Origin of the sequence: Mesorhizobium sp. M8A.F.Ca.ET.208.01.1.1 (assembly GCF_004791315.1) — a bacterium.
In the GTDB taxonomy this organism is placed as follows: Bacteria; Pseudomonadota; Alphaproteobacteria; order Rhizobiales; family Rhizobiaceae; genus Mesorhizobium.
Genome location: NZ_SRUT01000003.1, coordinates 115344 through 171856, shown reverse-complemented (window position 1 = coordinate 171856; position 56513 = coordinate 115344). Strand labels below are relative to the sequence as shown.

Annotated in this window: 55 protein-coding genes (1 of these 55 only partly in view); 26 read left to right on the top strand and 29 right to left on the bottom strand. The window is 63.4% G+C overall.

Annotation, left to right across the window (positions count from 1 at the left end):
* Together ehuA and EN851_RS17560 are read right to left on the bottom strand one after the other, a co-directional pair.
* On the bottom strand, window positions 1–666 hold the 5' portion of the coding sequence (ehuA, locus tag EN851_RS17565) for an ectoine/hydroxyectoine ABC transporter ATP-binding protein EhuA (RefSeq protein ID WP_127279510.1). 126 nt of this gene lie to the left of the window's left edge; only the first 666 of its 792 coding nucleotides appear in the window; it begins with the start codon at window positions 664–666; the stop codon falls past the left edge of the window.
* A gap of 181 nt (window positions 667–847) precedes the next feature.
* Window positions 848–2233, bottom strand: coding sequence for a PLP-dependent aminotransferase family protein (locus EN851_RS17560; RefSeq protein ID WP_127870502.1), 1386 nt, complete (start codon window positions 2231–2233; stop codon window positions 848–850).
* An 83-nt stretch (window positions 2234–2316) separates the two neighbouring features.
* On the opposite strand from EN851_RS17560, the gene EN851_RS17555 reads away from it, so the two are divergent.
* From EN851_RS17555 to hutH, 5 genes are all read left to right on the top strand, one after another.
* The gene (locus EN851_RS17555) at window positions 2317–2808 is read left to right on the top strand and encodes an Lrp/AsnC family transcriptional regulator (protein ID WP_127870501.1); all 492 of its coding nucleotides are present in this window, start codon (window positions 2317–2319) and stop codon (window positions 2806–2808) included.
* Between the two features lie 130 nt (window positions 2809–2938).
* Window positions 2939–4432 carry an NAD-dependent succinate-semialdehyde dehydrogenase gene (locus EN851_RS17550; RefSeq protein ID WP_135929678.1) on the top strand — a complete coding sequence of 498 codons (1494 nt, stop codon included), beginning with the start codon at window positions 2939–2941 and terminating at the stop codon, window positions 4430–4432.
* 31 nt (window positions 4433–4463) lie between these two features.
* Entirely contained in the window at window positions 4464–5843 is a 1380-nt protein-coding gene (locus EN851_RS17545) for an aspartate aminotransferase family protein (RefSeq protein ID WP_135929677.1), read from the top strand.
* 9 nt (window positions 5844–5852) lie between these two features.
* Window positions 5853–6956, top strand: a complete 1104-nt coding sequence (locus tag EN851_RS17540; protein ID WP_135929676.1) for an alcohol dehydrogenase family protein — start codon at window positions 5853–5855, stop codon at window positions 6954–6956.
* A gap of 142 nt (window positions 6957–7098) precedes the next feature.
* A complete protein-coding gene (gene hutH / locus EN851_RS17535) occupies window positions 7099–8595 on the top strand; it encodes a histidine ammonia-lyase (RefSeq protein ID WP_135929675.1) in 1497 nt (498 codons plus the stop codon).
* 10 nt (window positions 8596–8605) lie between these two features.
* On the opposite strand, the gene EN851_RS17530 is transcribed toward hutH, so the two are convergent.
* Window positions 8606–10048, bottom strand: coding sequence for a 2-hydroxyacid dehydrogenase (locus EN851_RS17530; protein WP_135929674.1), 1443 nt, complete (start codon window positions 10046–10048; stop codon window positions 8606–8608).
* A 320-nt stretch (window positions 10049–10368) separates the two neighbouring features.
* Between EN851_RS17530 and EN851_RS17525 the strand changes: the two genes are divergently transcribed.
* The 3 genes from EN851_RS17525 to EN851_RS17515 all read left to right on the top strand — a co-directional run bounded on the left by EN851_RS17525 (window position 10369) and on the right by EN851_RS17515 (window position 14637).
* Window positions 10369–12222, top strand: coding sequence for an ABC transporter ATP-binding protein (locus EN851_RS17525; protein ID WP_135865017.1), 1854 nt, complete (start codon window positions 10369–10371; stop codon window positions 12220–12222).
* Window positions 12222–14114 (top strand): ABC transporter ATP-binding protein, encoded by a 1893-nt coding sequence (locus EN851_RS17520; RefSeq protein WP_127276167.1) that lies wholly within the window; start codon window positions 12222–12224, stop codon window positions 14112–14114. Before EN851_RS17525 ends, EN851_RS17520 begins: the two co-directional genes overlap by 1 nt.
* Before the next feature lie 193 nt (window positions 14115–14307).
* Window positions 14308–14637 carry a hypothetical protein gene (locus tag EN851_RS17515; RefSeq protein WP_127276165.1) on the top strand — a complete coding sequence of 110 codons (330 nt, stop codon included), beginning with the start codon at window positions 14308–14310 and terminating at the stop codon, window positions 14635–14637.
* Between the two features lie 30 nt (window positions 14638–14667).
* Here the strand turns inward: EN851_RS17515 and EN851_RS17510 are convergent, their stop codons facing one another.
* The 8 genes from EN851_RS17510 to EN851_RS17475 all read right to left on the bottom strand — a co-directional run bounded on the left by EN851_RS17510 (window position 14668) and on the right by EN851_RS17475 (window position 22953).
* A complete protein-coding gene (locus tag EN851_RS17510; protein ID WP_127276163.1) occupies window positions 14668–15450 on the bottom strand; it encodes an ABC transporter ATP-binding protein in 783 nt (260 codons plus the stop codon).
* Window positions 15451–15460: 10 nt separating this feature from the next.
* Window positions 15461–16324, bottom strand: coding sequence for an ABC transporter permease (locus EN851_RS17505; RefSeq protein ID WP_135929673.1), 864 nt, complete (start codon window positions 16322–16324; stop codon window positions 15461–15463).
* A gap of 28 nt (window positions 16325–16352) precedes the next feature.
* A complete protein-coding gene (locus tag EN851_RS17500; RefSeq protein ID WP_127276159.1) occupies window positions 16353–17363 on the bottom strand; it encodes an ABC transporter substrate-binding protein in 1011 nt (336 codons plus the stop codon).
* A gap of 233 nt (window positions 17364–17596) precedes the next feature.
* Window positions 17597–18892, bottom strand: a complete 1296-nt coding sequence (locus EN851_RS17495) for a hypothetical protein (protein ID WP_135929672.1) — start codon at window positions 18890–18892, stop codon at window positions 17597–17599.
* Window positions 18893–18993: 101 nt separating this feature from the next.
* Window positions 18994–19725: a histidine utilization repressor gene (gene hutC, locus EN851_RS17490; RefSeq protein ID WP_127276155.1), complete on the bottom strand. Its 732-nt coding sequence runs from the start codon at window positions 19723–19725 to the stop codon at window positions 18994–18996.
* A 1-nt stretch (window position 19726) separates the two neighbouring features.
* Entirely contained in the window at window positions 19727–20755 is a 1029-nt protein-coding gene (locus tag EN851_RS17485; protein WP_127870490.1) for a zinc-binding dehydrogenase, read from the bottom strand.
* Between the two features lie 14 nt (window positions 20756–20769).
* Window positions 20770–22092, bottom strand: coding sequence for a histidinol dehydrogenase (gene hisD / locus EN851_RS17480; RefSeq protein ID WP_135881736.1), 1323 nt, complete (start codon window positions 22090–22092; stop codon window positions 20770–20772).
* 87 nt (window positions 22093–22179) lie between these two features.
* Window positions 22180–22953 (bottom strand): glucose 1-dehydrogenase, encoded by a 774-nt coding sequence (locus EN851_RS17475; protein ID WP_135881737.1) that lies wholly within the window; start codon window positions 22951–22953, stop codon window positions 22180–22182.
* A gap of 216 nt (window positions 22954–23169) precedes the next feature.
* Here EN851_RS17475 and EN851_RS17470 point away from each other — a divergent pair, with 216 nt between their 5' ends.
* Window positions 23170–24273: a histidinol-phosphate transaminase gene (locus EN851_RS17470; RefSeq protein WP_127276147.1), complete on the top strand. Its 1104-nt coding sequence runs from the start codon at window positions 23170–23172 to the stop codon at window positions 24271–24273.
* A gap of 129 nt (window positions 24274–24402) precedes the next feature.
* Window positions 24403–25686 carry an FAD-binding oxidoreductase gene (locus EN851_RS17465; protein ID WP_135929671.1) on the top strand — a complete coding sequence of 428 codons (1284 nt, stop codon included), beginning with the start codon at window positions 24403–24405 and terminating at the stop codon, window positions 25684–25686.
* 24 nt (window positions 25687–25710) lie between these two features.
* Here EN851_RS17465 and EN851_RS17460 read toward each other — a convergent pair whose 3' ends face one another.
* Together EN851_RS17460 and EN851_RS17455 are read right to left on the bottom strand one after the other, a co-directional pair.
* On the bottom strand, window positions 25711–26517 hold the full coding sequence (locus EN851_RS17460; protein WP_127870485.1) for an SDR family NAD(P)-dependent oxidoreductase: 807 nt from the start codon (window positions 26515–26517) through the stop codon (window positions 25711–25713).
* Window positions 26514–27368: an NAD(P)-dependent oxidoreductase gene (locus EN851_RS17455; RefSeq protein WP_135929670.1), complete on the bottom strand. Its 855-nt coding sequence runs from the start codon at window positions 27366–27368 to the stop codon at window positions 26514–26516. Before EN851_RS17455 ends, EN851_RS17460 begins: the two co-directional genes overlap by 4 nt.
* Window positions 27369–27603: 235 nt before the next feature.
* Here EN851_RS17455 and EN851_RS17450 point away from each other — a divergent pair, with 235 nt between their 5' ends.
* From EN851_RS17450 to EN851_RS17440, 3 genes are read left to right on the top strand one after another with little or no spacing between them, the layout of a single operon-like run.
* On the top strand, window positions 27604–28248 hold the full coding sequence (locus tag EN851_RS17450) for an isochorismatase family cysteine hydrolase (RefSeq protein ID WP_127276138.1): 645 nt from the start codon (window positions 27604–27606) through the stop codon (window positions 28246–28248).
* 44 nt (window positions 28249–28292) lie between these two features.
* Complete coding sequence (locus tag EN851_RS17445) at window positions 28293–28841, top strand: MarR family winged helix-turn-helix transcriptional regulator (RefSeq protein ID WP_127276136.1); 549 nt, start codon at window positions 28293–28295, stop codon at window positions 28839–28841.
* A gap of 40 nt (window positions 28842–28881) precedes the next feature.
* Window positions 28882–30075: an amidohydrolase family protein gene (locus tag EN851_RS17440; RefSeq protein WP_135881740.1), complete on the top strand. Its 1194-nt coding sequence runs from the start codon at window positions 28882–28884 to the stop codon at window positions 30073–30075.
* A gap of 21 nt (window positions 30076–30096) precedes the next feature.
* Here EN851_RS17440 and EN851_RS17435 read toward each other — a convergent pair whose 3' ends face one another.
* The gene (locus EN851_RS17435; RefSeq protein WP_127870482.1) at window positions 30097–30681 is read right to left on the bottom strand and encodes an amino acid synthesis family protein; all 585 of its coding nucleotides are present in this window, start codon (window positions 30679–30681) and stop codon (window positions 30097–30099) included.
* Window positions 30678–31262: an amino acid synthesis family protein gene (locus EN851_RS17430; protein WP_135929669.1), complete on the bottom strand. Its 585-nt coding sequence runs from the start codon at window positions 31260–31262 to the stop codon at window positions 30678–30680. Before EN851_RS17430 ends, EN851_RS17435 begins: the two co-directional genes overlap by 4 nt.
* A gap of 256 nt (window positions 31263–31518) precedes the next feature.
* On the opposite strand from EN851_RS17430, the gene EN851_RS17425 reads away from it, so the two are divergent.
* The 6 genes from EN851_RS17425 to EN851_RS17400 all read left to right on the top strand — a co-directional run bounded on the left by EN851_RS17425 (window position 31519) and on the right by EN851_RS17400 (window position 38175).
* Window positions 31519–32523, top strand: coding sequence for a BMP family ABC transporter substrate-binding protein (locus EN851_RS17425; protein ID WP_127870480.1), 1005 nt, complete (start codon window positions 31519–31521; stop codon window positions 32521–32523).
* Between the two features lie 152 nt (window positions 32524–32675).
* Window positions 32676–34193: an ABC transporter ATP-binding protein gene (locus tag EN851_RS17420; RefSeq protein ID WP_245464340.1), complete on the top strand. Its 1518-nt coding sequence runs from the start codon at window positions 32676–32678 to the stop codon at window positions 34191–34193.
* Window positions 34193–35233 (top strand): ABC transporter permease, encoded by a 1041-nt coding sequence (locus EN851_RS17415; protein ID WP_135929668.1) that lies wholly within the window; start codon window positions 34193–34195, stop codon window positions 35231–35233. The genes EN851_RS17420 and EN851_RS17415 overlap by 1 nt, the downstream gene beginning before the upstream one ends.
* The gene (locus tag EN851_RS17410) at window positions 35221–36207 is read left to right on the top strand and encodes an ABC transporter permease (RefSeq protein WP_135929667.1); all 987 of its coding nucleotides are present in this window, start codon (window positions 35221–35223) and stop codon (window positions 36205–36207) included. The genes EN851_RS17415 and EN851_RS17410 overlap by 13 nt, the downstream gene beginning before the upstream one ends.
* Window positions 36208–36217: 10 nt before the next feature.
* Window positions 36218–37231, top strand: coding sequence for a nucleoside hydrolase (locus EN851_RS17405; protein ID WP_135881743.1), 1014 nt, complete (start codon window positions 36218–36220; stop codon window positions 37229–37231).
* A gap of 11 nt (window positions 37232–37242) precedes the next feature.
* On the top strand, window positions 37243–38175 hold the full coding sequence (locus EN851_RS17400) for a nucleoside hydrolase (RefSeq protein WP_135929666.1): 933 nt from the start codon (window positions 37243–37245) through the stop codon (window positions 38173–38175).
* Between the two features lie 3 nt (window positions 38176–38178).
* On the opposite strand, the gene fghA is transcribed toward EN851_RS17400, so the two are convergent.
* The 6 genes from fghA to EN851_RS17370 form a co-directional block, all read right to left on the bottom strand.
* Window positions 38179–39036, bottom strand: a complete 858-nt coding sequence (gene fghA, locus EN851_RS17395; RefSeq protein ID WP_135929665.1) for an S-formylglutathione hydrolase — start codon at window positions 39034–39036, stop codon at window positions 38179–38181.
* Window positions 39037–39244: 208 nt separating this feature from the next.
* The gene (gene msuE, locus EN851_RS17390; protein ID WP_127278025.1) at window positions 39245–39805 is read right to left on the bottom strand and encodes an FMN reductase; all 561 of its coding nucleotides are present in this window, start codon (window positions 39803–39805) and stop codon (window positions 39245–39247) included.
* Between the two features lie 300 nt (window positions 39806–40105).
* Complete coding sequence (locus tag EN851_RS17385; RefSeq protein ID WP_135929664.1) at window positions 40106–41125, bottom strand: NADP-dependent oxidoreductase; 1020 nt, start codon at window positions 41123–41125, stop codon at window positions 40106–40108.
* A 25-nt stretch (window positions 41126–41150) separates the two neighbouring features.
* A complete protein-coding gene (locus EN851_RS17380; protein WP_135929663.1) occupies window positions 41151–42476 on the bottom strand; it encodes an LLM class flavin-dependent oxidoreductase in 1326 nt (441 codons plus the stop codon).
* A gap of 98 nt (window positions 42477–42574) precedes the next feature.
* Window positions 42575–43690, bottom strand: a complete 1116-nt coding sequence (locus EN851_RS17375; RefSeq protein WP_135929662.1) for an alkene reductase — start codon at window positions 43688–43690, stop codon at window positions 42575–42577.
* Window positions 43691–43723: 33 nt separating this feature from the next.
* Entirely contained in the window at window positions 43724–44014 is a 291-nt protein-coding gene (locus tag EN851_RS17370; RefSeq protein WP_127279601.1) for a metalloregulator ArsR/SmtB family transcription factor, read from the bottom strand.
* Window positions 44015–44034: 20 nt separating this feature from the next.
* On the opposite strand from EN851_RS17370, the gene EN851_RS37215 reads away from it, so the two are divergent.
* The 7 genes from EN851_RS37215 (at window position 44035) to EN851_RS17335 (ending at window position 49749) form a co-directional block, all read left to right on the top strand.
* The gene (locus EN851_RS37215) at window positions 44035–44523 is read left to right on the top strand and encodes a hypothetical protein (protein ID WP_245520766.1); all 489 of its coding nucleotides are present in this window, start codon (window positions 44035–44037) and stop codon (window positions 44521–44523) included.
* 93 nt (window positions 44524–44616) lie between these two features.
* Complete coding sequence (locus EN851_RS17360) at window positions 44617–45588, top strand: SDR family oxidoreductase (protein ID WP_135881749.1); 972 nt, start codon at window positions 44617–44619, stop codon at window positions 45586–45588.
* Window positions 45589–45598: 10 nt separating this feature from the next.
* Entirely contained in the window at window positions 45599–47311 is a 1713-nt protein-coding gene (locus tag EN851_RS17355; RefSeq protein WP_135929661.1) for an HAD-IIB family hydrolase, read from the top strand.
* 107 nt (window positions 47312–47418) lie between these two features.
* Window positions 47419–47736 carry a plasmid stabilization protein gene (locus EN851_RS17350; RefSeq protein ID WP_135929660.1) on the top strand — a complete coding sequence of 106 codons (318 nt, stop codon included), beginning with the start codon at window positions 47419–47421 and terminating at the stop codon, window positions 47734–47736.
* 8 nt (window positions 47737–47744) lie between these two features.
* A complete protein-coding gene (locus EN851_RS17345; protein WP_135929659.1) occupies window positions 47745–48746 on the top strand; it encodes an ATP-dependent DNA ligase in 1002 nt (333 codons plus the stop codon).
* A gap of 137 nt (window positions 48747–48883) precedes the next feature.
* Window positions 48884–49402, top strand: coding sequence for a ferritin-like domain-containing protein (locus tag EN851_RS17340; RefSeq protein ID WP_127281179.1), 519 nt, complete (start codon window positions 48884–48886; stop codon window positions 49400–49402).
* A gap of 65 nt (window positions 49403–49467) precedes the next feature.
* Window positions 49468–49749: a hypothetical protein gene (locus EN851_RS17335; RefSeq protein ID WP_127281180.1), complete on the top strand. Its 282-nt coding sequence runs from the start codon at window positions 49468–49470 to the stop codon at window positions 49747–49749.
* A 23-nt stretch (window positions 49750–49772) separates the two neighbouring features.
* Here EN851_RS17335 and EN851_RS17330 read toward each other — a convergent pair whose 3' ends face one another.
* The 8 genes from EN851_RS17330 to EN851_RS17295 all read right to left on the bottom strand — a co-directional run bounded on the left by EN851_RS17330 (window position 49773) and on the right by EN851_RS17295 (window position 56036).
* Entirely contained in the window at window positions 49773–49937 is a 165-nt protein-coding gene (locus EN851_RS17330; protein ID WP_127281181.1) for a hypothetical protein, read from the bottom strand.
* 119 nt (window positions 49938–50056) lie between these two features.
* Window positions 50057–50251 carry a hypothetical protein gene (locus EN851_RS17325; protein ID WP_127870469.1) on the bottom strand — a complete coding sequence of 65 codons (195 nt, stop codon included), beginning with the start codon at window positions 50249–50251 and terminating at the stop codon, window positions 50057–50059.
* 175 nt (window positions 50252–50426) lie between these two features.
* The gene (locus EN851_RS17320) at window positions 50427–51449 is read right to left on the bottom strand and encodes an acyltransferase (RefSeq protein ID WP_245520765.1); all 1023 of its coding nucleotides are present in this window, start codon (window positions 51447–51449) and stop codon (window positions 50427–50429) included.
* Window positions 51450–51553: 104 nt separating this feature from the next.
* The gene (locus EN851_RS17315; protein ID WP_135929658.1) at window positions 51554–52093 is read right to left on the bottom strand and encodes a prepilin peptidase; all 540 of its coding nucleotides are present in this window, start codon (window positions 52091–52093) and stop codon (window positions 51554–51556) included.
* A 1-nt stretch (window position 52094) separates the two neighbouring features.
* Window positions 52095–52655, bottom strand: a complete 561-nt coding sequence (locus EN851_RS17310) for a tetratricopeptide repeat protein (protein ID WP_189521876.1) — start codon at window positions 52653–52655, stop codon at window positions 52095–52097.
* A gap of 52 nt (window positions 52656–52707) precedes the next feature.
* Window positions 52708–53658 carry a type II secretion system F family protein gene (locus EN851_RS17305; protein ID WP_135864984.1) on the bottom strand — a complete coding sequence of 317 codons (951 nt, stop codon included), beginning with the start codon at window positions 53656–53658 and terminating at the stop codon, window positions 52708–52710.
* 18 nt (window positions 53659–53676) lie between these two features.
* On the bottom strand, window positions 53677–54471 hold the full coding sequence (locus tag EN851_RS17300) for a type II secretion system F family protein (protein WP_245520764.1): 795 nt from the start codon (window positions 54469–54471) through the stop codon (window positions 53677–53679).
* Between the two features lie 176 nt (window positions 54472–54647).
* Window positions 54648–56036 carry a CpaF family protein gene (locus EN851_RS17295; protein ID WP_127870465.1) on the bottom strand — a complete coding sequence of 463 codons (1389 nt, stop codon included), beginning with the start codon at window positions 56034–56036 and terminating at the stop codon, window positions 54648–54650.
* Between the last annotated feature and the right edge of the window lie 477 nt (window positions 56037–56513).

Here is a 56513-nt window from a genome sequence, read left to right as displayed (position 1 = left end):
CCGGTCGGCGAAGTCGTGGGCGAAACCCATCTCGTGGGTGACCAGCAGCATGGTCATGTCGGTCTCGGCGCAGAGCCGCCACAAGACGTTGAGCACTTCCTCGACCAATTCCGGGTCGAGCGCCGATGTCACCTCGTCGAACAGCATGATCTTCGGCTGCAAAGCGAGCGCGCGGGCGATCGCCACGCGCTGTTTCTGGCCGCCTGATAGCTGCGCCGGCATCGCCTTGGCCTTGTCGGCCATGCCGACCATGTCGAGCAGTTCCATCGCGCGTTTTTCGGCGGCGGCGCGCGGTGTGCCCTTGGTCAGCATCGGGGCCAGCGTCACATTGTCGATGACGCTCTTGTGCGGAAACAGGTTGAACAGCTGGAAGACCATGCCGGTCTTCTGGCGCATTTTTGCCAGATGCCGCTCGTCGGCCGGCAGCAGCTGGCCGTTGCGCTCCATGTGGTAGAGCTGCTCGCCGTCGATCTGGATGTGGCCGCCGTCGATGCGCTCCAGCGTCATCAGGATGCGCAGGATCGTGGTCTTGCCCGAGCCAGAGGGGCCGATCAGCGCCAGCTTCTCGCGCGGCATGACCTGCATGGACAAGCCGTCCAGCACCTTGAAGGCGCCGAAGCTCTTCGAGATGGCGTCGACCTTGATGATGGGCGCGGTTGCGGACAAATGAATTTCCCCGTGCTGGAGAAGCCTGTGCCCTTAACGATGGGGAACACGCCAAATCATGTCAATTGGTAAAATAATATCATGACAATTATTCTGATTACGCACATTTTCCGGTCAATCGCAGCTGGCTTTTTGGGCATGCCGTTGCCCCAGAACCACCTGGCGATAGTGGGTGGCGCGCTCAGATTGCGAGCAGCAAATGCTCCGGATCGCCAAGCAAGAGCTTGGTGACAACGCCGAGACCGGCGCGCAGTTCCCCTTCGGTGGTCGAACCCAGCGAGATGCGCACTGCCGGATGCCAGGGCGCATCCGATATGCGGAACGAGGTGCCCGGGGCTATGGCCACGCCTTGCAACCGAGCCTGGGCGACAAAGCTCTCCTCGGAACGGTCGGCCGGCAGTTGCAGCCAGATATGCAATCCGTCGCGACGGGCACGGTAGTCGACGCCGGCCAGTACCTCGCCAGCGATATCCTGCCGGCGACGCAACGCCGCGCGCTGCCAGCGCACCAGCTCCATCGCGGTGCCGTCGGTTACCCATTTGGTGGCGATCTCGGCCACCATTGGTGTCGCCATCCAGTTCGAGACGAGATGCCGGTTGGCGACGGCCGCAACGTAACGGTCGGGCGCGGCGAGATAACCTATGCGCAGGCCGGGCACGGTGATCTTGGTGAAGGAGGTGACGTAGAGCGTCCGCTCCGGCGCGAAAGCAGCGACCGGCGGCGGTCGATCCTCGACCAGGGGACCGAGCACATCGTTCTCGATGATGGCGATGTCATGCTTGCGCGCCACCGCCGCGATCTGCTCACGGCGCGCCCCATCCATGAGCGTTGCCGTGGGATTGATCACCGAAGGCTGCACGAATACGGCGCGGATATCGGACAGCCGGCAAGCCTCGTCCAGCGCTTCCGGAATCAGGCCGTTTTCGTCGATCGGCAGGCCTTCGAGGTTGAAACCGAGATAGCGGGCGAGCGGCACCAGCGTGTGATGGCCTATCGCCTCGGTGGCAACGGTGGAGCCCGGTGGCGCGACGCTCATCAGCGCCACCGTCATGCCGGCGGTGGCGCCATTGGTCAGGCTGATGTTCTGCGCGGAGGCTTCGAGGCCGCACAGTTTCAGCCATTCGACCGCCACGGCGCGGTGGCGCGGGAACACCATGTTTGGCCGGAACGACAGTGCCGAACTCGACGGCAGGTTTTCGGCAAGCCAGCCCAGCGCCTGCTTCATCCGCTCCAGGTGCATCGGCTCGCAGACCGGTTTCAGGATCGAGAGGTCGATGACCTCACCGAGGCGCTCGGGCAGATAGGGCGGGTCCGGCTCGCGGCGCTGTGTCTGGACGAAGCTGCCGCGCCCGATCTCGCCCGAAATCAGGCCGCGGCGGATCAATTCCTCATAGGCCCGGCTGACCGTTTGCACCGAGAGCTTGAGATCGTCCGCCAGCCGGCGATGCGTCGGCAGCCTCGCGCCATTGGCCAGGCGTCCGTCATGGATGGCGCGCGCAAACTGGTCGGCCAATGATTGATAGGCTGGCCGGCGGATAAGCGCGGGATCGGGTTGCCACAATGTCATGACTTATTAGAGATCGAAATCAGTGCAATTGACAATCGAAATAATGCCCCCTCATGGTACGATGGACGAAAAAGTGGGCGCTGATGACTGCTGCGAAACTCGACCCGATCGATCTCAAAATCCTCGACGCCATCCAGCGTGACGGACGCATCACCAAGCTGGCGCTGGCCGAGCAGGTCGGGCTGTCGCCGACGCCGTGCTGGATGCGGCTGCGCAAGCTGGAAAAAGCCGGCATCGTCTCGGGCTATCACGCCCGCATCGCCATGCGCGTCGTGGCGCCTGTCGCCACAGTGCTGATGGAGGTGACGCTGGCCAGCCACCGTCAGGCCGATTTCGACCGCTTCGAGCGCGTCATCCGCGATATCCCCGAGATCGTCGCCTGCTGGTCGGTGGGTGGCGGCGTTGACTATGTGCTGAAGGTGATGGCGCGCGACATCGACGCCTATCAGCGGCTGGTCGACGGCTTGCTCGATCGCGAGATCGGCATCGACCGCTACTTCACCTACATCGTCATCAAGACGGTGAAGGATGATATCGCGCTGCCCATTGCGGACCTGTTGCCGGCATCGGCATAGCGCCGGAGAAACGGGCTGCCCTCACGGCGCAATAGAGAGATTCTCTCTCTGATCAGGCGCCCAAACAGTCTCTCTGTCTGCCGGCGAAGGATAGTCTCCCCGCATCAGACCGAACCGGGAGGCTTCGACCATGTCCGCGCATTTCGCCCGCTCGCATCGCCACGACGCGCTCGACCGGCTCGCCGACCGCCGGTTGCTGCGCGAACTCGCCTACGTCGACGGCCATTGGACGGCGAGCGACGCGGCCGAGAGTTTCGAGGTGACCGATCCGGCAACCGGCACCACCGTCGCCTTCGTCGCAGCACTCGACAGCCGTCAGACGACAAAGGCCATCGACGCCGCGGCGCGCGCCTTTCCGGCCTGGCGGACGCTGTTGCCGCAGGAGCGCTCGAAAATCCTGCGAAAATGGTTCGAGCTGATCATCGCCGCCAAGGCTGATCTGGCTCTGCTGATGACGCTTGAGCAGGGCAAGCCGCTCAAAGAGTCGCTCGGCGAAATCGACTACGCCGCCTCCTTCATCGAATGGTATGCGGAGGAAGCGAAGCGCCTCAACGCCGAGAGCGTCACCAGCCATCTGCCGAACGCGGAAATGATGGTGCGGCGCGAACCGCTCGGTGTCGTCGGCGTGGTCACGCCGTGGAATTTTCCGTCGGCCATGTTGACCCGCAAGGCGGCGGCGGCGCTTGCCGCCGGCTGCACCATCGTCGCGCATCCCTCCTCGGAGACGCCACTTTCGGCGCTGGCGCTGGCCGAACTCGGCGAGCGCGCCGGGTTGCCGGCCGGCGTCTTCAACATCGTCACAGGCAAGGCCGCGACGATCGTTGGACGCATGTGCGAAGATCCGCGCGTGCGGGCCATGAGTTTTACGGGCTCGACCGAGATCGGCCGGCTGATCGCCGCGCAAAGTGCGCCGACGATGAAGCGGCTGGTCATGGAACTCGGCGGCCACGCGCCGCTGATCGTCTTTGCCGATGCCGATATCGACAAAGCGGTGACCATTGCCGTCGACGCCAAATTCGCCACATCAGGCCAGGATTGCCTCGCCGCCAACCGCATCTATGTCCAGCGTCCGCTCTACGACCGCTTCTGCGCCGCATTTGCCAAGCGCATAGACGCGCTGCGGACCGGCAATGGCCTCGGCGATGACATCGACATCGGGCCGCTAATGCATGAGCGTGCCGTCAAGAAGGTCGAAGAGCAGGTCGCTGACGCCATGGCTCTTGGCGCGCGCTGCCTTGCCGGCTGCAAGCGGCATCAGGCCGGGCCGCTGTTCTACCAGCCGACACTGCTCGCCGACGTCGCCGACGAAGCGCTGATCATGCGCGAGGAGACCTTTGGTCCGGTCGCCGCCGTCACATCCTTCGACGACGAGGACGAGGTGATCGCCCGCGCCAATGCGACCGAATATGGCCTCGTCGCCTATGTCGTGACCGAGAATGGCGCGCGTCAGCAGCGCATGGGTCGCGCGCTCGACTATGGCATGGTCGCCATCAACCGTGTGAAGATCACCGGCGCGCCGATCCCCTTCGGCGGCGTCAAGCAGTCCGGCATCGGCCGCGAAGGCTCGCGCCACGGCTTGGAGGCCTTCACTGATCTCAAATATCTATGCCTCGACGTGGCGTAGGCCACACTGGAATTTTCAAGGAGTAAAAAAAATGCTCGACCAGTCCAACGAACTCGCCGCCTGGGATCGCGACCATTTCTTCCATCCCTCGACCCATATGGGCACGCACGCTCGCGGTGAATCGCCGACAAGGATCATGGCCGGCGGCGAAGGCGTCACCGTCTGGGACAACAACGGCAGGAAGAGCATCGATGCCTTCGCCGGCCTCTATTGCGTCAATGTCGGCTATGGCCGCCAGAAGATCGCTGACGCCATCGCCACGCAGGCAAAGAACCTCGCCTATTACCACGCCTATGTCGGGCACGGCACCGAGGCCTCGATCACATTGGCGAAGATGATCATCGACCGCGCGCCGAAGGGCATGTCGAGGGTCTATTTCGGCCTGTCCGGTTCGGATGCCAACGAAACCAACATCAAGCTGATCTGGTACTACAACAATGTGCTGGGCCGGCCGGAGAAGAAGAAGATCATCTCGCGCTGGCGCGGCTATCACGGCTCGGGCGTGATGACGGGATCGCTGACGGGGCTGGACCTCTTCCACAATGCCTTCGACCTGCCCCGCGCGCCGATCCTGCACACCGAGGCGCCCTATTATTTCCGCCGCGCCGACCGCTCGATGAGCGAGGAACAGTTCTCGCAGCATTGCGCCGACAAGCTGGAGGAGATGATCCTCGCCGAAGGGCCTGAAACCGTCGCCGCCTTCATCGGCGAGCCAATCCTCGGCACTGGCGGCATCGTGCCGCCGCCCGCTGGCTATTGGCAGAAAATCCAGGCCGTGCTGAAAAAGTACGACGTGCTCTTGGTCGCCGACGAGGTGGTGACGGGCTTCGGCCGGTTGGGCACCATGTTCGGCTCCGACCATTACGGCATCAAGCCTGACCTGATCACCATCGCCAAGGGCCTGACCTCGGCCTATGCGCCGCTGTCGGGCGTCATCGTCGCCGACAAGATGTGGCAGGTCCTGGTGCAGGGTTCGGACAAGCTCGGTTCGCTTGGCCATGGCTGGACCTATTCGGCGCATCCGATCTGCGTCGCAGCCGGCGTCGCCAATCTCGAACTGATCGATGAGATGGACCTGGTGCGGAATGCCGGCGAGACCGGCGCTTATTTCCGTGCCGAACTGGCCAAGGCCGTCGGCGGCCACAAACACGTCGGCGAGGTGCGCGGCGACGGTATGCTGGCGGCGGTGGAATTCGTCAGGGATCGCGACGACCGTGTCTTCTTCGATCCTTCGCTCAAGATCGGACCGCAGGTCGCCACGGCCCTTGCCGCCAGCGGCGTCATCGGCCGCGCCATGCCGCAGGGCGACATACTTGGCTTCGCGCCGCCGCTGTGCCTGACCCGCGAGGAGGCCGACATCGTGGTGGCCAAGACCGCCGATGCCGTGAACAGCGTATTCGCCAATCTCTGAGACCGACCCATGAATGCCATGACCAAAACCCTCCCCGCCACCATGGCCGCCGTGCTGCTCACCGGGCATGGCGGACCTGAAAAACTCGTCTACCGCACCGATGTCAAAGTGCCTGCCCCCGCTTCAGGTGAAGTGCTCATAAGGGTCAGCGCTTGCGGGATGAACAACACCGATGTCTGGGTGCGCCAGGGCGCCTATGGTACCGAGGAGGATGCGGGCGCGGTGTCGACCTGGCGAAGGCAGGGCAATACGCTGACCTTCCCGCGCATCCAGGGCACCGACACTGTCGGCACCATCGCCGCCGTCGGCGAAGGTGTATCACCGGACCGTATCGGCGAACGGGTGATGGTCGATTTCTCCATCTACAACCGCGACGACGATTCACTCGCCGACATCGACTATATGGGCCACGGCCGCGATGGCGGTTATGCCGAGTATCAGGCTGTGCCAGCTGACAACGCGCATGTCGTCGACACGGAGATGAGCGACGTCGAACTCGCCACCTTCTGCTGCGCTTATCTCACCGGCGAACAGATGCTGGAACGCGCCGGCTTGAAGGCTGGCGAGCGCGTGCTGGTCACGGGCGCCTCGGGCGGCGTCGGTTCCGGCATCGTGCAACTGGCGCGGGCGCGTGGCGCCATTCCCTATGCGGTCGCCGGCAAGGGCAAGGAACAGGCCGTACTCGACATCGGCGCCGAGGCGGTCATCACCCGTGGCGTCGCGGACCTGCCGCAAGCCGTGACCGAAGCGACCGGCGGCCAGCCGATCGACGTGGTCGCCGATCTCGTCGGCGGCGCGATCTTCAACGACCTGCTGCGCATCCTGCGACCCGAGGGCCGCTATACCACGGCCGGCGCGATTGCAGGCCCGGTCGTCCAGCTCGACCTCAGGACCATGTATCTCAAGCAGTTGCAACTGCATGGCTCGAGCCAGGGCACGCGCGCCGATTTCCGCCGCATCGTTCGCTACATCGAGGAGGGCAAGATCAGACCGTTGGTCGGTGGCGTCTACAAGCTCTCCGATTTCCACCACGCGCAGGCCGATTTCGTCGCAAAGGATTTTGTCGGCAAGCTGGTGGTGGTGCCGGACGCTGTCGCGGAGCGATCGGCGTAATCGCAAAATCCTGGTCCCTCCGCCTGCCTTCTCATCGCTGCCATAATGGGAATGGCTTGCAGTCCAGCCAGCATGCCGCCACAAATGGCGACGCCCGCCGCGCCGCTGGTCCGGGTCTCTGGTCACAGGATACAGGCGAGACATGACAGCCCGAATGATACTGCTCGACGCCAAGCCGCTTGGCGCGGCTGACGTCGCCGAGATCTCGCGGCGCAATGCGCGGCTGATGCTGGGCGAGGAGGCGATGCGGCGCATCCGGGCGAGCCGCGCGCTGATCGAGCACCTCACCGGGCTCGGCAAGCCGATGTACGGCGTCACGACAGGCCTCGGCGCCTGTGTCGACACGCCGCTCGCGCAGGCCGATCTCATCGCCTTCCAGCACAGCGTGCCCCTCAGCCACAGCATGGGCATCGGCCCTGCCCTTCCGACCGAGGCGGTGCGCGCGCTGATGACCGCGCGCATTTCGGGCATGGCCGCCGGCGGCACCGGCACTTCCGAACGCGTGGTCATGGGCCTTGTGGCGGCGCTCAACGCCGGCGTCCATCCGGTGATCCCCACCTGGGGATCGATCGGCGCGGCGGACCTTGCCCATCTTGGCCACATGGCGCGAGCGCTGCGCGGCGACGGCGAGACGGAGTTCCAAGGCAGGATCATGCCGTCGGGCGAGGCGCTGGCGCTGGCCGGGCTCGAACCGCTTGACCTGCGCGAGAAGGACGGCCACGCCATCATCGTCGCCAACAGCCTGTCGACGGGCACCGCGTGCCTGTGTCTCGAGGATGTCGCGCATCTCATCGATTGGGCGCTGGCCGCGGTGGCGCTCAACTATGAGGCGTTCCGTTCTTCGCTGACCGCGATCGACGAGGATGCCCTGGCCGCGCGGCCGGCTTTCGGCCAGCGCGAGATCGGCGCACGGCTGCGCGCGGAACTCGCGGGAAGCGGCCTGTGGAAGGACAGAGCGGCGCGGCGGCTTCAGGATCCGCTTAGCTATCGCTGCGTGCCGCAAGTCTGGGGCGGCCTGCTCAACGCGTTCGAACAGGCGAAGCTCGCGACGGAGATCGAACTCACCCATTCCGGCGACAACCCGGTGATCCTGCCCGAAGACGAACGCGTCGTCTCGAACGGCAATTTCGACCTCACCGCGATGACGCTGGCCTGGGAGCAGCTCGGCCAGGCGCTCGCGCATTGCGCGGTGGGTACGGCCAATCGCTGCATGAAGCTGATGTCGCCGACAATTGCCGGGTTGCCACGGTTCCTGTCGGCCAGGGGCGGCAGCCGCCAGGGCTATGCGGAACTGCAGAAGCCACTCGCCGCGCTGGAAGCCGAAATCCGGCATCTCGCCAATCCGATGTCGCTCAGCCCGCTGGCCGTGTCGGACGGCATCGAGGACCAGTCGTCGATGGCGCCGCGTGTGGTGGCCAAGACAGCCGAAATCATCGAGCGCCTGCGCTATCTCGTTGCGATGGAACTGATCTTCGCGGCCACGGGCGTGGAGTTGCGCGGCGTCGTCGACAGCATGGGCGAAGGACCCCAGCGCACCTTTGCTGCGGTGCGTGCGCTCGTCAGCCCGCTCGACGACGATCGTGAGATGAGCGCCGACATGACGCGGGTCGCCCGTATGGTGGCCGGTCCCCGGGACTGAGAACTCCGGACTATTTCTGAAAAGGTCCCCTCAGATTGAGGTTCTCGGCCAGAAGGCAGAAGCGGTCGATCAACCGGACAAGCTCGTCGCCCTGTTCGACGACAATCGCGCCTCGCTCGGCAGGCGGGGTATCGGAGAGAGCCTTCCACAGACGGCCTTGCCGATCGCAGAGATCCGCCAATTCGGCGCAGTCGCTGGAGGTTAGTTTCAAAAGGTGGTCCGCCGTCACAGGTCCAATGCCTGGAGGCGTGGTGGCGCCAAGGGAAAGGTAGCCTTGCGGCACTGTGCCTTTCGCATTCGTTACCGATTTGCGGCAGATGACATCGAATATCTGGTCGACAGCCTGCTTGGCGCCTGCGACGCGCGACGGGTGGTCCGTATCGGCGGCAGCGTGCGGCAGGAGTTCAAGCCTGGCGCCATGCTTCTCGACGAGGCCGAGATAAGGCAGCATCGGCCCGGACAGGCGGCCAGTCGAGGCATCCCTGAACAGATCGGCATCGATGGCGGCGTGGCGTAGCCGGCCTGTATTCAGAGCTCCATCAAGAGCCTCGATGTCGACAAGTTCACCGCGATCGTAGTTGACCAGCACCGCGCCCTTGTTCATGCGGGACAAGACGTCCGCGCCAATGAGCCCGGCATTGGCGTAGCGCCCGGTCTGCGCATCCTGCTTGCCCAGGCCAACGTGAACGCTGAGCACATCGGCGCCTCCGGCCGCCTCGACAAGGTCCGCGGCAAAGGCAAAGCCCTCGGCTTCTATCCAGTCGCGGTGCCGTGGCCGCGCGTGGATCACCACGCGCATGCCGAAGGCGCGGGCAAGCTTGGCCACCTCGCGGCCGATATTGCCGTAGCCGATGATCGCGATGGTCTTGCCTTCGAGCTTTTCGGTGGGGAAATCGCGCAGGTCCCTGCCGGTGTCGAAAGCACCACGCGCCACACGGCTGTGAAGCGTGTCGACCGGGAGATCCGGCAGCACTTTCAGGATCGCCTTCATCACCATCTGCGCCGTGGCCCGGCTGTTGATGCCCGGCGTGTTCATCAGCACCGCGGTGCCGCCCTCGCCACTGCCGCCACCCCAGGAGCGCGAGCCCATATTGCCGGTGCCGGCGCCGATCCGCACGCCGGCCAGCGGAAAGACGGTTTCGGCGGGCAGGAAGGTCGCGGCGGCTATGACGGCATCATAGCGTCCGTCGCCGGCGGCTTCGATCAGCTCTTCGCGAGTGCTGAGATCCGGCTGGTAGAAGAAATGAACGCGCCCGCGTTCGAGAGCGGCCTTGTCGCCAAGTCCGGCCGCATGAAAGCGGCCGCCCTTGGCTTCGATATGGGCCCGCACCTCCGTAGGGTCCGGTTTTCCGTCAGCGTCGAAGCGCAGGCCGATCAGATCGCAGACCAGGACGGCGTAGGCGCGTTGCGGATCGATCGCCTCAACGGCGTGTGTGTCTGTGGTCGCGGTCACGTCGTTCCCCTCATGCAGGACGGAAGGCCCGCTGGTAGAGCAGGCGCTGAACACTCCGACCCTATCCGCCCGGAACGGCGTGAGATCGATCACCGGCGGCAGACCAGCAGCGAGTTGCGACACGATCTTGCCGGTGACCGCGCCGCCGATCAGGCCCTGATGGCCATGGCCGAGAAGGCACGCGGCACCCCTTTCAGGTACAGTGCGATGTCGCCATTGGCCCCTTGTACGGGCAAGCCGGACGCGCGTAAAATCCGGCTATCTGATTGAGTCTGCTACATTCGTTCGGGCTAATGTCCGGATCGGTCTGGGTATTTTCCTTGCACACGGATGCAACCAGCGCGGCCAGGCGCGGCAAATCATTTGCCCATGTGGCGGAAGCCTCCTGGGGCAAGGGCCTCAGCACCTTGCTGCGCATCGTGCGCATGACGCTGCGCCATCCCTGGCAGGTTGCCATCACCCTCGTCTCGACCTTTATCGCTGCGACGCTGCAGCTCTTCATTCCGCGCCTCCTTGGGCGCGCCATCGATCAGGCGCAAGGCGTGATGGCCGCGGGGGCCGGCACCGCGGCCGAGCAGGCGCTCTGGAATACGGCCCTGACACTGCTGGCCGTCAGCATCCTGCGCGGCCTCTTCACCATGGCGCAGAACTACTATGGCGAGGCCGTCGGCCATCAGACCGGCTATGAGCTGCGGCTCGCCTTCTACGAGAAGATCCAGCGGCTCAGCTTTTCCTTCCACGACAAGGTCCATACCGGCGATCTCATCACACTCGGGCTGCTCGACCTCGACGGCGTGCGCATGTTCTTTTCCACCGGCATCCTGCGCGTGGTGCTGCTCGGCGTGCTGATCGGCGTCGGCGCCTATCTGTTGATCAGCACCGATCTCGTGCTCGGTCTGCTCAGCCTGAGCTTCGTGCCGTTCGTCGCCTGGCGCTCCTCGGTGACGCAACTCCGGCTGCGCAGCACCTGGCTGACGCTGCAGGAGCGGCTGTCCGTGCTGAGCCGGGTGATGGATGAGAATCTCGGCGGCATCCGTGTCGTGCGCGCCTTCGCGGCGCAGCGGCATGAGCTGGCAAAATTCGACCGCGCCAAGCAGGATGCGCTGGAACTCGCCAATGAGCGCGTCGACATCCGCGTCTCGAACACCAGCGCCATGAACTTTTCCTTCCTGGCCGCCATGGGCCTGGTTCTCTGGTTCGGCGGCCAGAAGGTGATCGCGGGGCAGATCAGCGTCGGCACACTGGCCCAGTTTCTCACCTTCATGACCATATTGCAGATGCCGGTGCGCCAGCTCGGCCTGATGGTCAACTCCTTCGCGCGCGCCTCGACCTGTGGCACGCGGCTGTTCGAACTGCTCGATGCCGAACTCGACATCAAGGACGCGCCCGACGCCAGGGAGCTCGTCATCACCGACGGCGTACTGCGCTTCGACAATGTCGGTTTCCGCTATGAGGGCGCGGGCGAGCGTCCGACGCTTTCGGGCGTTTCGTTCGAAGCCAGGCCGGGCGAGACCGTCGGTATCGTCGGCCCGCCGGGCAGCGGCAAGTCGACCATCGCGCATCTGATCCCGCGCTTCTACGACGTGACGTCGGGCGCGATCACCATAGACGGACAGGACATCCGCAAGGTCACGCTGCAGTCGCTGCGCAAGGCGGTCGGCGTCGTCCAGCAGGACGCGTTCCTGTTCACCACCTCGATCGAGAACAACATCGCCTATGGCAATCCCTGGGCGCGCGAGACCCGCATCGGCCAGGCCGCCGAGTATGCCCAGCTGCACAACTATATCATCGGCCTTCCAGCCGGCTACACCACGGTCGTCGGCGAACGTGGCGCGTCGCTTTCCGGCGGCCAGCGGCAGCGCCTGACCATAGCGCGCAGCCTGATGTTGCGGCCATCGGTGCTGGTCTTCGACGATTCCACGGCCGCCGTCGACGCCGGCACCGAGCAGCGTATACGAGCGGCGATGAAGCGCTTCGCCCGGGATCGCGTGACGCTGATCATCTCGCATCGGCTGAGTTCGCTGATGCATGCCGACCAGATCCTGTTCGTCGAGGGCGGGCGGATCGTGGAACGCGGCACGCATGAGGAATTGCTGGCGCTCGGCGGACGCTACCGCGCGCTTTACGACCTGCAGCTACGGCCGGACGACGATCGGCTCGAGGGAGCCGCCTGATGTCGACGCAGGACGACGACGAGAAGGAAGACACAAGCGGACGCCCGACCAAGGCGGTCGTCGGCTCGCACCGCGATGAGGAAGAGGTCTTCGGCAAGGCCTACGACCCGCGCATCGTCAGGCGCATCTGGAGCTTCGTCAGACCATATCAGGGCCGGATTTTCATCTCGGTCGCCGCCGTGCTGGTGTTCACGCTGACACAGCTGGCGATCCCGCTGGTCATCCGCTACGCCATCGATCACGGCATGGCGCCAGGCAGGCTCGACCGCTCGGTGATGATCTCCGCGATCGCCGCCTTCACCGTGATCATCCTCATCAACTATGCCGCCAGCCATGTACAGGAAAGCGTCGTCGGCAAGGTGGCGGAGAACGTGCTGTCCGACTTGCGCCGCGCCATGTTCAGCCACCTGCAGCGCGTCTCGCTGAGCTTCATGGACAAGACCGAGGTCGGCAGGCTGATGTCGCGCCTGCAGGGCGACGTCAATTCGATGCAGGAGTTCCTCGAAACATCCGTCATGTCGGTAGGCGATATCGTGCTTCTTTTCGGCATCGTCACCGTCCTGCTCTGGCTCGATTTCCGGCTTGGCCTGCTGACGCTGTCGACCATGCCGATGCTGTTCATCGTGCGCCTGTTCTGGCTGCCGCGGGCCAAGGTCGCCTTCATGGCCGCGCACGAAACCAACTCGATCGCCAACGGCGCGCTTGCCGAAGGCATCCACGGCGTGCGTACGGTGCAGAGCCTGGAGCGCCAGCATGTCAATTTCGACCTTTACGACGAAAAGGTTCTGGCCAATCTCAACGCCCATCTGCGGTCGGCGAAATATGCACAGGTGATGGTGCCGATCGTCGACACGCTGACCGGCATCGCCATGGCGACCGTCATCGTCGTCGGCGGGTCGATGGTGCTGTCGCACAGCCTCGATATCGGCGTGATGGTGGCGTTCCTGTTCTACATCCAGCGCTTCTTCGATCCGATCCGCTCGCTCACCATGCAGTACAGCGTCATGCAGCGGGCCATGGCTTCGGGCCAGCGCATCTCCGAAGTGCTCGACGTGCCCGTCGACGTCAGCGACAAGGACGGCGCCATCGCGCTGTCGCGCGACATGGATGGTTCGGTCGAGTTCAGGAACGTCACCTTCGGCTACCGTCAAAATCAGCCGGTGTTGAAGAACATCTCCTTCCGCGTCAATCCGGGCGAGACGGTCGCGCTTGTCGGCCCGACCGGATCGGGCAAGTCGAGCTCGATGGCGCTGGTGCACCGCTTCTACGATGTCTGGTCGGGCGAGGTCCTGGTCGGCGGCCATGACGTGCGCGACCTGACGCAGGATTCGTTGGGCGACCAGGTGGCCATGGTGCTGCAGGAGCCGTTCCTGTTCTCCGGCACGGTGCTGGAGAACATCCGCTATCACAAGACCGGCGCCAGCCGCGAAGAAGTGGTGCGCGCAGCAGTTGCCGTCGGCGCGCACGACTTCATCGAAGACCTGCCCGACGGCTACGACACCGAACTCGAGCAGCGCGGCGGCAATCTCTCGCTCGGCCAGCGCCAGCTGATCAGTTTTGCGCGCGCGCTGGTGGCCGATGCCAAAATCCTTGTGCTCGACGAGGCCACCGCCAGCATCGATTCCTACACCGAGATGCTGATCCAGAAGGCGCTGATCAAACTGCTCGAAGGGCGTACCGGGCTGGTCATCGCGCATCGCCTGGCCACCATCCGCGGCGCAGACCGCATCATCGTCCTGCAGAATGGCGAGATCGTCGAAAGCGGCAACCATGAGCAGCTCATGAAGACGAAAGGTCTCTACGCCCGCCTCTACAACATGAACTACGCTTCCTTCGACGACATTTCCGACGAAGAGATGGGAATGGATGCGGCGGCCGGCAAGGCGACGTGAGCCGGTGCTGGCATGGCGCGAACCGGACGGATTGCTCCATATCCTTGCCGAGAAGACCTTATTTGCGAGATCCCCTGATGTGGCCGCTGACTGCACGCCGTCCCGGGACCGTGAAGCCCGATTTCGTGAAGGAACATGTGCAGCGAGGCGCGCGTTCTTTTCCATATGTCTCGAATGAAAAGGAGACATGCTTATGAAAAAGCCAAGTGTATTCCTCTGTTCCATCGTGTTGACGTTGGCGACGAGCGTTGTCCCGTTTGCCACAGGCGCCGATGCCACCGTTGTCAGGCGCCACTATGTCCGCGTCACCACCGCCCATAATGGCAACACGCACGCCGCGAACCGCGGACACAGACACCATTATGGTTGGGTCGGTAGCAGTTGGACCGGCGAGAATTCGACCGACAACAGCAACTGGATGGACAGCTATTACAATGGCTACGGCAGTTACCGTGGGTATGCCGGCGACTTTTGCGGAACCATCGCATGGACGCTCGAGATATGCAGTCCCCACGGCCCGTAATTCCTGACCGCCGGTGAGACCAACGAAGGTTTACGCCATTTCGGGACGTCTTGACGCCTCGCGGATCGCCTTGTGCACGCCGCGCTGCAAATCCATGAAGGCGGGCGTTTCCATCACCTCTTCGCGGCGCGGGCGCTCGATGTCGACGTTGAAGGTCTGCATGATGCGTCCCGGGCCGATCCCCATGACGACGATGCGGTCCGACAGATAGACGGCCTCCTCGACGTCATGCGTGACGAATAGCACGGTGAGCCTGTGCTCTTCCCAGATCTGGGTCAGGAGTTCCTGCATCTGGTGCCGCGTCAAGGCATCGAGCGCGCCGAAGGGTTCGTCCATCAGCAGCATTTTGGGGCGATAGGAGAGCGCGCGCGCGATGGCGACGCGCTGCTTCATGCCGCCCGACAGTTCGGACGGGAAGCGATCGGCGCTTTGCGACAGCTTGACGAGGTCGAGATGCTCGAGCGCGATCTCGCGGCAGGCGGAGCGATCATAGCCGGCGGCCTTGAGGGCAAACTCGATGTTCTGCCGCGCCGTCAGCCAGGGAAGCAGCGTGTAGGACTGGAAGACGACACCACGGTCGAGACCCGGTTGCAGAATCGGCGCGCCGTCGATGCTGAGATCGCCGGCGTCAAAATCCTGCAGTCCGGCGACGATCGACAGCAACGTGCTCTTGCCGCAGCCCGACGTGCCGACGAGGGAGACGAACTCGTTGTCGGCAAGGTCAAGATTGATGTCCCGCAGCACTTCCGTGCGCCGCTCGCCGGCGCCGAAGCTCTTGTCGAGACCCGCAATGCGCAATTTGGGAACAGTCATCGGCGGTTCCTCATTGCGAGTGGCCATCCTGCCGGAACAGCACCTTCTCCAATGCCTTCATGACCTGGTCGGTGATGAGGCCAAGCACGCCCAGGAGCAGGATGTAGCCGATGATGGTGTTGGTCTGGAAATAGCGCTGCGATACGGTGATGCGATAGCCCAGACCGGATGTCGCCGCGACGAGTTCGGCCAGAACCAGCCATGTCCATGCCCAGCCGAGGCTGATGCGCAGCGTGTCCCAGATGCCCGGCAAGGCGCTGGGCACGACGATGCGCGTCAGGATCTTGCGGTCCGGCAGGCCGAGCGTGCGCCCGAGGCCGATGAAGTCGGCGGGGACCCGTTTCACATTGTCCATGATCATCAGCACCTGCTGGAAGAAGGTGCCGATGAAGATGATCAGGAATTTCTGGGTATCGCCGGTGCCGGCCCACAGGATGGAGAGCGGTACGAAAGCGACAACCGGCATATAGCGGATGAAATCCACCAGCGGCTCGATCGCAGCCTCCCAGGAGCGGAAACTGCCGATCAGCACGCCGATCGGGATGGACAGTGCCGAGGCGAGAAGAAAGCCGATGGAAATGCGGTACATGGAGGCCCGGAGGTCCAGCCACAAGGTGCCGTCGGCCGCGAGCTTGGCGATCTGGGTCGCGACGCTGCCCGGCGACGGCAGGAAGATGGGTTTTACCCATTCCAGCCCGGTCGCCGCCCACCAGGCGAGGCCGAGGCCGACAAAGACGGCCACCGCTATCGCCAGGAAACGTGACCGGGCGATCGGCACGCCGATCCCGGAGGATCGGCGACGCGTGGCCTTCTTCGTGGCTGGCTTCGCTGCGGAACGGGCCAGATCGGTTTTCGCGGTGGGTTCTCCCGACATCTGCGTTACCACCGCGATCCGGCCTTCGTCATTCCGCCGCCTTGACGAAGGACGGGTCGATCATCTGCTCCGGCGTCACATCGGCCTGAAGCAGCTTGGCGTTCTTCGCCGCCGCTTCGACATCGGCGAATGTCTTGGTGGTAAAATCGCCGGTGAGCGCCGTCTTGTTTTCGGCCAGGGAATAGTAGCGCACGCCGTCAAAGGCGGTGTTGAGGTCCTTGACGTCGGAACCGACCGCCTTGGCGATGATGGCGCGACCGCCTGATGTATCGGCATTGTAGTCCTTGAGCGCGGCGTCCCAGCTCTTGATCATGGCCAGCACCTGGCCGGGCCGCGACTTGATCACTTCGTCGCGCACCACCAGCACGTCGCTGATCAGGCCGGGATCCTCGCCGGCGGTGAACAACAGCTTGACGTCCTTGTTCTGCGCCATGGCGACGGTGAGATAGGGTTCATAGGTGACCGCGACCGGCACCTGACCCGCGATCAGCGCGCCGCCGGCATCGGACGCCGGCATCGGAACGGCCTTCACATCGTCGATCGACATGCCGTTCTTGGCGAGCGCGTATTTGAGTAGGATGTCGCTCGTCGTGCCTTCCTCGAAGGCGACTTGCTTGCCCTTGAGATCGGCGATGGAGGTGACGTCCTTGCCGGCGACGATGGCGTCTGCCGTCATGGAGACATCGAGCAGCAGCACGATCTTCACCGGAAGGCCGGCCGCAACCATGCCCATCGCCGTGTGGGTGGCGATGTTGGCGGCGTCGAGCTGGCCGCTGGCCAGTGCGGCGTTGATATCCTTGTCCTCGGCGAAATTGACGATCTGGACATCCGACAGACCGTTCGTCTTGAACAGGCCCTTGGCGTCGGCAACGTGCCACTGGCCATAGCCAAGCCAGGGCTCGATGCCGATCTTGAACGATCCGGCCTCGGGCGTCGTGGGAATGGCCGCATCGGCGGCATGGGCTGTCGGGGCGGCGGTGAGCCCGACGGCAACGGCCATCACCAACGCGCGAAATTGTCCTGCTAGGTTAAGCGTCATCTTTCGTTCCCCTTGGTGATCAGACCGCTTTTTTACCCAGGCATCCGGTCTGGTGAGACTGCGGGTTCTGCTCTTGCGGCACTGTGCCTCGGCGTCTTGCCCGCCACTTCGTGGTTGAAGTGCTGGCACATTTCAGCGTCAGCGGAAGCGGATGTCAAGGCTAAAATACATACATGCATATACAAGTTGAAGTGACTCAAATTTTGCGTTGATCCGGCGCGTCCCCTGCCTGACTACTCATGCTTTTCAGGATCGATCCGATCGAGAAAACCGGTCATCCGGTCGGTTCCGCCATCGGGCTCGCTGCCGACCATGACCGCGACCGAAAACCCGATGAGAGACGAGACCGGCGTGTGGCTGCGCGCGCCGGCCCGCAGGTTCATCACCAGGGTCGGCGACAGGAACAGCCCAGAGCGCAGCACCGTTCGCCAATCCGCCGGCAGCATGCCGCGCCGCTTGAGTTCCAGCAGCAAGGGCCGCCACAGCTCCATCGCCTTCACCTCCAGAAGGTCGCGGCGGATCGGGCTCAAATCCCAGTCCGTGTCGACATACAGAAAGTCGCCATCCAGCCGCGCCCGCGCTTGAAAAGCCTGGGTCGCCATGGCCGGATCGTAGAGCCAGAAGGGATGGGCGAAGATGTTGTGGAACGTCGCCTTCACCTCGGCCAGCAGCGTCGGGATGTGCGAGCCGGCAAAGGCCGGATCGAAGAAGGACAGTTCCGCCCGTCCCGCCGTCTCCACGTACCAGACATTGGCATTGTGGGCGTCGCCATGCGCGACCACGCCGCCGGCATCGGCAAGCCGGTCCGGCCGCAGGCGCTCCGCGGCGGCGTCGAAGAGCTCGCCGATGCTGCTGATGTAGCGCTGCCCGTTGATGACGAATTTCAGCCGGGAAAACCGATCCCAATCCAGTTCCGCGCCGGGAAAGACAAACGACTTGCCGACGTAGAAATCGGCCAGGCGGCCACCTGGCGACAAACGCGTATCGGCGTCGATCAGCCGCTCATGAAACAACCGGTGGATCGGCTCGGCCGACACCTGCGCGACGGTCACCGGATGCAGCGTTTCGAGATAGACATCGAGCAGCCTGGCGGACAGGTCACGCTCGGCAAGAACCGCCTCGCGGCGCCTGCCGGCATCGTCCTTGGTGTCCAGCGCGAACAGCACATCCGAAAATCGAGGATCCACGCGGCGGCTATAGACAAGGATCTGCTCGCCGGGCTGGGCGGACATATGCACGGGCTGGTCGACCGGCAAGCCGGCGCGCGACAGGATTTCGGCCCGGTAATACTCGCCGGCCATCGCCTCTTCCCGTTCTTCCTGATGGAATTTGAAGAAATACGGTTGGCCGTCACTGTCAAAGAAGCCATTCAGGGAGTTGAGGCTGTATTTGTCGACATTGATGCGGACGTTGCCGGGGTTCATCCCGAACAGGTCCCCCAGCAACGCCGATAGCGCGCGTTGCGCTTCGGCGACATCATGCTGCGCGAGAGCCCGTATCCGGGCCGTGCGGCTCGGTGTCGCCGTCATCCCCAGACTCCGCAAGCCCGTGCGTCCACCAGCCGAAGCACTCTTATCGATACATGTATATACATTTGAACGAAGCCTCGGCTTGCATTGGTTCGTCGAAGTCAGCTTGCCCTGGAAGGCGAGTAGCGGCTGCCTAGCGAGTAGCGGCTGCCGGCATAGGTCAGCTTGCTGATCGTGGCCACGACCGCCCCAGTCCATGTCCGGCGATGCAGGAGAAGGCAGCAACTGCCGACATCGATGCCCAGATGCTGCGCCGTCTCCCTGTCGGCCGGGACGGCGGAGATGATATGCTCGACCTCGGTGACCGGGGTCTTCTGCATCAGGTAGTCATAGGTCGCCGTCCTGGTGAAATCCTGCTTGTCATAGTCGGGGATCAGGCCCGGATTGACGAAGCGCTCTTCCAGTTGCACCGGCAGGTCGTTCTCGAAATTGACGACGACGGAGTGATAGATCGAGGTGCGCTTCGCAAACTCGAACGACAGCGCGAGTTCCTTCGTCGGCACGATGGTTTCGAGGACCAGGACTTCGGAGCGATGCCTGTTGCCGCGCTCGACGATCTCGGCGGCGATGTTGTTGATCTCGATCAGAGTCGATTGCGGCCGGGGTGGCGCGATGAATGTTCCGACGCCTTGCAGCCGGATCAGGAATCCCGCGGCGGTCAGTTCCCGCAAGGCCCGGTGAACCGTCATCCGTGACACACCCAGCGAAACCACCAGCTCGTTCTCGGACGGCAGCTTGCGGTCCTTGCCCCATTTGCCCGTTCCGATGTTGGTCAGGATGTAGTCCTTCACCTTCTCGTAAAGGGGGCTCGCCGTATCGGGCAAATCGATCATTTCAAAAATCCTTTCCGGCAGGTTGCCGCATGCGGATGATTGTTTTCAAGCCATCGCTCTTCCCGGCCAACAGCCGCTCATAGGCGGCTGGAATATCGTCCAGGCCTATCTCGCGGTCGACCAAGGCCAGAAGCGGCTCGCTGAGTTCACCCAGCATGCGGACAGCGTCGGGCAATTCGTCGGCGAAGGCGTGACATCCCAGCAATGCAATCTCGCGCTCGACCAGAAGATTGGGGTCGATGTCGAGGCGGCCATGAAATATCCCGACCATCGCCACCGCGCCACCTGGATCGAGAACGCCGAGCAACTGGTTGAACGCAGCGATGCTGCCCGTCGCCTCGACGGCCGCCAGCAGCGGGGCATTGGCGATGGCTGCGGCAATGGCATCGCGGTCGAGATCGACGATCGTGGCGCTCGTTACCCGCGCCACGCGGGCACAACGTGCCTGGTTGCGGTCGGCGACAAGCACGGTTCCGGCGAAGGTTCGGGAGAGCAGCAACGCGGCAAGACCACCGATCGGCCCACAGCCGACGACAAGCACCGAACCGACCGTTTTCGGCAGACGCCGCACCGCGTGCAGCGCGACCGCGAGGGGTTCGGCCATGGCGGCGACCCGTTCGTCAAGGCCGGCGTCGATGACATGGAGCAAACGTGCGGGCAACACCGCCTGTTCGGCGAAACCGCCGTCGCATATTTCGCCGACGAAGCCCAGCGCAGCGCAGAGATGCCGCTTGCCGGCACGGCATTGCGCGCAATCCCCGCACCAGAAACGGGAATCGGCGACGACTCTGTCGCCGACAGCGATTGTGTCGACGCCCTCGCCCAGCGCCATCACCGTGCCGGTCAGTTCGTGGCCAGCCGTCGAAGGCGAACGGCTTATCCATTGGCCGGTGCGGAAATTGTGCAGGTCCGAACCGCAGATTCCGGCGGCATCGATCCTGAGCTTTGCCCAGCCGGCATCCGGGATACCTGGCGCGGCGACATCCTCGACGCGCAGATCCCCCGGTCCATAAAGTCGCGCCGCCTTCATCGCGATGGCCCCCCTCAGCCGGCGAGATAGCGGTCGCGGATCTCCGAAACCGCGTTTTCATGCGAGCTGAAGCCCTCGTAGCGGGCGAGCCGGCGGGCATGCAGCGCCAGTTCCGGATAGGCGGCCGAGGTCACATAGCCAACCGACGAGCGCTTGACGAAATCCGTCACCGAGAGCGGCCCATAGGTGCGCGCCCAGCGGCTGGTCGGCAGCACCGCATTCGGCCCGAGGACGAAATTGGCAAGGGTCACCGGCGTGTGCGGACCCATCAGGATTTCCGCCGCCTCGGTGATGTGGCCGAGATGCGCGAACGGCTCCTTCGAGAGTATCTCGAGATGTTCGGGCGCATAGTCGTTGATGAAGCGGTAAGACTCTTCCAGCGACCCGGTCAGCACGATGCCGCCGCGCTCTCCCGTCAGCACCGCGCGCGAGAATTCCACACGCTGCTCGGTCATGCGCGACCAGTGCTGCGGGATAGCGGCCAGGGCGACCTCGGCAACCTTGCGGCTGTGCGTCACCAGATAGGCGGAGGAATCCGGCCCGTGCTCGGCCTCGATCAGCAAATCGAGCGCGGCAAGGCCTCCATCGACGCTGTCGTCGGCAAAGATGATGGCTTCCGACGGTCCGGCCGGCAGACCCGTGTTGATGATCGAGGACAGAACGCTCTTGGCTGCCACCACCCAGGGGCTGCCCGGGCCGACGATCTTGAGTGCCGGCTTCACCGTTTCGGTGCCGTAGGCGACCGCGGCGACGGCCTGGGCGCCGCCGCATTTGTACACGGTCTCGACGCCGGCAAGGCGAGCGGCGACCAGTGTGGCCGCGTCCACGGAACCATCCGGGGTTGGTGGCGTCACGATGGCAATCTGCGGCACGCCGGCGATGACGGCTGGAACCGACGTCATCATCGTCACCGACGGAAAGGCGCCCTTGCCGCGCGGCACGTAGAGCGCAACTGATGCGATCGGCGTGTACCTGTCGCCGGCATAGGCGCCCGGGCGGACCTCCTTGAGCCACATGGTTTCCGGCTTCTGCTCTTCATGAAAATGCCGGATGTTGTCGATGCCGAACCTGATGCTCTCGACGACATCCTTCTCGACCTTGTCGAATGCCGCGTCGAATTCCGCTTCCGACACCTTCAGTCCGCCTTCGGCCACATTGGCCTTGTCGAGGTCCCTGGCGAAGCGGATCAGGGCGGCGTCACCCTCGTCCCTGACCGCCTGGATGATCGGGCGAACCTTTTCGATGAAGACCGACAGATCGCCCTCGGCGCGTTTCAGCAGCCCGGCCCGCCGAGTGGCATCAAGGGATGACAGATCGTGGAAGCTGATGTCGGACATGGATTTTTCCTTCAGTTCAGAGCGCAATGTGCCGACCGGTCACATCTGCGGAAGACGACATTCAATTCGAAACATCGACGATCTACGTCAGACCGAGGCAAGGAACCCGCCGTCCACCGGAATGGACTGGCCGGTTATGTAGGCGGCGGCATCGGAGGCAAGGAACACGGCGATGCCGTGCAGATCGCGCAGATCGCCGAAACGGTGCTGCGGAATCTTGGCGAGCATGGATTGCCGCCATGCCTCATTGCCGTAAAACACCTCCGTCATCGCCGTCCTGAAATAGCCCGGGGCAATGGCGTTGACCCTGATGCCAAGCTGCGCCCACTCCGCCGCGAGAGCCCGTGTCATGCCGAGCAGACCCGACTTGGAAGAGCCATACGGCACCGCCGTTGGAATGCCGACTTCTGACGTCAGCGAACAGAGGTTGATGATGGCGCCGGGCCGGCCAGCATCCCGCATCTGCCGCGCCGCCGCCTGGGCACAGAAGAACGCCCCCTTGAGATTGGTGTCGACGATCCGGTCCCACAGCGCCTCGTCGACATCGAGCGATGGCCGGACCTCTTCCACCCCGGCATTGTTGACGAGAATGTCGAGGCCGCCAAGCAGGCGGGCTGCCTCGGCAACAGCCGCGCGGCACTGGCCGACATCGGTCACGTCAAGGGCAATGGCGTGCGCAACCCCGCCGCCCGCGCGAATGGCCGCCGCTGTCTCATCAAGCGAGTCCACGCTACGCGCCGTGACCGCGATGTCGGCGCCGGCGGCGCTCAGCGCCTCGGCGATGCTGCGGCCAATGCCGCGGCTGGCACCGGTGACCAGCGCCTTCCTGCCAGAGAGGTCGAAAAGAGCAGCGTTGCGCATGTGATCCTCCTTGGCCGCTCCGGTTGCGTGGCACGGAGACTATCAGATCGACTTACATATACAAGCATATACAAACAGCCTCGAGTGCGATAGTGGTGACGTCGTCCGCCGCACGCGCGACCACATAGTTGGCTCTTTAATACGAGATGCCACGGGCAGCGATTGTTCGAGGTTTGTCTGGCGACAATAATCGGCCGGCGATGGAGGAGACCAGACATGTCCAACGCTTCAGACATGGTCCGCACCGAAGTCACGCGCCTGTCGCCTTACAATTCCGGGCTGACCATCGCCGAGGTCATGCTGCGATACGCCCCGGCCAGGATCGCCAAACTGGGCTCGAATGAAAACCCGATCGGCCCGAGCCCGACCCTGGCCAAGATGATCCAGGGCGGCTCCGAAATGTTCCGGCTCTATCCGGATCCGGCCGGGCGCGAACTGCGGCAGGCCATCGCCACCAGACATGCGGCGGGCGAGGACCAGGTCATCCTCGGCAACGGCTCGGAAGACCTCCTCTCCGTCATCAGCCGTGCCGTCCTGCGGCCCGGCGACGTCGTCGTCACGCTCTATCCATCGTTCCCGCTGCACGAGGACTATGCGACGCTGATGGGTGCAAGCGTCAACCGTGTAACCGTCAACGGCGATCTTAGCATCAATCTCGACGCGCTGATCGAGGCAGTGCGCGAACGGCCGCGCATGCTGCTGTTCTCGAATCCGATGAACCCGGCCGGCAGTTGGCTCTCCGGCGGCGATCTGTCGAGGCTCCTGGACGCTGTCAGCGACGAGACGCTGATCGTCGTGGATGAAGCCTATGCCGAATATGCCGAGGGAGACGACTATGTTTCGTCCCTGCCCTGTCTGAGCAAACGCGATCAACCCTGGATCGTGCTGCGGACATTTTCCAAGGCGTTCGGACTGGCAGGGCTGCGGATCGGCTTCGGCATTGTCGGCGACCCGCAATTGCGCGCGTTGCTCGACAGGGTGCGCACGCCTTTCAACGCCAATGGCGTCGCGCAGGCGGCGGCGCTTGCGGCGCTCGCCGATGAGGAGCACCTTGCCAAGGTCGTCGCGCTGGCCAGGACGGAGCGGGCACGCGTCGAGCGTTTCCTGGCGGGCAAGGGCCTCGAAGTCGCCCCGTCCCGAGGCAATTTCCTGTTCTTCGACTGCCGGCAAGATGCCTCCACCTTCGTCGAAGGCCTGCTGCGGAACGGCGTCATCGTCAAGCCATGGAAACAGGCAGGCTTCGACACTTATGTGCGCGTCAGCATCGGCTCGCCGTCGGAGAATGACCACTTCATGGCCGCCCTGTCGCAATTGTTGTGATTTCCCGACGCCACGCAGAATTGCCTGGCGCACCCGACACCAAAGTCTGGGTCTGCCACGCGCGCAAGATATCGGGCAATTGAAAGCCAGATATCTCAAGCCAGCCGCCTTGACGTAAGAGCCTCGTCCATGCCCGCAAGCAGCCCGCCCAGGAGCCTCTATCGCGATACGGCCGGCGGCACAGCCAATTACCCTGCCCTTTCCGGGGCGCACAGGGCAAGGGTCGCCATCGTCGGCGGTGGCTTCACAGGCCTTTCCACCGCCTTGCACCTGGCGGAAGCCGGCGACGACGTCTGCGTGCTCGAGGCCCATCAGCCGGGCTGGGGGGCGTCGGGCAGAAATGGCGGCCAGGTCAATCCCGGTCTCAAATACGATCCCGACACGATCGAGGCGATGTTCGGCCCCGATCTCGGGCAGCGGATGATCGACTTCTCCTACGGTGCGCCGGATTTCACCTTCGGCCTCATCAAGCGCCTGTCGATCGATTGCGAGGCCCGGCAAAACGGTACGATACGCGCGGCCATCCGGCCGAAGCCGGCAGCCGCGGTGCGGGCCACGGCAACGCAATGCAAGCGGCGGGGGATGCCGGTCGGCTTGCTCGACGCAAAGGCGATGGTGGCGCGAACCGGCACCGACAGATACATATCCGGCATGTTCGATGCCCGCGGCGGCGACCTTCATCCCTTGAAATACACGCTCGGCCTGGCTGCCGCCGCGCGGAAGGCCGGCGCGCGGATATTCGGCGGCAGCGAAGTCCTCTCGCTGAACAGGCAGGCCGGACGCTGGGTCCTCAAGACGGCAGACGGCTCTGTCAGCGCCGAGAAGGTCCTTGTCGCGACCAACGGCTATACCGGCGACCTGTGGCCGGGCCTGGAGCAGTCGCTCGTTCCGGTGTTCAGCGCCATCGCGGCGACCGAACCGCTGTCACCAACGGTCGCGGCCGCAATCCTCCCTCAAAGGCCCGTCGTTTACGAAGCCGGCAATATCACCGTCTATTACCGCGTCGATGCGCAAAACCGGCTTCTCATGGGCGGCCGGGGACCGATGAGACCCATCGGCGATGCTTCCGCCATCCGCTACCTTACCGACTATGCGCTACGACTCTGGCCGGTGCTTGCTGGAACCGCGTGGACACATGGCTGGAACGGCCGGATCGCCATCACCAAGGATCATCTCCTGCACGTTCACGAGCCGGAGGACGGCATCCTGATTTGCCTTGGTTACAATGGCCGTGGCGTCGCCATGGCCTCTGCGATGGGCAATGCGCTGGCAAATCGCCTTCGCGACGACGCGACCACGCCCTTCCCGATGCCGTTATCGGGGCTGAAGCCAATCCGGTTCCATCGCTTCTGGCCGCTTGGCGTCAAGGCGGCGATCCTTTCGGGCCGGGTGAAGGACCGATTCGGCCTCTGACGAGAAGAGCCCGCCCGGCATCTCCTAGCGAACCTTCGGAAACGTGTCGCCGGCCGGCGCGTTGGCCCAGCTCTGCAAGGTCTGGCCGCCGTCGATCAGCCAGTCGACGCCGGTGACGTGCCTTGCCTCGTCCGAGGCGAGGAAAGCCACCGCCGCGGCGACATCGTCCGGTTGGCCGATGCGGCGCAACGGAATCCGGTCGGCGAAATGCTGGACGCTGCTCTTGAAATCGCCCTCCCCAGAAGCCGGCACGCCGAGCGTCGTCTCGATGACACCCGGACAGATGGCGTTGACCCGGATGCCGTAAGGCGCGGCATCGAGCGCCGCGACCCGCGTCAGTCCGACCACGCCATGTTTCGACGCGACATAGCCGGCGCCGCCTGACAGGACGTCCCAACCGGCCATCGACGATCCCATATTGACGATCGAGCCGCCGGTTCCGGCCTTGATCATGGCCTGGAGCGATGCCTGCAAGACGAGGAAGATACCGCGCAAATTGATGCGGATGACGGCGTCCCAATCCTCCACCGGCAGCTCGTGCACGGGAGCGACGACACCGGAAATCCCGGCATTGTTGAACACCACATCCAGCCCGCCGAAGGCCTCGACGGCCGTTTCGACGGCGCCGCGCACGCTGTTCTCGTCGGTGACGTCGGCCTCGATGGCGATGATTTTTTTGCCAAGCGAGCTGGCCAGTTGCCGCGCCGCCGCGCCGTTGCGGTCGACGATCGCGACCCGCGCGCCTTCGTCGAGAAAACGCCGGACCGCGGCGCTGCCAATGGCGCCGGCACCGCCGGTGACGAGGACTTTCTTCCGGTCGAACCGCTTCATCCCTGGGTCTCCGGCTTTGGATAGGAACGCCATGAGTGCCGCGGCTCGAAGCCGATCGTTTCGCGCGCATGGGCCGTATCGAGCACCGAACCGAAGCCGGCAATCGGCCGCGACAGCGGGACAGCTGGATAGACCCGGCGCACGAGCGGCTCGCTTTCCTCCTCCATGAAGGTGTCGGCGGCGCTGAGCAGGACGCGCAGATGGCCACTGCCTTGCCACTCGAGCGCCCGCAGAAAGCCTTGACCGGCATCGCGCGCGTCGAGATAGCTCCACAGGTCGCGGGCACTGTCGGCGGTGGCGCGGCGAGGACCGACGCCGGCGAAGAAGGACCGCGGGGTCTGGATCCACGGCATGCGGATGCTGACGGCTGAAAACGCGCCGCGGCGCACCGCGGCGTCGACGATCTCCTCACCCAGCCATTTCGACAGGCCGTAGGGATCCTGCGCACCGACCGGATGGTTCATATCGACCGGCAGATAAGGCGGAATGACCGTCTTCTCGAAGAAGGGATAGCCGAAGACGCTGAAGGACGAGGCATAGACGAGGCGCCTGGCGCCGGCCAGGGCAGCGGCCTCGACGACATTGTAGGCGGTCGCGATGTTGGTCTTGAACACCTCGCCGCCGGCCCGCCCGGTTGGGCGCGGGATCGCCGCCACATGCACCACGGCATCGCAATCGCGTACCAGCTGCAGGGTCGATCCCAGATCCGTCAGATCGGCGGTGGCGTGCCGCCATGCCGCGCCGGCGGGCGCCACCGCGTCGATGCCCAGCACATCGTGGCCGGCCGCAACCAGGGCCTCGGCCACATGGCGCCCAAGCAGACCGCTGGCCCCGGTGATGATTGTCTTCATATCACAGCCCTCGGCCCGGCAAACTTGGCGATCTGAATGTCATTGATGGTCATACAAATCGAGCACATGATTGCCACCTCTTGTCAAGGCCATGTCGCGCCGGACAAATAGCGCATACGCTGGTGCGACCAACGTGCGCAAGGCTGGCGGTCACCGCTTTGCGTCGAACGGGATTGACTTGGCATTCGCCAGGGTTTTTTGTATGAGCATCAACGATCGACCCAAGGAGACCGCCATGGCCGTGGACGTCTTTTCCTCACACCGGCACGACGACGCGATGCGCCTCGATCGGCACCGTGCGGCGATCGTGGTCATCGATATGGTCAATGAATTCTGCAAGCCCGGCGGGGCCATGGTCCTGCCTGGCTATGAGACGCTGGTCCCACCGCAACTGGCTGTCATCGAGGCTGCGCGCGCCGCCGGCGTCCCGGTGATCTGGGTTCACGACGCGCACCGGCCGGGCATGCGCCGCGAGCGCGAATGGGTGAAGCGCACGCCGCATTGCGTGGAAGGAAGCTGGGGACCTGAAATCATCGAGGACCTGGGTGCCCGCGACGATGAGATCCACGTGATCAAGCGCCGCTACTCGGCCTTCTTTCAGACCGACCTCGACCTGACGCTCAAGGACATGCAGGTCGACCAGCTGGTCATATTCGGCGTGGTCACCAATATCTGCGTGCGCTCGACCGTCCACGACGCTTTTTTCCAGGGCTATGAAGTGGTGGTGCCAAGCGATTGCTGCGCGGCGACGGGACCGCGCGAGCAGGAAAGCTCGCTCTACGATATAGCGACTCATTTCGGCGTGGTCAGCGGTTCGGCTGATGTCGTCGCGGCTCTTCGCGATGGAGCCTCACTGCAACCGGCTGAAGTTGCGGCTTGAGCCCTGGAGTGAGCAACATCCAAGACAGGCAACAGGAGTCCGGTTTGACGACCGAAAAGAAATCCGAGAAAGACGCGACACCGAAGCGGCAGCGCGGCAAGGCGCCGCCGCTGAGCCGCGAGCAGGTACTGCAGCAATACGCGCAGACCGGATACGCGTTGGACCTCCATCCGGCTCACGTCATCCGCAAGGCGCATCAGCGCGCGACGCTGCGGTTCCAGCAGGTGATGGCGGGTGAAGACCTTTCGCCGACCCAGTTCGCCGCGCTTGCCACGATCCTCAAGCATGGCGAGGTCTCGCAGAACCACCTCGGCCGGCTGACGGCGATGGACCCGTCGACCATCAGCATCGTGATGCGCAAGCTGCTCAAGCACGGACTGATCACGCGCAGCGCCTCCGACACCGACCAGCGCCTGTCGATGATCGCTCTGACCGAGAAGGGGACCGAGTATACGCTCGAACGGCTTGAACGCAGCGTCGAAGTCGGGCGCCGCTTCCTGTCGCCGCTTTCACCCGCCGAGCAGGCGACGTTGCTCCGCCTGCTCACGCGCATCAACGACGACGATCCATCGAATGGCGACAGCGGCAAATAGGCCGCGTCGGGACGTTCCATACCAGCAGAAGTGAGAACCGATGTCGTCCGACCCCAAGTCGTCTGCCAACACGCTCGTCGTCCGCAATATCGGCCTGATGCTGAGCGGTGACCTCGGCCGACCGATCCTCGAGGCCGACACCATTGTCGTTGCCGACGGGCGCATTTCCGCCATCGGCAAGGCAAGCGAGGTCGACGGCGGCAATGCGGCGACGATCATCGACGCGATGGGCTGCGCCGTGGCGCCGGGGCTCATCGACAACCATGTCCATCCGGTCGCGGGCGATTGGACGCCGCGGCAAAACCAGATCGGCTGGATGGATTCGACCGTGCATGGCGGCGTCACCACGATCATTTCGGCGGGAGAGGTCCACACACCGGGCCGCCCGCGCGACCTGGTCGGGCTGAAGGCGCTGGCGATCGCGGCGCAGAGGACCTTCTCCAACTTCCGCCCCAACGGCATGAAGATCCTGGCCGGCGCTCCCATACTGGAACCAGGCCTAGTCGAGGAGGATTTCCGCGCCCTCGCCGAGGCCGGCGTGACGCTTGTCGGCGAGGTCGGGCTCGGCGGCGTCAAGGACGGTCCGACCGGCCGCCAGATGATCGGCTGGGCGCGCAAATACGGCATGACCTCGATGACCCATACGGGCGGCCCATCCCTGCCCGGCTCCGGCCGCATCGGCGCCGATGTCGTGCTGGAGGTCGATGCCGACATCGTGGCTCACGTCAATGGCGGACCGACGGCACTGCCGGAAGTCGAGATCCGGCAGATCTGCGAGAACGGCTCGCGCGCGCTGGAAATCGTCCACAACGGCAATCTGCGCACCGGGCTGTTCGTGCTCGAGCTGGCAAGACAGCGCGGCGAACTTTCGCGCGTCATCCTCGGTACCGATAGCCCGGCCGGATCGGGCGTGCAGCCGCTCGGCATCCTGAGGACGCTGACGATGCTGGCTTCGCTGGGCGGTATCGCCCCTGAAGTGGCGTTCTGCCTTGCCAGCGGCAACACGGCGCGCGTGCGCGGACTGGCTGACCGCGGCATCATCGAGGTCGGCCGCGCCGCCGATCTCATCTTCATCGACCAGGCGATCGGCGGCGCCGGTGACGGACTGCTCGACAGCGTGGCGCTCGGCAATTTGCCTGGTATCGGCATGGTGATCATCGACGGCGAGGTGCGCACCAACCGCAGCCGCAATACTCCGCCGGCGATGCGGGTGCCGGAAGTCAGGGCGGCGTAGCGGCAGCCACCTGCGAACGCATCAACTTACGCCGTCCTTGCCGACGATCTTGTCCGTGGTCAGCCCGCCGACACGCGGATGCGGCCTGCCGGAATCGGTGACGGCGATGGCGACGACGATCTCGTCGGCACGCGGTGCGTCGGGAACGCGAACCTCCATGCCGTCGAAATGGCTGCGCACCCGCGCCGCGTCCTTGTGGCCGAGCGGAATGTCGAGCGGCACGCCAAGGCCACCGCGCTTCTTCGATGAGGGGATGAGCGCGGCCCCCTTGCCGAGCACATCGCGGAACGGGGCGCCGAGCGTTGGATGAAGGATGGCGGCGGCATGTTCAAGCTCGCCATCGGCGCCAACGGCGGCGGCCTTGCCGAAGCTCTCGACCTGGTCACCGCCAATGCCGAGGGCCGCGACGGCCCGCCTGGGCAAGATGTCGCCCAACGCCTCACCAACGACACTCAGCGCCGACAGATCCTCGACAAAAGTGCCGGCATAGGGATTGCGGATCACCGCGATCACCGCGGCGCGACGCGTTGGCGGATCGACGGGGCGGCCGCCTTCGATCAGGGTTTCCTCGACGATGGTAATGACGCGGCGGATTTCAGGGCTCATCGCAAGCCGTCCTCGCCCTTGATATCGGCTGCCGCCAGGCCGCCGACCCGAGCGTGAACGCGCGCCCCGGTGGTCATCGCCAGGATGACAGCCATCTCGTCGCTGCGCGGCGCATCGCCGACGCCGATCTCGATGGCGTCGAAATGGCTGCGCACATAGGAGGCGTTTATGTGCGTTATCGGAATGTCGATGCGCGTTCCCGGGCCACCGACCTTCTTGGTCGACGGTACGATAGCCTTGGCGTTGCCGAGAAGTTCGCGCATCGCGTAGCCGCCCGGATTGTGCCAGAGCGCACCGTGTTCGAGCTCGCCGGCGGCGCCGACGACGGCGCCCTTGCCATAGCCTTCGATGGCTGAAACCCCCTCGCCCATGGCGGCGATCAGGCGCCGGGCCATGTCGAGGCCGAGCGGCTTCAGGTCCTCCATGAATCCGGTGATCTCTTCCACGTAGCGTCCGGCAAAGGGGTTGGCGATGACCGCCACGATCGCGCCGCGCTTGGGCGGGCGGGCCGCGAGGGGGCCGCCCTCATGGAAGATCTCTTCGACCTGAACCAGAAATTTCCTGACCACAACAGCCGGCATGGCGCGTTTCCTTCGTCCCGTCGTTCTGATGAAACTCGTTAGAGTACCAACAATTATGCATCGCCGATATTTGTCAAGCGTCGACAAGGACCATGCGGACAAAGCGGTTAGAAAACTGCACCGGAGGACGATTGACAGCCTGTTTGGCCGCTCATAAACTCATATGACCATCAACGAACTCGCCAGTGTCCCGGCGATATTTAGGGGATGGTCAAGGCGTGGCTTCAAAAGCTGAAAAAAGCTGAAGGGGAATGACATGACAAGGGCGCTCAAGAGTTTGTTTCTGGCCGGCACGATGCTTGCCGTTTCGTTGGGATCGGCCGCCGCACAGTCCAAGGTTTCCGTGGCCGCCATCTCGGGATATTTCGCACAGGGCTTCGGCGTTTCGATCGTCAACGGCCTCAACAAGGCCAAGACCGATTTCGGCATCGACCTCAAGCTGGTCGACACCGGCAATCGTGCCCTCGACTATGAGGAGCAGTTCGAAAACCTCGCCAAGGGCAAGCAATACGACCTCATCTTCGTGATGGGCTGGGAGTTGGTGGACTCGTTGCAGAAGGTCAGCAAGGAATATCCCGACCAGCGCTTCGTGTTCATCGACGGCGTGCTCGACAATCCCAAGATGATCTACGCCAACTTCGCCGAGGAGCAGGGCTCGTTCGTCGCCGGCGCGCTGGCCGGCATGGTCGAGGCCAAGGGCAGTGAATTTCCCAAGATCGGCGACGGCAAGGCAATCGGTTTCGTCGGCGGCCGCGATATCCCGGTGATCCGCAACTTCCTCGGCGGCTACGAGCAGGGCGCAAAATATGCCGCGCCCGATGTGAAGGTGAATTCCGTGTTCGCCGGAACCTTCGACGACCCGGCCAAGGGCAGCGAACTTGCCCAGGCGCTTTACGGCCAGGGCTCCGACATCGTCTACAACGTTGCCGGCCCGACGGGTGAAGGCGTGATGCAGGCAAGTGCCGCCGCTGACAAATATTCGATCGGCGTCGATATCGACATGTGCGGCACGGCTCCCGGGAATGTGCTCGGCAGCATGTTGAAGCGGGGCGACATCGCGGTCTACACGCTGATCAAGGACGAAGTCGGGGGCCACAAGGTGACCGCCGGCACCCGCACGTTCGACCTCGCTTCGGGCGGTGTCGAGTTCAAGGTGTGCGACGATATCGCCCCCACGATTCCGGCCGACGTGACCGCCAAGCTGGACGACATCAAAAAGGGCATCGTCGACGGCAAGATCGCGATCACCAAGGCGAAATAGGCCAACACCAGCGCATCCCTCCCAAGAAAGCGCTACGCTGATCCGCCGCGGCTTGCCGCGACGGATCAGCGTCCAGTTTATGAGAGCCCCCAATCTGGGAGAGCATCGTGTCGAACGCGCCGGGGTCACCGCCCCTCCACAGCACCTCCGCGATGGCCGTCGAACTGGCTGCCATCACCAAGCGGTTTGGCGCCTTCATCGCCAATGACGGCATCGACCTGGTCGTACGCCGGGGCGAAATCCACGCCATCATCGGCGAGAACGGCGCCGGCAAGACGACGCTGATGAACATCCTGTTCGGCCTGCTCCAGCCGGACGAGGGCTCGATCCGGCTGAATGGCGAGACGACCGTGGTCGCCGATCCGGCCGCCGCGATCAAGGCCGGGCTCGGCATGGTGCACCAGCATTTCAAGCTGGTGCCTTCGCTCTCGGTCGCCGACAACGTCTTTCTCGGCATGGAAATCCGCCGTCATGGATTGATCGACCATGCCGCCCAGATCGAACGCACACGCGACCTGTCGAAGCGTTTCGGGCTGCATGTCGACCCGACGGAGCGCGTCGGACTGCTCTCGGTCGGCATCGAGCAGCGCATCGAAATCCTCAAGGTTCTGGTGCGCGGCGCCCGCACCATCATCCTCGACGAGCCGACCGCCGTGCTGACGCCGCAGGAGAGCCGTGAGCTGTTCCAGACACTGCGCAGTTTCGTGGCCGAAGGCATGACGGTGATCTTCATCTCGCACCATCTGGAAGAGGTGATGGAGGTGTCCGACACGGTGACGGTGCTGCGCAACGGCAGGAAGGTGGCAACTCGTCCGACATCGGAACTCAGCAAGGACGAATTGGTGCGCATGATGGTCGGCCGCGAGGTCAGTTTCGACCGCCGGCCGCGCGCGGCGCTGCATGGCGGCGCCGTCCTCGAGGTCAAGGATCTGTGGGCGCGTGACGACCGCCGGCTGCCGGCTGTTCGCGGCGCCAGTTTCACCGTTCGCGCTGGCGAAGTGGTGGGAATCGCCGGCGTGGCCGGCAATGGGCAGACGGAGTTGGCGGAGGTGCTTTCCGGCCTGCGGCCGGCAAGCCATGGCGAGGCATGGCTGAAAGGCCGGGATCTCACCATGCTTTCCCCAGCCGCGATACGCGAGGCGGGCCTTGCCCATGTGCCGGGCGACCGCATGGTGCGCGGGGTCGATCGCAATGCGTCGATCGCGGCAAACACGCTGATGGGCCGCCAGCATCGTGCACCGTGGAGCCGCGGCGGCGTGCTGGACTGGAAGGCGATCGCCGGGAATGCCGGAGCGCTGATCAAGAGCTTCGATATTCGCGCGCAAGGGTCGGGCGATCCCGTCAAGCGGCTGTCGGGCGGCAATATCCAGAAGGTCGTGCTGGCGCGCGAATTCACCAATGGTGCCGACTTCCTGCTGATCGATCAGCCGACGCGCGGCGTCGACATCGGCGCCCAGGAGGCCATCCATGACGAGATCATGCGCCAGCGCGCGGCCGGCCGTGCGATCCTGCTGATTTCCGTGCAGCTTGATGAGCTGGCGGCGCTTGCCGATCGCATCCTGGTGATGTTCAACGGGCGGATCATGGGCGAAGTCGCCGGTGATGATGCCGACGAGGACCGTATCGGCATGATGATGGCGGGCGTATCGCCTGAGCTGGAGCCCGCATGATGAGTGACCGCTTGCGCGCCTTTTCCGGTCAGATCATCGCCATCGGCGTTGCCTTGCTGCTGGGAGCCATCATCATCCTCATGGTCGGCGAAAGCCCGGTCCGTGTCTTGATGACGCTGCTGCGCGGCGCCTTCGGCGACCAGGAGAAAATTGCCGGTACCTTGCTGCAGACGACACCGATCCTGATTTGTGGCGTCGCCGCCTGCATCGGGCTGCGCGGCGGCATGTTCAATGTCGGCATCGAGGGCCAGCTTTTCCTGGGCGGATTTGCCGCCGCCTGGGTCGGCTTCAGCTTTTCCCTACCGCCAGGCATCCATACGCTGGCTGCGCTGGCGCTCGCGATCGCCGCAGGTGCCGCCTGGGTCGCCATCCCTGCCTATTTCCGCGCCCGCTACAACACCAACGAAGTGGTCTCGACAATCCTGTCGAACTACATCGCCGTTCTGCTCACCTCCTATTTCACCATCTTCCTGTTCAAGCGGCCCGGCGGCTGGTCGGAGACACCGCCGATCCTGGCGACGGCCTATCTGCCTGAGATCTTTTCATTCTCGCGGCTGAACTGGGGACTGGCGATCGGCCTGCTGCTGGCGGTCGGCGTCGCGCTGGTCTTCCGCTACACCAGTTGGGGCTACGGCGTGACCATGGTCGGTTCGGCGCCGAAATTCGCCGAATATGGCGGCGTCAACGTGAAACGTCAGGGCTTCGTGGTCCTGCTGCTTTCGGGCGCCGTCGGCGGACTGGCCGGCGGCGTCGAGACGCTCGGCGTGCACCACCGGTTCATGGAAGGCTTTGCGCCTGGCTTCGGCTTCGACGGGCTGATCGCCGCCCTGCTCGCCAACGGCTCGCCGGTTGCCACCATCGTCACGGCGCTGTTCTTTGGCGCGCTGCGCAGCGGGTCGCTGCTGCTCGAGGTCGATACCAGCGCGTCACGCGAAATCATCACCGTGATCCAGGCGTTGATCATCCTCAGCGTATCGGCGCAGGTTCTGATCAAACGCCGCGGCGACAGCCAGGCGGGGGAGCGGCGATGGAAATTCTAGATAAGCTCATCAACGTCGCGCTGATCGCGGCGACGCTGCGCACCACCGCGCCCATTCTCCTGGTCGCTCTTGGTGGGTCGTTCACCACCAAGGCCGGCATCTTCAACATCGGTCTAGAGGGGCAGATGCTGGCCGGCGCCTTCTTCGCCGTCATCGGCTCGATCTGGACGGGTTCGGCCTTCGCGGGTGTCGCCTGCGGTGTCGCCGCAGCACTTGCCTTCGCGCTCGCCTTTGCCGTTTTGGTGGTGACGTTGCGGGCCAATGAGGTGGTCGTCGGGCTGGCGCTCAACATCCTTGCCGGCGGCATGACGATCTCGCTGATGAAAGCGATTTTCGGCACGCGCGGATCGATCGTCGGTCACGGCATTGTCGGCCTGCCCAAGGTGCAGATACCCGGCGCGCAGGCACTGCTCGGCTCATGGGCGCCGCTGGTCTCGGGGTTCACGCCGATCGTCTATGTCGCGTTCATCGCGGTGCCGCTGCTGGTGCTGTTCTACAACCGCACCCGGCTCGGGCTCTATATCCGCGTCGTCGGCGAGAAACCCGAGGCGGCCGAAGCGCTCGGCATCTCGATCACCCGCGTCCGCTACATCGCCTCGCTGCTGTGCGGATTGCTGGCGGGGCTGGCCGGCGCGCATCTGTCGCTCGGCTACATCACCATGTTCACCGAGAACATGTCCTCGGGCCGCGGCTTCATGGCGGTGGCGATCCTGATCTTCTCCAACGGCGATCCGCTCAAGGTGCTGGCCGGCTGCCTGCTGTTCGGATTCGCCGACGCCTTCTCGTTGCGCCTGCAGACCTTCGGATTTCCGTCCTATCTGGTGCTGACCGTGCCCTATGTCGTGGCACTGACGGCGCTGTTCGCGCTGTCCTACCGGGCACGGCCAAAGATCATCAAGGAGACGCTGGCGTCGATGCAGAAACTCTTGTCGACGGACAGGAACAGCGCCCAGGTCGACAAAAATCCGCAATGAAGGAACTCTCATGGAACGCATAATCCTCGACGTGGATTCTGCCGGCGACGACATTCTGGCCGTGCTGTTTGCCGCGGCGAACCCGAATGTCCGGCTCGAAGGCGTGACCACCGTGACCGGCGCGGCAGGCCCGATCGAGCAGGTCACGAATGTCGTGCTCAACACGCTGACGCTTGCCGGGCGCGACGACATTCCGGTTCATGCCGGCGCCTGGCGGCCGATCGTCGGCAATGCCAAGGCCGACATGGAAGCGCCGGTCCATTTCGAGAAGCGGCTCGTTGCCCGCTTCGGCGACCGGCTGAAGAAGTTCAACCCGCCGGCGCCGACCCCGTCGCGTCAGGCGACGCCGGGGCATGCCGTCGATTTCATCATCAATACCGTAATGGCCAATCCGGGCGAGATCACGCTGGTGACCACAGGCCCATTGACCAATGCGGCGATGGCGCTGCTGCAGGAGCCGCGCCTGACCGGCGCGCTGAAGCGGCTCATGGTGCTGGGCGGCAACTTCCAGACGCCCGGCAACATCACGCCGCTGTCGGAATACAACATCTGGGCGGACCCTGAGGCCTCGCGCATCGTCCTCAACGCCGACGTCGACAAGATCCTGGTGCCGCTCGATATCTGCGAGGACAACCGCGTCGCGGCCTCGATGCTGACGCGTGACGACATCGCCGACATGCAGGCCGTGGCGCGGAAGAATGCCGTCCTGGAGATGATCACCGACAGCTTTCCGATCTACATCGACATCTGGCGCGAGTTCTTCGACCTCGTTGGCTTCCCGATGGACGACGTCATCACCGTGGCGCTGGCCTTCGATCCGGCCCTGGCCACGATGACCGAACCGCTCTTCGTCGACGTCGTACTGGACGGGCGCCTCGCACGCGGACAGACGGTTGCCCATCGCGGTCGGCAGCTGCTGCCCGGCGGCGGACCAAAGACCACGCGCATCTGCACCGATCTCGACGGCCGCCGCTTCCTGAACATCTTCAAGCAAACCATCGCGCGCTACGAACGAGCGGCGTGAGGACCGACAAAATGACCATTGTAACTCCCATCCTGTTCGACTGCGATCCCGGCCATGACGACGCCATTGCGCTGGTCATGGCGCATCGCTCGCCGGCCATCGAACTCGTCGGCGTCACCACGACATGCGGCAATGCCGAGGTCGAGAAGACGACCGCCAACGCCTTGCGCATCCTGGAGTACATCGGCGCCGGCGACGTGCCTGTCGCTCAAGGGTGTCACCGTCCGCTCGCAAGGCCGCTGGTGCTCGGCACCGCCGACGGCCCGAGCGGCCTCGAAGGCTCGCCCTATCTGCCGCAGGCCGCGATCAAGCCGGTCGATCGGCACGCTGTCGATTTCCTGGCCGACAAGCTCCGCGCCGCGCCCGAGCCGATCCTGGTCGTCGCCACCGGCCCGCTGACCAATATCGGCCTGATGATCCTCAAGCATCGCGACGTGCTGCCCAAGATCAAGGAACTGATCTGGATGGGCGGTGTGTTCTACCGCAAGAGCGAGATCATCACGCCGACGGAATTCAATGCCTTCTGCGACCCGGAGGCGCTGAAGATCGTGCTGGACAGCGGCGTACCGATCCTGATGGTCGGCCTCGACGTCACCATGCAGGTGCTGATCGAGGCGCCGCAATATGCCGAGCTTGCCACGATCGACACGCCGCTCGGCAAGCTCGTCAACGACTGGCTGCTGTTCTACGAGAAGCTGCATCGCAACTCGATGGGCGTCGGCGGCGCCATGCACGACCCGTTGGCTCTGGCGCTCGCCATCGACCCGACACTGGTGCGCACGCGCCCGGCCCATATCGGCGTCGATCTGTCGGGCACCTATGCGTTCGGAGCGACGGTTGCCGATTTCTGGAGCGAGCGCGGTGAAAAAGACAATGCGCGTATCGCCCACGAAGTCGACGCGGACCGTTTCTTCAAGCTGATGTTCGACCTGCTGCGGGACTAGACTTCAGACTTCAGCATCCAACAATCTCTGGGCGTGCCATCTCAGATGGTCGTCCATGAATGTCGAAATGAAGAAATACGAGTGATCGTAGCCGTCCTGCATGCGCAGCGTCAGCGCAATACCGGCCTTGGCGCAGGCCGCTTCCAGGAGCCAGGGCCTCAGTCCGTCGTCGAGAAATCCATCCGATGTCCCTTGGTCAACGAAAAACTCGGGGAAGCGGTGGCCATCCTCGATGAGCAAGGTGGCATCGTAGCGCCGCCATGATTTCTCGTCGGAACCGAGATATTTTTCGAAGGCCGGCTTCGACCAGCCGGCGGTGCTGGGCTGCACGATCGGCGCGAAGGCCGAACAGCTCTTGAAGCGTTCGGGATTCTTCAGCGCGATGGTCAATGCGCCATGTCCACCCATCGAGTGGCCGAAGATCGCCTGACGCTTCATGTCGGCCGGAAATTCCGCTGCGATCAGCGCCGGTAATTCCTCGGTGACATAGGAATACATGCGATAATTCCTGGCATAGGGTTCCTGCGTGGCATCGAGATAGAAGCCGGCGCCGCTGCCAAATTGCCAATTGTCCTTCTCGTTGGGAATATCGGCGCCGCGGGGGCTGGTGTCGGGACAGACGACGATCAGGCCGAGCTCGGCGGCCATGCGCCTGTACTCTCCCTTGTCCATGACATTGGCGTGGGTGCAGGTGAGACCGGAGAGGTACCATACGACAGGGCAAGGTCCTTCACGGGCCTGCGGCGGCACGAAGACGGCAAACGTCATGTCGCAGGCGCAGACTTCCGAAGCGTGGGAATAGACGCCCTGCACGCCGCCATGCGACCTGGCAGCGGAGATGATCTTCATCCGATCCGACATGTGTTTCTTCTCCGCCAACGGAAACGTGATTCACCGCCGCTTGTCTACGGCATCGGCTGGGACCACGGCAACCTTGACGGATTGGACATTTGGATTGCTGGCTACGCCCGATTGCTACCCCGGACGGCCAAGAGGTTCAGGCAGCGCCTGGAAGTCGCACCACCGCGCGCCTGACGAGGTTGGCGCGCGGGATATATTCCGGAGCACGCTACTCGGCGGCGATCCTGGCGCGCTGCCTGCCGAAGAGCGCCAGGCCGACATCGTCAACCGCAAGGCCGACGCGGGCCCGGATCGCTTCGGATGCCAGCACGCCGTCGACGAAATCCTTCTCCGAGGCGTAGACGGCCGTCGGCAGCGCAAAGGCTTCAAAGAAGCCGAACAGCGGCCGCAGCTGATGCTCGACGATCAGCGCATGGCGGTCGCCGCCGCCGGTCGCCGCCAATAGCACCGGCTTGCCCCTGAGGGCGGCCGGGTCGACGAGATCGAAGAAATGCTTGAACAGACCGGTATAGCTGCCCTTGTAGGTGGGCGAGCCGACCACCAGGACATCGGCGGCCAGGATCCGCTCGAGAATGGCGCGGGCCTGTCCATCCAGGTCGCGCGTCCCTTTGGCACTGCCAAGACTGGGACCGAGATCGACGATGTCATGGGTGCTGGCGGAGAGGCCGTATCGCCCGGCAATCTCCGTCACGATATGGTCCACGAAGCCACGGGTCTTGGAGGGCCGCGTGAAATTGCCGGAGAAGCCGACAATGGCCGGATTGGTCATGATGGACGCCTTGTTGTATGTTCGAGCCAGTGTGCCAGAATGTCCATAGTTTTTATAGACATTGGTATCGAACGAAAGGAATTGACGATCGCCGTAGGACGAAATCGGAGAAGATTTTTCTTCCCGGGACGCGCTGAAGAAGAAGCATGGCGGTGTCTGGCAGCGCGCGCATCAATCTGCTCGACGCGATTGCCTGCGGGGGCGAGCCCGGCCATGAAGCGGGCCGGCAGGCAGGGAAGTGTATCGCCATGCTCTCATTCCTAAAAGACTGCCTCCCGAAATTGGCCGTCCGGGAGATGACTATCTCGCGACCCGCACAATGAGCTTGCCGAAATTCTTTCCTTCGAGAAGCCCCAGAAAAGCTTGTGGCGCATTCCCTATGCCGTCCACGATATCTTCCCGGTACCGCACACGCCCGGACGCTATCCATTCGGCCATCTCGCGATAGAAGGCTGGGCGTTGATCGACAAATTCGCGCTGGATAAAGCCCCTTATCGTCAGGCTGCGATGCAGCACCTGCTGCATCAGCGCCGGAAGCCGGTCGGCGCCGGAATCCGCAGGGATGTTGTACTGCGCGATCAACCCGCAGACCGGAACGCGCGCGAACTCGTTGAGCAGCGGAAACACCGCATCCCAGACCGGACCGCCGACATTCTCGAAATAGACGTCGATGCCTCCGGGACAGGCAACCTTCAGTTGCTCGGCAAAATTGTCGGCGCGATGATCGACGACCGCGTCGAAGCCGAGCTCCTGGCGCACGAAAGCACATTTTTCGGGGCCGCCGGCGATGCCGACCGCACGAGCCCCCTTGATGCGCGCGATCTGGCCGACGGCCGATCCGACCGCGCCGCTGGCGGCCGCCACGACCACGGTCTCGCCGGCTTTTGGCCGTCCTATGGTGAGCAAGCCGGCATAGGCGGTGAAGCCCGGCATGCCGAGCACCCCAAGCGCGGTGGTGACGGGCGCCGCCGCAGGATCAAGCTTGCGCAGGCCGACGCCGTCGGACACGGCAAAGCTCTGCCATCCCGAGTGGGACAGCACGATATCGCCCTCGGCGAAGCCGGCATGGCGGGATTTGACGACACGAGCCACCGTGCCGCCCTCCATCACGCCGTCGATCTCGACCGGCTTGGCATAGGACCTGGCGGCGCTCATGCGGCCGCGCATATATGGATCAAGTGACAGATAGAGGATCTGCAACAGCAGTTCGCCCTCCCCCGGCTCGCCGATGGCGACGGACTCGACGCGGAAATCGCTCTGCTTGGGCCGGCCTTGCGGCCGCGCCGCGAGCACGATGCGGGTGTTCGTCAGCGTCGACATTGCATAGCCCTCCTCGGATGATGTTCTACGCGAAGAACCTGTTGGGAGGCCGCTTCAGGCCGAGATTCTCCCGCAGCGTCGATCCTTCATACTGCGTCCTGAATATGCCCCGCCGCTGCAGTTCAGGCACGACCTTGCCGACAAAATCATCAAGTCCGGCGGGCAGATAGGGAAACATGACGTTGAACCCGTCGGAGCCCTCGGCGACGAGCCATTCCTCCATTTCGTCGGCGATGGTCCCTGGCGTGCCGACGAAGGCAAGGCCTGAATAGCCACCCAGCCTTTGCGCGAGCTGCCTGACGGTGAGCTTCTCCTGGCGCGCCAGTTCGATGACGCGCTCGCGGCCGCTCCTGCTGGCGTTGGTTTCGGGAATGTCCGGCAAGGGCGCGTCCGGGTCGAAACCGGACGCATCATGCCCGAGCGCGATCGACAGCGAGGCGATGCCGCTTTCATAATAGACGAGGCTGTCGAGCCTGGCCCGCTTGGCATGTGCTTCCTCGGCGCTGTCGCCGACGATGACGAAGGCGCCGGGCAGGATCTTGATGTCGTCGCGCGAGCGGCCGAGTTTCTGCGCCCGGCCCTTGACGTCGGCAAAGAAACGCTGCCCGGCGGCGAGGTCGGCATGCGCGGCGAAGATGACCTCCGCCGTCTCGGCCGCCAGTTGCCGTCCGGCTTCCGACGCGCCGGCCTGGACAATGACCGGCCAGCCCTGCACCGGCCGAGCGATGTTGAGGGGGCCCCGCACCGAAAGATGCTCGCCCTTGTGATCCAACACATGCAGCCTCGCCGGATCGAAATAGAGCCCGCTTTCAGGATCGCGGATGAAGGCGTCGTCGGCAAAGCTGTCCCACAGCCCCGTCACGACATCGTGGAACTCCCGCGCCCGCCGGTAGCGCTCATCATGCTCGACATGTTCGTCGAGACCGAAGTTCAGCGCCGCGTCGGGATTGGACGTGGTGACGATATTCCAGCCGGCGCGGCCGCCACTGATATGATCGAGCGAGGCGAAGCGGCGCGCGACATGATAGGGCGCATCGAAGGTCGTCGATGCCGTGGCGACCAGCCCGATATGATCGGTGACGGCGGCCAGCGCCGACAGCAGCGTGAATGGCTCGAACGACGTCACCGTATGGCTGCGCCGCAGCGCTTCGATCGGCATGTTGAGCATTGCCAGATGGTCGGCCATGAAGAAGGCATCGAACTTCGCCGCCTCAAGCGTCTGGGCGAAGCGCTTCAGATGGGCAAAGTTGAAATTGGCGTCCGGATAGGCGCCGGGATAACGCCAGGCGCCTGTGTGCAAACTGACCGGGCGCATGAACGCGCCGAGCCGCAGCTGCTTTTTATGTGTCATGGGCTGGGCATCCCGAGCGGCATTGAGTGATCGGTCGAAGTTCCGGCATGGCGGGATTGACCGCGATCCGCCGGAACTTCGGTTCAGTCGGCGACCTGCTATGCCGCCGTCGGATAGTCCGTGTATCCCCTCGAACTGCCCCCGTAGAACGTATTGCTGTCGGGGGCGTTCAGCGCGATGCCTTGTTGTAATCTGCCTACGAGATCGGGATTGGCGATGAACAATTTTCCGAAAGCGACCAGATCGACACGCCCTGCCTCAACCGCGGCTTCCGCGAGTTCCCTGTCATAGCCATTGTTGACCAGCCAGGCGCCGGCGCCGCCCGCATCGCGGTAGGCCGCCTTGAAGGCGGCATAGTCGAACGGCCGCTCGCCTTGCTGGAAATCACGGGCCCCTCCTGTCGCGCCTTCAATGACATGGACATAGGCCAATCCATAGCGGCCGAGTTCCCTGGCCACGTGTTCGAACAAGGGCTGGGGTTCGGGATCGGAGGAGTCATTGGCCGGTGTCACCGGCGAGAGCCGGATGCCGGTCCGGCCGGCGCCGACTTCATCGACGACCGCCTCCACCACCTCGAACAGGAAGCGGGCACGGTTTTCGATCGAACCGCCATAGGCGTCGGTCCGATGGTTGCTGCCCGAACGCAGGAACTGGTCGAGAAGATAGCCATTGGCGCCGTGGATCTCGACGCCATCGAAACCGGCGACCTCGATAGCCGCTTTCGCGGCGCGCCGAAAATCCTGCACGATGCCCTGGATCTCGCCTTCCTCAAGGGCCCGCGGCTCGGACGTCTCGGCAAAGCTGCCGCTGCCGTCGGCACCCACCAGGAAGGTCTTGGATTTCGCGCGGATCGCCGACGGCGCAACGGGCTTGCCGCCTCCCGGCTGCAGCGATGTGTGGGAAATCCGACCCACATGCCAGAGCTGAACGACGATCTTGCCGCCTTCGGCGTGCACTGCGTCGGTGACCTTCTTCCACCCGGCGAGCTGTTCTGGCGCGTAAAGACCCGGCACGTTCGCATAGCCCTGGCCCTGATGAGTGATCGCGGTCGCTTCGGTCACGATCAGGCCCGCGGTGGCACGCTGGCGGTAATAGGTGACGGACAGATCCCCTGGAACCGCATTCGGCGAGCGATTGCGCGTCAGCGGCGCCATGACGATGCGGTTGGCGAGGGCGAGGTCGCCGGCCGCTATCGGGTCGAAAAGTGTGGTCATCGGAAGGCCTTTCATACTCAAGCAAATGCAGGTTCAGATATCGGAGAGCGAAGCGCGGAAAGCGGCGATCGTTTCGTCGTTCCGCCTGTAGAATACCCATTGACCTAGGCGGCGTGTGGTCACCAGATCCGCCGATGAAAGCGTGGCGAGATGGGCCGACACGGTTGATTGCGACAGACCGCAACGTTCGAACTGCCCCGCGCAAACGCCCATGGCCAGTGGATGTTCCTGGCTCGTGAAATGCATTTCCGGCTCTTTCAACCAGTTCAGCATCTGGCGCCGAACCGGATGGGCCAACGCCTTCAGGATGGCATCGTGATCCATGAATTCCCTATATATCGCCAATGGCCGATATTTATATCGCACTTATGCGATCCGTAAGGAACGACATTCTGTTTTTGCCGGCCGATGCGAAACACTTGCCCTGCCGGCACAGCCTGCATCGCGGTTCAAGGGCGTTTGTTCGGAACCTGATCGGCCCGCGGCTGTTTTGCATTCAGGCAAACACGGAGGCAGCCATGGCACGCGACAGGACCGAATATGAAACCGGCGCACGGAAGTATCCCGCCAGGACCGGCCCGGATCCGAGCGACGATTTCTCGCCCGATGCGGCGGGCAACAAGCCGCCGGCAGGCGGGATGGGGCTCACGCGACAGGCGGATCAGACAAATGAGAAAACACATCAGTCCGAAGGCCAGAACCCGCCTGGCAAGGCGACACCCAGCCCTGCAACCGAAAAGACATCCGGTGCGGGCCCGGCGATCTCCGAACGTTCGAAGGACGCGAAGTCTCCAAGAGCGGGCCGCCAACCCGGCGCCTATGTCAAGGACTGACACGGACGGGCGGCGACACCTTTCGACAAGCTTTATGCGTCGCGCTGACCTTTCGGTTTGGCGCGCGAACTTTCTTCAGCCGAGGAGACAGCCATGGAGACGAAATCCCGGACCGCCGGCGAAGCCGCCAAGCAGCGCCATATCCAGCGCGGCATCGATGCCAGGGACAAATCGAAGCGCAACGGCAAGGCGGAGCACGCCATGCAGGCAGGCGCGCGCACCTATCCCGAGCCGCCCTTCCCCAAGCAACATCAGGCCAAACCCGGGCATGAAGCGGCGATCGAACCTGCCCCACTCTACGATGCTCCCTATTATCTCGGATCAAGGAAACTCGAGGAGAAGGTGGCTCTCATCACCGGCGGCGATTCCGGCATCGGTCGTGCGGTGGCGGTATTGTTCGCCCGCGAAGGCGCCGATATCGCGATCGTCTACCTGGCCGAGGACAGGGACGCCGAAGAGACGAAATCCGCCGTCGAAAAAGAAGGTCGACGCTGCATCCTGATCAAGGCCGACGTCAGCGAACGGCAGGATTGCCACGATGCCGTGGCGGCCACGGTCAAAACATTCGGCCGCATCGACGTGCTGGTCAACAACGCCGCTTTCCAGATCCATTCCAGCGACTTCAGCGACCTGACCGAAGAACATTTCGATACGACGCTGAAGACCAATCTCTATGGCTATTTCCATATGGCACAGGAAGCGGTGCCGCACATGAAGCCAGGCTCGGCGATCGTCAACACCGGTTCGGTTACCGGCATAGACGGCTCGAAGCAACTGGTCGACTATTCGATGACCAAGGGCGGCATCCATGCCTTCACGCGCGCGCTTTCGGGCAATCTCATCGCCAAGGGCATCAGAGTGAACGCGGTCGCGCCTGGCCCGGTGTGGACGCCACTCAATCCGTCCGACAAGCAAGCCGGCGACGTCTCGAAATTCGGCGCGGACACGCCGATGAAACGGCCGGCACAGCCGGAGGAACTGGCTCCGGCCTATGTGTTCCTGGCCTCTCCGCACTGCTCGAGCTACATCACCGGCGAGATCCTGCCGATCGTCGGCGGCTACTGAGGTCATCGCAATGTATTTCATTGCCTTGGCGACCGATTATGACGGGACGCTCGCGCATGACGGGGCTGTCTCCAAGAAGACGCTCGCCGCGCTGGAGCGGTTCAAGAAAAGTGGCCGTAAACTGCTTCTGGTCACCGGACGCGAGCTGCCCGACCTCAAGCGCGTGTTTCCCAATGTCGGCCTGTTCGACAAGGTCGTCGCCGAGAACGGTGCCCTGATCTACACCCCGGCGAGCGAGGAGGAGCGGGTGATCTCGCTATCGCCGGAGCCCAAATTCGTCGCCAGACTGAAAAAGCAGGGGGTGAAGCCACTTTCGGTGGGACGTTCGATCGTCGCCACCTGGGAGCCACATCAGGCGACCGTGCTCGAAGTCATCAAGAAGATGGGGCTCGAGCTCGAAATCATCTTCAACAAGGGTGCGGTGATGATCCTGCCGAGCGGGGTCAACAAAGCCACCGGGCTGGCTGCCGCGCTCGAGGATCTTCGCCTGTCGCCGCACAATGTGGTGGGTATCGGCGACGCCGAGAACGATCATGCCTTCCTGCAGGCCTGCGGCTGCAGCGTTGCGGTCGACAATGCCATTCCCGCGGTCAAGAGCACCGCAACCCTGGTCACGAGCGGTGCACGCGGCAAAGGCGTCGAGGAACTGATCGCCAAGCTGATCAAGCGCGACCATGGGATCGTGCCGAGGCGCCACGACGGCATTGTTCTGGGATCGTCAGGTGGCGACGACATCTATCTGTCGCCGACCGACAGCGTGCTCATCGCCGGCAGTTCGGGCATCGGCAAATCCACCCTGGCCACCGCGCTGACGGAACGCTTCGTCGAGAACCGATTTCAGTTTTGCGTCTTCGACCCCGAAGGCGACTATGATGGCCTCGAGGGTGCGGTTCGGCTGGGGGACGGATCGAGCGCGCCCACAAAGGCGCAGGTGCTGGATCTGGTCGCCAAGGCCGACAGCAATGTCGTCGTCAACGGGCTTTCGCTGCGTGTCAACGAACGGCCTGATTTCTTTGCCGACCTGCTGCCTGGCCTTGGCAGCTTCCGCCGCCGCACCGCGAGACCGCATTGGCTGGTCATCGACGAAGCGCACCATCTTCTTCCGAAGCGGCGCGACGATACGCGCTCCGTGCTCTCCCTGGAACTGCCGGGAACAATCCTGATCACCGTCCATCCCGAAGCGATTTCGACCGACGCCCTGCGCCTGGTTACGGCCGTTATCGCCCTTGGACCGACGGCGAAGGACGTGGTGAAGGCCTTCTGCCGCGAGACCGGCATCGAGCCACCGAAGGACATTCCCACGCCCAAGGGCGACCGCGTCCTGTTCTGGCGGCCGCAGGTGCGCAAAAAACTCACGACGGTCAAGGTGATCGAACCTCGCCAGTCTCTCAAGCGCCACAGCCGCAAATATGCCGAGGGCCAACTCGATGAGACCGGCAGCTTCTATTTCCGCGGTCCCGACGATGCAATGAACCTGAGGGCCCATAATCTGTTGATCTTTGCCCAGATGGCCGAAGGCATAGACGACAAGACCTGGGAGTTCCATCTGCGCGCGGGCGACTATTCGAAATGGTTCCGCCACCAGATCAGGGACAAGGACCTCGCCCGCGAAACCGCCGAGGCTGAAAAGGACAGGAAGCTTTCGGCGGAAGAGAGCCGCAAGCGGGTGCTCGATGCCGTACGGCGGCGCTACACCGCACCAGCGACGGCGCCCGAGGAGTAGCAGCCAGGCCGCGGTCATGGGCGATGTCGGGAACGGCGGTTCGCCGACCGCGTTGGAACCCGGGCGCCGGCCTAACGTTCAACCTCCAGCGAGAAGGAGTAGCGATCATGCCACGAGGCGAGAAATCCAAATACACCGACAAGCAGGAACGCAAGGCCGACCATATCGCCGAAGGCTATGAGAAGCGTGGCGTCTCCGACAAGGAAGCCGAGCGCCGCGCATGGGCAACGGTCAACAAGGACGATGGTGGCGGCAAGAAGGAAGGCGGCTCCGGGCGTGGCAAGCACACGGGCCATCCGGCAGCGCACAAGGGCGGCAAGAGCGGCGGAAGGGCGTCGGCATCCCGATCGGCCGCGAGCCGGTCCGAATCGGCAAAGAAGGCGGCGGCGACGCGCAAGAGGAATGCCGAACACCACGCCCACTGAACGGCTCAATGAAGGACAGGTTTGCCCTCCCCCTGGACACGCCTCCCATGGAGGCCAAGGCCGCCGATGCCCTCCCGGAAGGCGAAGGCCTTTGGCAATACGAGCCCAAATGGGACGGGTTTCGCTGCCTCGCCTTCAAAGGCGACAGGGATGTCGACCTGCGCGCGAAATCCGGCAAACCCCTCGGCCGTTACTTCCCGGAGCTCGTCGCCATGCTGCAGCAGGTCGAGGCCCGCAACTTCGTTGTCGATGGCGAAATCGTCATCGAACTCGAAGGCCAGCTTTCCTTCGACGCACTGCAGATGCGGCTTCACCCGGCCGAAAGCCGTATCCGCAAGCTGAGCGTGCAAACGCCGGCGCGGCTGATCCTGTTCGACATGCCGGTTGCGCCGGACGGGACGATCCTGCTTGACGAACCGTTGTCGAGCCGCCGCCGGGCGGTCGAGGGCTTCGTTCGGGATTGGGCCAAGCCCGGCTTGCGGCTCTCGCCCAGCGCGACCGATCCGGCGGCCGCCAGGCGCTGGCTGGAAGGGGCCGGCCACGGCCCCACCGATGGCGTCGTCGCCAAATTGCTGGCCGACCCCTACCGGCCTGGCGAACGCGCGATGGTCAAGGTCAAACGGTTGCGTACGGCCGACTGCGTGGTAGGCGGATTTCGCTATCTGGCCGGCAGCAAGGAGGTCGGCTCGCTCCTGCTCGGCCTCTACGAGGAGAGCGGCAAACTCAACCATGTCGGCTTTACCTCGACCATCGGCAGGGACGACCGGGCCGGCGTCACCCGAAAGCTGGAAAAGCTGCGTGGCGGACCTGGCTTCACCGGCAAGGCGCCAGGCGGACCGAGCCGCTGGAGCACGCAGCGCGGCGGCGAATGGGAACCCCTGCGGCCGGAACTGGTGGTCGAGGTCCGCTTCGATCACGTCACCGGCGACAGGTTCCGGCATGGCACCAAATTGTTGCGCTGGCGGCCGGACAAGGCGCCGCGCCAGTGCACCATGCGGCAGATCCAGTGAGGGAGTTCGCCCCGCGGCGGCGCGTGGGCCGAGCCGGAGGCAGCCTCTTTGCGAGACGGCTGGAACAACCGTCCCGATAGCAAGTTGAGTCCCAGCTACACCGATGGTGGGCTTCACGACAATTGGAGATGACAATTATGGCGACTGCGAAGAAAGCGGCAACGAAGGGCCTTGAAGCCTTGTTCCTCGACGGGCTGAAGGACATTTACTATGCCGAGAAGAAAATCCTGAAGGCGCTGCCGAAAATGGCAAAGGGCGCCGAATCCGAGGACCTTGCGGCGGCGTTCGAGAAACATCTGGCGGAGACCGAGGGCCAGGTCGATCGCCTCGAACAGGTCTTCGAGCTTCTCGACAAGCCGGCCCGGGGCAAGACCTGCCCCGCCATCGACGGCATCCTCGAGGAGGGTTCGGAAATCCTCGAGGAATACAAGGGCGCCCCCGCGCTGGACGCCGGGCTGGTTGGGGCGGCGCAGGCCGTCGAACACTACGAGATCGCGCGCTACGGCACGCTGATCGCCTGGGCCGAACAGCTCGGCAAGGGCGACGTGGTCAACCTCCTCAACGCGACCCTCGAGGAGGAGATGGCGACCGACGAGGCCCTTTCCAGCCTTGGCGAGGGCGGCGTCAACGAGCGTGCCCTGGAACAGGCCGCCTAGGTGGCAAGTTTGTGCCCCGGGCGCCAGGCGACCGGGGCAACTCCTCAGGATTTCGGAGAACGACGATGGACCCCCGCAAAACAGAGCAACCGGCGGTGCAGGCCGAAGACCCCGACGAAACCGAAGGTCCCGCCATGGGGCAGCAGGACTGGGACGCGCTCGCAGGGGCGAAAATCCTTCCCGACAATGCGGCGGTGGAAGACGGGGCCGAGGAGGAAGGCGACTTGCCCGAGGAAGACGACGACAACCCCTACCAGGAAAGCGACGAGGCATTGCCCGACGATGTCGAGGAGGCGGTCATTTCACGCGATCCTTCGAGGGAAGGCGGCCGCTTCGACGAAGAGTGACCCCAACGACGTGGGCAATCCGGTCAGCCGGCCGCATGCATCGGGGGCTCTTCATTCTCGTCGGGATTGGGTAGCGGCGCCTCGTCGGGCAATCGGTCCGGCTCCGGTTCGCCGATCGGCTCGGGCTTCCAATTGGGAGCCGGCATGGGCACATCGCGGTTGGGATCGGGTTCTCTCGGATCGGGCATCAAAATCCTTTTCTCTCGGTTTGCTGGCCGGCAGTGAACCGGGCGGCTTTCGATGAGTGGTGTGACATGCAGAACCCATCCCGATTGCTCGGGACGGGCTCGGTGCCATCAAGCTCTGGCTAGCGATTCTTGTGACTTTGCTGGCCAGCCTTCACATGCTGTTCATGGGTCCCGCCGCGCGTGCCCGACCCGTCACCTTGCTGGCGTTGGCTGCCGCCCGCCGCCTGCTGCTGACGGTTCTTGTCGTCCATGTTCTTATGGCTCTGCTGGCCTGCTTTCACATGCTGCTCATGGCTTCCACCTTGATTGGGCATTCTTGATCTCCTTTGGAGTTTTGAACGAGGCGACAACCGCCTCGGTTGTCAAAGCTACTGGCGGCCCGGGCGTTCCCTCACGTAATATTTCGTGACTGCCGCCGCCGATCATGGAGAGTCGTCGGGAACAAGATTTCCGTCTCGAAGCTGGGCAGCTTCTGTCGAAGCGTATGCGTCAATCCCGTAGTGCCAGGCCAGTTGGATGGCGGCCAGTCTTCAGCTGGGGATCATGCCGGCGCAGGAATTTGCGCAGCGGCAACTCGAACAGGATGTACATCCGCCAAGCGAAAAGAACTGATGTTGCGGTGCCGATCACGATGATGAGGTCGGCAGGAATCGGAAAAACGGTCCACACCATCAAAAGCAGCGTTATCGGCAGAGTGTGGATCAGATAAAGCATATAGGAGGCATCACCGAGAACCGTCCATGCGCTCGGCTGTGCGTCGATCTGCATCGTGCCGAAGACGATCATCGCCGCCGGGAGACCGTAAACCAGCACGCGCTGGAACCCGTTATCGCCGGCGAGAAACTCCATCGTCCCCCCTTGCGGCGCCATCCCGATGAATCCCACAGCGATCATCGCCGCGGCGCCGCTCGGCAGGCACCACACCGCCGGTTTCCACTTGGGTGCATAGGCGAGAGCGATGCCAAAGCCGAACTCGATGATCAGCGGGTTGCCAAGAAACTGCAGCACCGGACCCGCCGAGCGAAACATCATTGCGAGGCCGAAGATACCGAGGAGACCCCATAGCAGCCGCCGGTCGACGAGAACCACGGTTGCGGCGGCGTAGAACAGCATTTCGAAGCACAGCGTCCAGGCCGCGGGCAATGCTGGCGCGGTCATTTGATCCGTAGCGGGCCACAGCAGGAGTGTCGCCACCGCGTCCCGCCAGCCGAAGCCGGTTTTGTAGGCGACGATCGCATAGGGGATGCTGATCAGCAGGTAGAGCGGAACGATGCGCCGGAACCGTCTCCAAGCGAAGGATCGCCAGGTCAGGCCAGGTGCCGTCCTGGCAATAATCACCCCGGATATGACAAAGAAGATGTCTACGCCCGCGAAGCCGGCCACCTGCAAATCGTGAGGCAAAAGGCCATTGGATCCGGTGGCCGTAACGGCGGTCTGGGCCGCGTGGACATATACGACCATCAGCGCGGCAACGAAGCGAAGTACCTGCAAGGACCAGATCAAGGGCGCCAAGCCTATATCCGTTGACCCCTTGGCAGTCGATCGCGCAGGTGCCATCCAATCGACGATCACAACCGGAATCTTCTGGTCGATGGCGGCTGCCCGCGCTGCCGGGGTTAGTTAAGCTGATTCAGGATTCCAGAACTGCTCGCCAACACCATATTTTCATAGATCACGAGGGCTGTCGTGCAGATCGCCGCGACCGAGATCGGCACGCCAAACGGCACAACGCCTTTGCGATCGAGATGCTGGACGTAGATGCGGAAGGCGCCCGCGGGCAGCAGGAATGGATTCTTCATTGCCCCTGCAGTGACGAGGGCGAAAACCAGGAGCAGCACGGAAAAAACGACGAGGTCTTCGCCGCCGGTCAGAAAAGGCACGACCGCCATCAGCTTGACGTCGCCGGCACCGATCTTGCGCAAGAGCCAGAACGGGAACAAGGCTACAAACAGCACGAGGCCGGCAGCCGCGCTCAAGCCCATGTCCAACCAGGATCCGGATCGGAGCACAAGGAGCAACAGGGACCCCACTCCCAGGCAGAGCAGCAGCAGCACATCGCGATTGGCAATCCTCTGGGTCGTGAAGTCGAGCCACGCAATCCTGGCGAGCAGCGGGATGGCGAGGGCCTTCAACAGCAGCGCTTCGACGAGCAGCATGCTAGCGCTCGATGTTCTGCACGCTCGACGACAGCAGCTTCAGATTGTTGGCTACGGTCGGATCGTTTGGTGCCAGCTCATAAGCCTTGAGGAAATTGCCGCGCGCGTCCTGCAGTTTGCCGCGCAGCAGATCGGAATAGCCGACATTGTTGTAGTATTCGGGCGACGGCCCCATCAGCTTGAAGGCGCGGCCATAGGCACGGTCGGCGAGGTCGAAGCGGTGGATCCGGTCGCACGAAGCGGCCAGTCCCATCCAGGCGCCGCCGTCATTGGGGGCCAGTTGCGTCGCCTTGAAGAACAGCGCGCCGGCGTTGCCATAGTTTTCCGCGCGGAACTGGTTCTTGGCTTCGGCCACGGCCTGGTCCGATGCGTAATATTCGACGTCGCCGACCGTCTTCAATCCGTCGAACGCATCGCCAAAGGACGTCACATCGCCTTTCGAAGGTTCATTGGTGCGCACGACACCGCCAGTGGTGTCGGCGCCGTTTGTCTGGCAGCCGGCAAGGGCTGCCATCAACAGACTGGCAGCGACGACGGTTGCGAGGCGCATTGGCCCTGTCATTTTATCCCCCAGAGTCCGGCGACTCTATTTTAGAATCAAAGCATAGAACGATTTAGAAGAAAATGCCCTTCATGCGGATGATCACCGGCAACATGATCACCATCATGACCACCGGGAAGATGCATAATCCCAACGGGATCATCATTTTGACAGGCAGGGCGTTGGCCTTCTCCTCAGCGCTCAGAATTCTTTGTCCGCGCATCTCGTCGCTATAGACGCGCAGCGCATCCGTCAGACTGGTGCCGAGTTCCTCCGACTGCCGGAACAGCACGGCCAGGGAGCGCGCCTCTTCCAGCCCGATGCGGTCCGCGAGTTCACGCAGCGCCTCCCGCAACGGTTTGCCGGCCCGCAATTGCAGGTTCATGATCGCAAGCTGGATGCCCAGCCATTTGTGGGTGCCGGCCAGTTCGGCGCCGACACGTTCGACCGCCGCCTCCAGGCTCATGCCGGCGTCGGCACAGGTGATCATCATGTCCATGAAATCGGGGAATCCGCGACGATAGATATTTTTTTGAGCATTCTCGAAGCGGTCGAGCAGGATAGCTGGGATCACGATGCAGGCGAGTCCGAACAACGCGGAACCGGCAAAGGCCATGAAAGCAGGGAGTTGAGGCGGGAGTACTCGTACAAGGAGGGCATAGGCAACCAAAAAGCCGATACAGACCGCGCCCAGCCGCGACAAGGTGTAGATGAGCGGAGCACTGGGTTGATAAAACCCGGCGCGAAAAAGCTTCGCCTCGAGCGCATTTGGCTCGTTGCGTTCCTTCTCCATCGATCGAAAGTAGGCGTCAACTGGACGCTGCGCCGAGATTTTGAGCAACTGTTCCTGCCCCGCGAGCGAGCGGCGGTCGACGATGCCTTCCGACGTCAGGCTCTGGGCAACCAGCTTGCGCGTCTGCAACGCCGGCAAGAAGACAAGCGCACCGAACAGAAACAGCGACGCAGCCGCCACGAACACCGCGGTGGAAACCAGGAAACTCAGTCCCTGAATATTCGATAGCAGGTTTATGGCTCGCTCCTGTCAGAAATCGAAATTGACCATGCGATACATGATGAAGTCACCCAGCAGCGCCCATGTTCCGAAGATCACGAACACCGGCATGATCAAAGGGTCGTGCCATATCTGGCCGTAATATGTCGGAGCGGCGAGCTGGAGGAGCAGGAACATTACGAGCGGGAAAAGCGAAATGATCCACGCGGACACCCGGCCCTCCGACGAAAGCGCCCTGATCTTCATCCTGAGTTTTTGACGCTCGCGCAGAACCGACGAAAGATTAGCCAGGATCTCGGTCAGGTTGCCGCCAGTTTTCGATTGGATCGACAGCGACACAGACAATAGGTGGAGGCCTTCGAAGCCCACGCGCTGGGAAAGCTTCCGCACCGCCTGTTCGATGCTCAGTCCGAAGGTGATTTCGTCGGAGACGATGCCGAATTCCGTGCCAATCGGATCGGGCATTTCGCGCGCGACCAGACCTATGGCCACCGTTGCCGGGTGCCCCGCCCGCAGCGAACGCACGATCATGTCGAGTGCATTCGGGAGCTGTTTCGCGAATTTCTGGATCCGTTTCCTGCGCGCACGACGCAGAAGCAGAAGTGGCAGGACAAATCCGGTCACCAGAAAAATCAGGATGCAAGGCAATATGGAAAAACGCAGAAGGAATGAGAAAAGCAGCGCGATCGCAAGGGCTGAGACCAGGAACATCGCGGCGAAAGTCAGCGGGTTTCCGGTAATGCCGGATTGGGTGTAGAGCCTGTTCAAGCCGACCATGCCGAAAAGAAAATCACCGGTATCCGTCAGGCCGCGTTCGCGCAGCAATCCCTGCAAGGTCCTTTCGGCCGGAACCTCATCGGACAATCGCTTCAGCCGCCGGTTGATCATGCCGGCACGGGATCGGCGATCGGCGAAAGACAGATAAAGCGCCTCGCCGGCGAGAATGACGGCCGCGGCCGTAAGCGTGTAAATAAAGTAGAGCAAGGTCTGGCCGGTGGGCATTAGAGCGCAACCTGGGGATTGAAGGCGTCCTTGGCGAAATGGTGCCCGAGAGTCGCCGCTTCCGGGGCAAAACGTGGGCGAACGCCGGTAGCGCGAAATTCCCCGACGATCTGACCGTCAACCGTCACCTCGCGACGCACGAAGGTGTAGATCTCCTGCATCTGGACGACATTTCCTTCCATACCGGTAATCTCCGATATCGATGTCACGCGCCGGCCGCCGTCGGACAGGCGCTGTGTCTGCACGATGACGTCGATGGCGGAAGCAATCTGCGCCCTGATGGACTCATGCGTCATCGGCATTCCCGCCATGCCGACCATCTGCTCAAGCCGCGAGATCGCATCGCGCGGCGTGTTGGCATGGATGGTGGTCATCGAGCCCTCGTGGCCGGTGTTCATGGCCTGCAGCATGTCGAAGGCCTCTTCGCCGCGAACCTCGCCGACGATGATACGGTCGGGACGCATGCGGAGCGCGTTCTTGACCAGCTCGCGCTGGCGAACCTCTCCCTTTCCTTCCACACTGGGCGGGCGTGTCTCCAGCCGGCCGACATGAGGCTGCTGCAGCTGCAGTTCCGCCGCGTCCTCGATGGTGATCAGGCGCTCCCTGGACGGAATGTAGCTCGACAGAGCGTTGAGCAAAGTCGTCTTGCCGCTGCCCGTCCCTCCCGAAACGAGGACCGACTTGCGCGCCTGCACGGCGATCCGCAGCAGATCGACCATTGGCGGACGGATCGAATTGAGCGCCACCAGGCGTTCGAGCGAATAGGGATTCTTGGAAAACTTTCGAATCGACACCAGCGGGCCGTCGACCGAGATCGGCCGCACCGCGATGTTGACGCGCGATCCATCCTCCAGCCTGGCATCGACCATCGGCGAGGATTCATCGACGCGCCGGCCGATGGCTGAAACGATCTTGTTGATGACCCGCAGCAGATGCGCCTCGTCACGAAACCGGATGGCCGTCTCTTCAACCAGGCCACGCCGCTCGATGAAGACGCGTTTGTGGGTGTTGATCAGGATATCGGTGATCGTGTCATCCTTGAGCAACGGTTCGATCGGGCCGAGTCCCAGCATCTCGTCGGCAGTCTCGCTGGTAATTTGATCAAGCTCGCGAGCGTTCAGCGGCACACTGTGGCTGCGCACGAACTCGCGCACGATCGGGCGGATCTCGTTCAGAATCTCGTCCTTGGACGCGGTTTCGAGCGCGGATAGATTGAACCTGTCAATCAAATGGCGATGCAGTTCGACTTTCAGCGTCAGGAAGTCGTCGCCATGGGGTTCTATATCAACAACTGGAGAAACAGCCGGAACGATGGGCAGTACAGTCAGCGGCTCGGCCTTTGTCGCGGCCTGCTGCTCGCTTGGTCCCTTGATAAACCGCCCCAGCATAATCCCTTATACCCCTCCAGCGCATATTAGCGGAAACTAAACGTTAACCAAGCGACGCACAAGCGCCGGGGCGCCTCACATGCCGGCAATACTTTCAACATAGTTAAGGAGCGCACCCAAAAAATATCGTTTTTATTTATGATCCCCGCGTTGCCAAACATGAGTGTGCGACTAAGCTTTAGATCCTCCTGTGCCCTTGCGTGCTCCGACATCGGAATCCACTCCATATCTGGCTATAACCCCCTAGATATAAAGGGATATGCTACACATCTAAAGTAGCTGTCACTTTATTAGGCCTTACGCATAATTGTGAACGAATGGTTAAGGGCGCTTGAAAAATTAGACGAATCAAGCTCTTGCTGAAATTTAAAGCCGCTCTCAACTCGCAAGTTCATGTATTGGGAAGTTAAGGAACCGTTAATCCCGTTTGACTCCGCAATTTCTCGGGACCTAGGATCGAGATGACGGGGGATGCTT

What these genes read in the sequence shown, in the direction of transcription:
- EN851_RS17560 (WP_127870502.1), bottom strand. Translation starts at nt 2,233, where the DNA reads ATGACATTGTGGCAACCCGATCCCGCGCTTATCCGCCGGCCAGCCTAT.
- EN851_RS17555 (WP_127870501.1), top strand. Translation starts at nt 2,317, where the DNA reads ATGACTGCTGCGAAACTCGACCCGATCGATCTCAAAATCCTCGACGCC.
- EN851_RS17550 (WP_135929678.1), top strand. Translation starts at nt 2,939, where the DNA reads ATGTCCGCGCATTTCGCCCGCTCGCATCGCCACGACGCGCTCGACCGG.
- EN851_RS17545 (WP_135929677.1), top strand. Translation starts at nt 4,464, where the DNA reads ATGCTCGACCAGTCCAACGAACTCGCCGCCTGGGATCGCGACCATTTC.
- EN851_RS17540 (WP_135929676.1), top strand. Translation starts at nt 5,853, where the DNA reads ATGAATGCCATGACCAAAACCCTCCCCGCCACCATGGCCGCCGTGCTG.
- hutH (WP_135929675.1), top strand. Translation starts at nt 7,099, where the DNA reads ATGACAGCCCGAATGATACTGCTCGACGCCAAGCCGCTTGGCGCGGCT.
- EN851_RS17520 (WP_127276167.1), top strand. Translation starts at nt 12,222, where the DNA reads ATGTCGACGCAGGACGACGACGAGAAGGAAGACACAAGCGGACGCCCG.
- EN851_RS17515 (WP_127276165.1), top strand. Translation starts at nt 14,308, where the DNA reads ATGAAAAAGCCAAGTGTATTCCTCTGTTCCATCGTGTTGACGTTGGCG.
- EN851_RS17510 (WP_127276163.1), bottom strand. Translation starts at nt 15,450, where the DNA reads ATGACTGTTCCCAAATTGCGCATTGCGGGTCTCGACAAGAGCTTCGGC.
- EN851_RS17505 (WP_135929673.1), bottom strand. Translation starts at nt 16,324, where the DNA reads ATGTCGGGAGAACCCACCGCGAAAACCGATCTGGCCCGTTCCGCAGCG.
- EN851_RS17500 (WP_127276159.1), bottom strand. Translation starts at nt 17,363, where the DNA reads ATGACGCTTAACCTAGCAGGACAATTTCGCGCGTTGGTGATGGCCGTT.
- EN851_RS17495 (WP_135929672.1), bottom strand. Translation starts at nt 18,892, where the DNA reads ATGACGGCGACACCGAGCCGCACGGCCCGGATACGGGCTCTCGCGCAG.
- hutC (WP_127276155.1), bottom strand. Translation starts at nt 19,725, where the DNA reads ATGATCGATTTGCCCGATACGGCGAGCCCCCTTTACGAGAAGGTGAAG.
- EN851_RS17485 (WP_127870490.1), bottom strand. Translation starts at nt 20,755, where the DNA reads ATGAAGGCGGCGCGACTTTATGGACCGGGGGATCTGCGCGTCGAGGAT.
- hisD (WP_135881736.1), bottom strand. Translation starts at nt 22,092, where the DNA reads ATGTCCGACATCAGCTTCCACGATCTGTCATCCCTTGATGCCACTCGG.
- EN851_RS17475 (WP_135881737.1), bottom strand. Translation starts at nt 22,953, where the DNA reads ATGCGCAACGCTGCTCTTTTCGACCTCTCTGGCAGGAAGGCGCTGGTC.
- EN851_RS17470 (WP_127276147.1), top strand. Translation starts at nt 23,170, where the DNA reads ATGTCCAACGCTTCAGACATGGTCCGCACCGAAGTCACGCGCCTGTCG.
- EN851_RS17465 (WP_135929671.1), top strand. Translation starts at nt 24,403, where the DNA reads ATGCCCGCAAGCAGCCCGCCCAGGAGCCTCTATCGCGATACGGCCGGC.
- EN851_RS17460 (WP_127870485.1), bottom strand. Translation starts at nt 26,517, where the DNA reads ATGAAGCGGTTCGACCGGAAGAAAGTCCTCGTCACCGGCGGTGCCGGC.
- EN851_RS17455 (WP_135929670.1), bottom strand. Translation starts at nt 27,368, where the DNA reads ATGAAGACAATCATCACCGGGGCCAGCGGTCTGCTTGGGCGCCATGTG.
- EN851_RS17450 (WP_127276138.1), top strand. Translation starts at nt 27,604, where the DNA reads ATGGCCGTGGACGTCTTTTCCTCACACCGGCACGACGACGCGATGCGC.
- EN851_RS17440 (WP_135881740.1), top strand. Translation starts at nt 28,882, where the DNA reads ATGTCGTCCGACCCCAAGTCGTCTGCCAACACGCTCGTCGTCCGCAAT.
- EN851_RS17435 (WP_127870482.1), bottom strand. Translation starts at nt 30,681, where the DNA reads ATGAGCCCTGAAATCCGCCGCGTCATTACCATCGTCGAGGAAACCCTG.
- EN851_RS17430 (WP_135929669.1), bottom strand. Translation starts at nt 31,262, where the DNA reads ATGCCGGCTGTTGTGGTCAGGAAATTTCTGGTTCAGGTCGAAGAGATC.
- EN851_RS17425 (WP_127870480.1), top strand. Translation starts at nt 31,519, where the DNA reads ATGACAAGGGCGCTCAAGAGTTTGTTTCTGGCCGGCACGATGCTTGCC.
- EN851_RS17420 (WP_245464340.1), top strand. Translation starts at nt 32,676, where the DNA reads ATGGCCGTCGAACTGGCTGCCATCACCAAGCGGTTTGGCGCCTTCATC.
- EN851_RS17415 (WP_135929668.1), top strand. Translation starts at nt 34,193, where the DNA reads ATGAGTGACCGCTTGCGCGCCTTTTCCGGTCAGATCATCGCCATCGGC.
- EN851_RS17410 (WP_135929667.1), top strand. Translation starts at nt 35,221, where the DNA reads ATGGAAATTCTAGATAAGCTCATCAACGTCGCGCTGATCGCGGCGACG.
- EN851_RS17405 (WP_135881743.1), top strand. Translation starts at nt 36,218, where the DNA reads ATGGAACGCATAATCCTCGACGTGGATTCTGCCGGCGACGACATTCTG.
- EN851_RS17400 (WP_135929666.1), top strand. Translation starts at nt 37,243, where the DNA reads ATGACCATTGTAACTCCCATCCTGTTCGACTGCGATCCCGGCCATGAC.
- fghA (WP_135929665.1), bottom strand. Translation starts at nt 39,036, where the DNA reads ATGTCGGATCGGATGAAGATCATCTCCGCTGCCAGGTCGCATGGCGGC.
- msuE (WP_127278025.1), bottom strand. Translation starts at nt 39,805, where the DNA reads ATGACCAATCCGGCCATTGTCGGCTTCTCCGGCAATTTCACGCGGCCC.
- EN851_RS17385 (WP_135929664.1), bottom strand. Translation starts at nt 41,125, where the DNA reads ATGTCGACGCTGACGAACACCCGCATCGTGCTCGCGGCGCGGCCGCAA.
- EN851_RS17380 (WP_135929663.1), bottom strand. Translation starts at nt 42,476, where the DNA reads ATGACACATAAAAAGCAGCTGCGGCTCGGCGCGTTCATGCGCCCGGTC.
- EN851_RS17375 (WP_135929662.1), bottom strand. Translation starts at nt 43,690, where the DNA reads ATGACCACACTTTTCGACCCGATAGCGGCCGGCGACCTCGCCCTCGCC.
- EN851_RS17370 (WP_127279601.1), bottom strand. Translation starts at nt 44,014, where the DNA reads ATGGATCACGATGCCATCCTGAAGGCGTTGGCCCATCCGGTTCGGCGC.
- EN851_RS37215 (WP_245520766.1), top strand. Translation starts at nt 44,035, where the DNA reads ATGGCCGATATTTATATCGCACTTATGCGATCCGTAAGGAACGACATT.
- EN851_RS17360 (WP_135881749.1), top strand. Translation starts at nt 44,617, where the DNA reads ATGGAGACGAAATCCCGGACCGCCGGCGAAGCCGCCAAGCAGCGCCAT.
- EN851_RS17355 (WP_135929661.1), top strand. Translation starts at nt 45,599, where the DNA reads ATGTATTTCATTGCCTTGGCGACCGATTATGACGGGACGCTCGCGCAT.
- EN851_RS17350 (WP_135929660.1), top strand. Translation starts at nt 47,419, where the DNA reads ATGCCACGAGGCGAGAAATCCAAATACACCGACAAGCAGGAACGCAAG.
- EN851_RS17345 (WP_135929659.1), top strand. Translation starts at nt 47,745, where the DNA reads ATGAAGGACAGGTTTGCCCTCCCCCTGGACACGCCTCCCATGGAGGCC.
- EN851_RS17340 (WP_127281179.1), top strand. Translation starts at nt 48,884, where the DNA reads ATGGCGACTGCGAAGAAAGCGGCAACGAAGGGCCTTGAAGCCTTGTTC.
- EN851_RS17335 (WP_127281180.1), top strand. Translation starts at nt 49,468, where the DNA reads ATGGACCCCCGCAAAACAGAGCAACCGGCGGTGCAGGCCGAAGACCCC.
- EN851_RS17330 (WP_127281181.1), bottom strand. Translation starts at nt 49,937, where the DNA reads ATGCCCGATCCGAGAGAACCCGATCCCAACCGCGATGTGCCCATGCCG.
- EN851_RS17325 (WP_127870469.1), bottom strand. Translation starts at nt 50,251, where the DNA reads ATGCCCAATCAAGGTGGAAGCCATGAGCAGCATGTGAAAGCAGGCCAG.
- EN851_RS17315 (WP_135929658.1), bottom strand. Translation starts at nt 52,093, where the DNA reads ATGCTGCTCGTCGAAGCGCTGCTGTTGAAGGCCCTCGCCATCCCGCTG.
- EN851_RS17310 (WP_189521876.1), bottom strand. Translation starts at nt 52,655, where the DNA reads ATGACAGGGCCAATGCGCCTCGCAACCGTCGTCGCTGCCAGTCTGTTG.
- EN851_RS17295 (WP_127870465.1), bottom strand. Translation starts at nt 56,036, where the DNA reads ATGCTGGGGCGGTTTATCAAGGGACCAAGCGAGCAGCAGGCCGCGACA.